At 66.5% G+C, this 41,471-nt stretch carries 40 protein-coding genes and 1 pseudogene; 22 read left to right on the top strand and 19 right to left on the bottom strand.

From position 1 onward, the window contains the following. Positions 1-95, bottom strand: a pseudogene (locus tag ABDV78_RS15445) (phosphoribosylaminoimidazolesuccinocarboxamide synthase); the annotation flags it as partial. A gap of 276 nt (positions 96-371) precedes the next feature. On the opposite strand from ABDV78_RS15445, the gene ABDV78_RS15440 reads away from it, so the two are divergent. The 4 genes from ABDV78_RS15440 (at position 372) to ABDV78_RS15425 (ending at position 7,017) form a co-directional block, all read left to right on the top strand. After that, on the top strand, positions 372-761 hold the full coding sequence (locus ABDV78_RS15440; protein WP_343528324.1) for a hypothetical protein: 390 nt from the start codon (positions 372-374) through the stop codon (positions 759-761). Positions 762-2,066: 1,305 nt separating this feature from the next. Continuing rightward, positions 2,067-2,687, top strand: a complete 621-nt coding sequence (locus ABDV78_RS15435) for a hypothetical protein (protein WP_343528323.1) — start codon at positions 2,067-2,069, stop codon at positions 2,685-2,687. A 285-nt stretch (positions 2,688-2,972) separates the two neighbouring features. After that, on the top strand, positions 2,973-5,225 hold the full coding sequence (gene parC / locus ABDV78_RS15430; protein WP_343528322.1) for a DNA topoisomerase IV subunit A: 2,253 nt from the start codon (positions 2,973-2,975) through the stop codon (positions 5,223-5,225). Positions 5,226-5,412: 187 nt separating this feature from the next. Then, complete coding sequence (locus tag ABDV78_RS15425) at positions 5,413-7,017, top strand: bifunctional diguanylate cyclase/phosphodiesterase (protein ID WP_343528327.1); 1,605 nt, start codon at positions 5,413-5,415, stop codon at positions 7,015-7,017. On the opposite strand, the gene ABDV78_RS15420 is transcribed toward ABDV78_RS15425, so the two are convergent. The 4 genes from ABDV78_RS15420 to ABDV78_RS15405 are packed head-to-tail and all read right to left on the bottom strand — an operon-like array spanning position 7,008 to position 9,918. Continuing rightward, positions 7,008-8,183 carry a CCA tRNA nucleotidyltransferase gene (locus ABDV78_RS15420; RefSeq protein WP_343528326.1) on the bottom strand — a complete coding sequence of 392 codons (1,176 nt, stop codon included), beginning with the start codon at positions 8,181-8,183 and terminating at the stop codon, positions 7,008-7,010. The two genes, ABDV78_RS15425 and ABDV78_RS15420, sit on opposite strands and share 10 nt — an antisense overlap. Next, a complete protein-coding gene (locus tag ABDV78_RS15415) occupies positions 8,171-8,764 on the bottom strand; it encodes a CoA pyrophosphatase (RefSeq protein ID WP_343528321.1) in 594 nt (197 codons plus the stop codon). The genes ABDV78_RS15420 and ABDV78_RS15415 overlap by 13 nt, the downstream gene beginning before the upstream one ends. Then, on the bottom strand, positions 8,761-9,336 hold the full coding sequence (locus tag ABDV78_RS15410) for a DUF1285 domain-containing protein (protein WP_343528320.1): 576 nt from the start codon (positions 9,334-9,336) through the stop codon (positions 8,761-8,763). The genes ABDV78_RS15415 and ABDV78_RS15410 overlap by 4 nt, the downstream gene beginning before the upstream one ends. 54 nt (positions 9,337-9,390) lie before the next feature. Beyond that, a complete protein-coding gene (locus ABDV78_RS15405; RefSeq protein WP_343528319.1) occupies positions 9,391-9,918 on the bottom strand; it encodes an N-acetyltransferase in 528 nt (175 codons plus the stop codon). A 123-nt stretch (positions 9,919-10,041) separates the two neighbouring features. Here ABDV78_RS15405 and ABDV78_RS15400 point away from each other — a divergent pair, with 123 nt between their 5' ends. Together ABDV78_RS15400 and ABDV78_RS15395 are read left to right on the top strand one after the other, a co-directional pair. Next, entirely contained in the window at positions 10,042-10,410 is a 369-nt protein-coding gene (locus ABDV78_RS15400; protein WP_343528318.1) for a dihydroneopterin aldolase, read from the top strand. A 5-nt stretch (positions 10,411-10,415) separates the two neighbouring features. Further along, entirely contained in the window at positions 10,416-10,721 is a 306-nt protein-coding gene (locus ABDV78_RS15395) for a Rossmann fold domain-containing protein (protein WP_343528317.1), read from the top strand. Here the strand turns inward: ABDV78_RS15395 and ABDV78_RS15390 are convergent. Further along, the gene (locus ABDV78_RS15390) at positions 10,697-11,560 is read right to left on the bottom strand and encodes a hypothetical protein (protein ID WP_343528316.1); all 864 of its coding nucleotides are present in this window, start codon (positions 11,558-11,560) and stop codon (positions 10,697-10,699) included. The two genes, ABDV78_RS15395 and ABDV78_RS15390, sit on opposite strands and share 25 nt — an antisense overlap. Before the next feature lie 251 nt (positions 11,561-11,811). Between ABDV78_RS15390 and ABDV78_RS15385 the strand changes: the two genes are divergently transcribed. The 4 genes from ABDV78_RS15385 to ABDV78_RS15370 all read left to right on the top strand — a co-directional run bounded on the left by ABDV78_RS15385 (position 11,812) and on the right by ABDV78_RS15370 (position 14,373). Continuing rightward, the gene (locus tag ABDV78_RS15385) at positions 11,812-12,492 is read left to right on the top strand and encodes an energy transducer TonB (protein WP_343528314.1); all 681 of its coding nucleotides are present in this window, start codon (positions 11,812-11,814) and stop codon (positions 12,490-12,492) included. Positions 12,493-12,545: 53 nt separating this feature from the next. Continuing rightward, positions 12,546-13,340 (top strand): MotA/TolQ/ExbB proton channel family protein, encoded by a 795-nt coding sequence (locus ABDV78_RS15380; protein WP_343528313.1) that lies wholly within the window; start codon positions 12,546-12,548, stop codon positions 13,338-13,340. A 99-nt stretch (positions 13,341-13,439) separates the two neighbouring features. Next, positions 13,440-13,913: a biopolymer transporter ExbD gene (locus ABDV78_RS15375; RefSeq protein WP_343528312.1), complete on the top strand. Its 474-nt coding sequence runs from the start codon at positions 13,440-13,442 to the stop codon at positions 13,911-13,913. Positions 13,914-13,947: 34 nt separating this feature from the next. Continuing rightward, on the top strand, positions 13,948-14,373 hold the full coding sequence (locus ABDV78_RS15370) for a biopolymer transporter ExbD (protein ID WP_343528311.1): 426 nt from the start codon (positions 13,948-13,950) through the stop codon (positions 14,371-14,373). Between the two features lie 899 nt (positions 14,374-15,272). Here ABDV78_RS15370 and dcd read toward each other — a convergent pair. Beyond that, a complete protein-coding gene (dcd, locus tag ABDV78_RS15365; protein ID WP_058717772.1) occupies positions 15,273-15,827 on the bottom strand; it encodes a dCTP deaminase in 555 nt (184 codons plus the stop codon). Positions 15,828-15,939: 112 nt separating this feature from the next. On the opposite strand from dcd, the gene ABDV78_RS15360 reads away from it, so the two are divergent. Continuing rightward, positions 15,940-16,719, top strand: a complete 780-nt coding sequence (locus ABDV78_RS15360; protein ID WP_343528310.1) for a MerR family transcriptional regulator — start codon at positions 15,940-15,942, stop codon at positions 16,717-16,719. Between the two features lie 135 nt (positions 16,720-16,854). Here ABDV78_RS15360 and ABDV78_RS15355 read toward each other — a convergent pair whose 3' ends face one another. Genes ABDV78_RS15355 through ABDV78_RS15345 form a run of 3 tightly spaced genes read right to left on the bottom strand, consistent with a single transcriptional unit; the run spans position 16,855 to position 18,466 of the window. After that, positions 16,855-17,313, bottom strand: coding sequence for a cytidine deaminase (locus ABDV78_RS15355; protein WP_343528309.1), 459 nt, complete (start codon positions 17,311-17,313; stop codon positions 16,855-16,857). After that, complete coding sequence (locus ABDV78_RS15350; protein WP_343528307.1) at positions 17,310-17,984, bottom strand: GH25 family lysozyme; 675 nt, start codon at positions 17,982-17,984, stop codon at positions 17,310-17,312. Before ABDV78_RS15350 ends, ABDV78_RS15355 begins: the two co-directional genes overlap by 4 nt. Next, positions 17,984-18,466, bottom strand: coding sequence for a UPF0262 family protein (locus ABDV78_RS15345; protein WP_343528306.1), 483 nt, complete (start codon positions 18,464-18,466; stop codon positions 17,984-17,986). The genes ABDV78_RS15350 and ABDV78_RS15345 overlap by 1 nt, the downstream gene beginning before the upstream one ends. 97 nt (positions 18,467-18,563) lie before the next feature. Here ABDV78_RS15345 and ABDV78_RS15340 point away from each other — a divergent pair, with 97 nt between their 5' ends. Continuing rightward, positions 18,564-20,057, top strand: a complete 1,494-nt coding sequence (locus ABDV78_RS15340) for a replicative DNA helicase (protein ID WP_343528305.1) — start codon at positions 18,564-18,566, stop codon at positions 20,055-20,057. A gap of 109 nt (positions 20,058-20,166) precedes the next feature. Here ABDV78_RS15340 and ABDV78_RS15335 read toward each other — a convergent pair whose 3' ends face one another. The 6 genes from ABDV78_RS15335 to ABDV78_RS15310 form a co-directional block, all read right to left on the bottom strand. Beyond that, positions 20,167-20,916 carry a phosphoadenylyl-sulfate reductase gene (locus tag ABDV78_RS15335; protein ID WP_343528304.1) on the bottom strand — a complete coding sequence of 250 codons (750 nt, stop codon included), beginning with the start codon at positions 20,914-20,916 and terminating at the stop codon, positions 20,167-20,169. Next, entirely contained in the window at positions 20,909-21,367 is a 459-nt protein-coding gene (locus tag ABDV78_RS15330) for a DUF934 domain-containing protein (protein WP_343528303.1), read from the bottom strand. The genes ABDV78_RS15335 and ABDV78_RS15330 overlap by 8 nt, the downstream gene beginning before the upstream one ends. Further along, a complete protein-coding gene (locus ABDV78_RS15325) occupies positions 21,360-22,985 on the bottom strand; it encodes a nitrite/sulfite reductase (protein ID WP_343528302.1) in 1,626 nt (541 codons plus the stop codon). Before ABDV78_RS15325 ends, ABDV78_RS15330 begins: the two co-directional genes overlap by 8 nt. Positions 22,986-22,996: 11 nt before the next feature. Continuing rightward, complete coding sequence (locus ABDV78_RS15320; RefSeq protein ID WP_343528301.1) at positions 22,997-23,293, bottom strand: DUF2849 domain-containing protein; 297 nt, start codon at positions 23,291-23,293, stop codon at positions 22,997-22,999. Continuing rightward, positions 23,290-24,081: a uroporphyrinogen-III C-methyltransferase gene (cobA, locus tag ABDV78_RS15315; protein WP_343528300.1), complete on the bottom strand. Its 792-nt coding sequence runs from the start codon at positions 24,079-24,081 to the stop codon at positions 23,290-23,292. Before cobA ends, ABDV78_RS15320 begins: the two co-directional genes overlap by 4 nt. Positions 24,082-24,517: 436 nt before the next feature. Beyond that, positions 24,518-25,894 carry a YdiU family protein gene (locus ABDV78_RS15310; RefSeq protein ID WP_343528299.1) on the bottom strand — a complete coding sequence of 459 codons (1,377 nt, stop codon included), beginning with the start codon at positions 25,892-25,894 and terminating at the stop codon, positions 24,518-24,520. A gap of 37 nt (positions 25,895-25,931) precedes the next feature. Here ABDV78_RS15310 and ABDV78_RS15305 point away from each other — a divergent pair, with 37 nt between their 5' ends. The 4 genes from ABDV78_RS15305 (at position 25,932) to ABDV78_RS15290 (ending at position 29,966) form a co-directional block, all read left to right on the top strand. Beyond that, complete coding sequence (locus tag ABDV78_RS15305; RefSeq protein ID WP_343528298.1) at positions 25,932-26,792, top strand: alpha/beta hydrolase; 861 nt, start codon at positions 25,932-25,934, stop codon at positions 26,790-26,792. Positions 26,793-26,831: 39 nt separating this feature from the next. Then, on the top strand, positions 26,832-27,968 hold the full coding sequence (locus tag ABDV78_RS15300) for a glycosyltransferase (protein ID WP_343528297.1): 1,137 nt from the start codon (positions 26,832-26,834) through the stop codon (positions 27,966-27,968). 100 nt (positions 27,969-28,068) lie between these two features. Then, the gene (locus tag ABDV78_RS15295; RefSeq protein ID WP_343528296.1) at positions 28,069-29,472 is read left to right on the top strand and encodes a nitronate monooxygenase; all 1,404 of its coding nucleotides are present in this window, start codon (positions 28,069-28,071) and stop codon (positions 29,470-29,472) included. An 8-nt stretch (positions 29,473-29,480) separates the two neighbouring features. Beyond that, on the top strand, positions 29,481-29,966 hold the full coding sequence (locus tag ABDV78_RS15290) for a hypothetical protein (RefSeq protein ID WP_343528295.1): 486 nt from the start codon (positions 29,481-29,483) through the stop codon (positions 29,964-29,966). Position 29,967: 1 nt separating this feature from the next. Here ABDV78_RS15290 and ABDV78_RS15285 read toward each other — a convergent pair whose 3' ends face one another. Beyond that, entirely contained in the window at positions 29,968-30,159 is a 192-nt protein-coding gene (locus tag ABDV78_RS15285; RefSeq protein WP_343528294.1) for a hypothetical protein, read from the bottom strand. A gap of 125 nt (positions 30,160-30,284) precedes the next feature. Here ABDV78_RS15285 and ABDV78_RS15280 point away from each other — a divergent pair, with 125 nt between their 5' ends. Continuing rightward, positions 30,285-30,647 carry a hypothetical protein gene (locus ABDV78_RS15280; RefSeq protein ID WP_343528292.1) on the top strand — a complete coding sequence of 121 codons (363 nt, stop codon included), beginning with the start codon at positions 30,285-30,287 and terminating at the stop codon, positions 30,645-30,647. Between the two features lie 21 nt (positions 30,648-30,668). Here ABDV78_RS15280 and ABDV78_RS15275 read toward each other — a convergent pair whose 3' ends face one another. Continuing rightward, positions 30,669-31,667: a D-glycerate dehydrogenase gene (locus ABDV78_RS15275; protein ID WP_343528291.1), complete on the bottom strand. Its 999-nt coding sequence runs from the start codon at positions 31,665-31,667 to the stop codon at positions 30,669-30,671. Positions 31,668-31,789: 122 nt separating this feature from the next. Between ABDV78_RS15275 and ABDV78_RS15270 the strand changes: the two genes are divergently transcribed. After that, entirely contained in the window at positions 31,790-32,290 is a 501-nt protein-coding gene (locus ABDV78_RS15270; protein ID WP_343528289.1) for an SH3 domain-containing protein, read from the top strand. Between the two features lie 17 nt (positions 32,291-32,307). Here the strand turns inward: ABDV78_RS15270 and ABDV78_RS15265 are convergent, their stop codons facing one another. After that, positions 32,308-33,489: an acetyl-CoA C-acyltransferase gene (locus ABDV78_RS15265; RefSeq protein WP_343528287.1), complete on the bottom strand. Its 1,182-nt coding sequence runs from the start codon at positions 33,487-33,489 to the stop codon at positions 32,308-32,310. 90 nt (positions 33,490-33,579) lie between these two features. Here ABDV78_RS15265 and ABDV78_RS15260 point away from each other — a divergent pair, with 90 nt between their 5' ends. From ABDV78_RS15260 to ABDV78_RS15245, 4 genes are all read left to right on the top strand, one after another. Further along, complete coding sequence (locus tag ABDV78_RS15260) at positions 33,580-34,341, top strand: prepilin peptidase (protein ID WP_343528286.1); 762 nt, start codon at positions 33,580-33,582, stop codon at positions 34,339-34,341. After that, positions 34,338-34,766, top strand: a complete 429-nt coding sequence (locus tag ABDV78_RS15255) for a hypothetical protein (RefSeq protein ID WP_343528285.1) — start codon at positions 34,338-34,340, stop codon at positions 34,764-34,766. The genes ABDV78_RS15260 and ABDV78_RS15255 overlap by 4 nt, the downstream gene beginning before the upstream one ends. A 193-nt stretch (positions 34,767-34,959) precedes the next feature. Continuing rightward, positions 34,960-37,113 carry a BamA/TamA family outer membrane protein gene (locus ABDV78_RS15250; RefSeq protein ID WP_343528284.1) on the top strand — a complete coding sequence of 718 codons (2,154 nt, stop codon included), beginning with the start codon at positions 34,960-34,962 and terminating at the stop codon, positions 37,111-37,113. Next, positions 37,113-41,348 carry a translocation/assembly module TamB domain-containing protein gene (locus ABDV78_RS15245; protein ID WP_343528283.1) on the top strand — a complete coding sequence of 1,412 codons (4,236 nt, stop codon included), beginning with the start codon at positions 37,113-37,115 and terminating at the stop codon, positions 41,346-41,348. The genes ABDV78_RS15250 and ABDV78_RS15245 overlap by 1 nt, the downstream gene beginning before the upstream one ends. Positions 41,349-41,471 lie beyond the last annotated feature (123 nt).

Here is a 41,471-nt window from a genome sequence, read left to right as displayed (position 1 = left end):
GCGTCGTCCTTGAAATACTGGATCAGCGTGCCGGGCTCGGGGCCCTCGTACAGGATCTTGGCCTTGCCTTCGTAGATTTGGCGGCGGCGAGCCATGCGGCGGTCCCCTGAAATGAGTACAGCCCCGGCGCCCCCATGCTGAGGCCCGAGGCGGGATGGCGGGCCTATAATGGAAGGGAGGGGCGGGCGCAATGGAAGCGTGCGCGCGCATCGCATGTCATCGGCCGCAAGAAATTCCGCATGACGATCATGTAATGCGTGCGACATCATGGAAGAAAAATCTATGAATCGTGAATAAATGGCAATGTCAAAAGAACAGGAAACCGATCATTGAAGTCATGGGTTTTGGCGATGCTTGCAAAGGAGGTAGTCATGAACAAGCTGATGATCGGTGTTGTTGGTGGAGCCCTGATGCTGACGACGGGTGTTGCCGTCGCACAGCCGATGCGGGCGGCGCATGCGCCACAGATCTGGGAACAGGCGCGTGTTCCGCTGGCGAACGGCATGGAAGCGATCGCCGTGGTGAAGAGCGGCAACAAGGAGCGCACCGTCGCGTGCCGGGATACCGCCGATGTCCTCGCCACCTTCCGCCCCGAGGTCGTCGCCTTCGCCCCCGCCCACAATGCCAAGGGCAAGGCCGTGACCGATGAGGAAGTCGCGGGCGTCGAGACCTTCACTCCCGTCGCCTTCCAGAACTGCACCGTCGCCGCGGGCGATCACTTCCAGCAGGATGTGGCGCAGGCGCAGGCGACCCAGGCGTAACCCGATCGGTATCGCCGGAAACGAAGCGGGCGCGGCTCCCACCGCGCCCGCTTTGTCGTTTTTGGGCTGTCGGAGGCCGAGGCTCGATCAGGGCTGCGCGGTGAATGCGGTGGCGATGCCCGGAAGAAGGTCGTCGGTCAGTGTGTCGTATCGCGGCGCGGCGCCAAGGGAATCCTCGGTGCGGCATAAGGCATTTTCTCGCACGTCCGGGATGATCGGGGCGGCTCTCGGCCTTGTGCAGGGAGCGGGGCGGCCGGTAGGCATCATATCCTTGGTCAACGAGTGGGTAACATAGGTGGCTGGCGCGCGCGAGACTGGCACGCACCGCTGCCCCATCGCGGATATGCGCGGCGTGTGATTGTCAGCGCATGGGGGCGATGGTGACGGGTTTCGATTCCGGTTGCCTCGCGAACGGTCGGTGGTTCGGGCCGGACGTCCTCCATTTTCGTCGAATGCTGCGCATGGCGCTTTGATGTGGGTTATGACAATCACGGTGCTCTGGGTGGCTATGAAGCCATCACCGGCGTGTCTGGCGGATCGAGCGAGAAGTTCGGCATTGCCAGCAGTTGGTTTGGGATATTTACCGTAGCCAACGGAATGTGGTTGGCCGGGCGGCCGCACTAGCGGCAGTCACCTTTCAGTACACGCGCGATGCGGCTCGACCTTCGTCTATAAAATGCGTGATAGTATGTTATGTTTTGGTCATGTATTTGTTTGTATCTTTCAGTAAAAACCATTCAGAATCTATAAAATGTAATCTATAACAGTAATTTCTATGTTAATACCAATTCATATCGTGGCCAATAGCCCCATTTACTATTAAGATATACGTCACTGTTGACTCAAGATTGCTTTTGAGTAAAATATTTGATCGAAAAAGAATAGAGGTGATCTGGGGTCGCTGGGTCATCGCTTTTGGTCGCGGCTTTGCTTGGTTCTAGGGCGTGGTTCGGCGCGTTGTCAAAATAACGCATCTATGAATGGCGCTGATTTTGACTCTCATATTATCTGCGACGTCGCGACCGGTGGAAGATTTGCTGCCGATTATCGAGCTTGGGATATCGAAATATCTTCATTTACCAATGTCACTTATAATAGGTCGGCAACCCGACAAGGTTCTGGTCGTCGTGTTTTGCAGATGAAAGTCCGATGTAGTTTCTGTTCCGGTGTAAGAGTTAAATCGGGTCATAGGGTTTCCAATCCGCGCAATTGCCCGGCAGGGACGCAAATGCAAACATGCAATGTTCCCTGCGCAACGACCCAGGCGAGCATCAATTGTGCTGTGGCGTGTTAGGGAGGATGGTAATGATAACTATTATTACTGCAATGCTTATGCAGGCATCAATTGCATCGGCTACTGGAAATTTCCAAAAGGGGCGGGATTTCATTGAAGATCATCCGCACGCGCCATCTAGTGCTGCACGCCCCATCCCACCCGAGCAATTGACGGATGTGGACGAGAATGCCGTGACGGCCGAACATTTCCGGCTTGCCAATCACGCTCGACGAGAGGGGTACTCCGAGGGGCCTGCGATCCTGCATGTCGAGCCGTTCCCGGGGTGTCTGACAGTCGTTAGTCATCCCATGGGATATGAAGTGTCGGGCACCAAGCGTCTCAATGGTGTCGTGTCGACTTATAAATGCCCAGGCTTTACGCTGGTCGCAACCTATATGGATTTATCGCTTCCGACAGGGGGGGAGATGAGTGTGGGCCATGCTTCGAGCGAAACCGTCGCTGTCGTAAATGGCGGCGCTGTTGCCCGGACGTTTGTATCATTGCCAGGTTCCGGTTCGCGCGTGACCGACATGTGGACAGGAAAGCAGAAGGTTTTGTCTGTTTCCCTGATTTCCAAGTCATTCGCATTGAATGACATGCAGGCAAAGGCGGACATCATATTGGAAAAAATGACCGATTCGCTCAGATAAGCCGGTGAGATGGCTGGGTCGAAATGGATCATGGCCTCGGTATCGCGATCATCTTTGCGGGTGTAGCGATGCGAGTAGAGTCAATTGATCTTGCAGTAGATGTAATCGATCGGGCGGCGTTGGCGCAGAGCGTGGTTCGCTAAGCTGGTTGGTCTTGGAGCCGCAAAGTCGGCGCCGGGCACGGTGGGAATGTGAAGCAGGACACCCTCCACACAAACCCGGACGTTCCCGATTTGATCTGGCGGATTGCTCCCCAGGCGCGGGCTTGCTAGAAGCTGGGCTCCCATGGCGATCGATCTCCGCGACAATCCTCCCGTCGGCATATTGGACGCACCCTTCGACAGTGCGCTGTCGGAGCGGTATCTCGTCTATGCGCTGTCCACGATCACCGCGCGCTCGCTGCCCGATGTGCGCGACGGCCTCAAGCCTGTTCACAGGCGTCTTCTCTGGGCGATGCGGCTGCTCAAGCTCGACCCGGCGGCGGGTTACAAGAAATGCGCGCGCGTCGTCGGCGACGTGATCGGTAAATATCACCCGCATGGCGACCAGTCGGTGTACGACGCGATGGTCCGCCTCGCGCAGGATTTCGCGTTGCGCTATCCGCTGGTCGACGGGCAGGGCAATTTCGGCAATATCGATGGCGATAACGCCGCCGCCTATCGTTACACCGAGGCACGGCTGACCCAGGTCGCGATCGACCTGATGGACGGCCTGGACGAAGACGCCGTCGCCTATCGCCCGACCTATAATGGCGAGGAGCAGGAGCCCGAGCTGTTCCCCGGCCTGTTCCCCAATCTGCTGGCGAACGGGGCGAGCGGCATCGCGGTCGGCATGGCGACCAGCATCCCGCCGCACAATGCCGCCGAACTGCTGGACGCCGCGATCCTGCTGGTCGATCGGCCGGATGCCGATGACGACGCGATCCTGTCGCTGGTCAAGGGGCCGGACTTCCCGACTGGCGGCATCGTCGTCGATGCGCCCGCAATCCTGCGCGAAAGCTACACCACCGGGCGGGGCGGCTTTCGCGTCCGTGCCCGTTGGGACATCGAGCGGGAGAAGGGCGGCGGCTGGCAGATCGTGATCAGCGAAATTCCTTACGGCGTCGCCAAGGGCAAGCTGATCGAACAGATCGCCACGCTGATCAACGACAAGAAGCTGCCGATCCTGGCGGACATTCGCGACGAATCGGACGCGCAGGTCCGCATCGTGCTGGAGCCGCGCAGCCGGACCGTCGATCCGCAGGTGCTGATGGACGGGCTGTTCCGCTTTTCCGATCTGGAGACGCGGATCAGCCTGAACCTCAACGTCCTCGACAAGGATCGGACCCCGCGCGTCATGAGCTTGCGCGAGGCGCTGTCCGCCTGGGTCGACCATCAGTTCGTGGTGCTGCGCCGCCGCTCCGAGCATCGTCTGGGCAAGATCGCCGACCGGATCGAACTGCTCGACGGCTATCTGGTCGCCTATCTCAACCTCGACCGGGTGATCGAGATCATCCGTACCGAGGATGAGCCCAAGGCGGTGATGATCGCCGAATTCCGCCTGACCGACCGGCAGGCCGAGGCGATCCTGAATATGCGGCTGCGCTCGCTCCGTCGACTTGAGGAGTTCGAGATTCGCGGCGAGCGCGACAAGCTCGACAAGGAACGCGAGCAACTGACCCTGTTGCTGGGCTCCGAGGCGCGGCAGCGGACGCGGATGAAGAAGGACCTGGGCAGGATCCGCGACCGTTATGGTCCCGAAACCGCTTTGGGCGCCCGCCGCACGCTGATCGAGGAGGCCGCACCCACACGCGACATTCCGCTGGAGGCGATGATCGAGCGGGAGCCGATCACCGTCATCCTGTCGCAACGCGGCTGGATTCGCGCGATGAAGGGGCATGTCGACCTCGCCTCGGCCGACACCGCCAAGTTCAAGGAAGGCGACGGCCCCGCCTTCGCCTTCCATGCGCAGACCACCGACAAGCTGTTGCTGGCCGCCGCCAATGGCCGGTTCTTCACGCTGGCCGCCGACAAGCTGCCCGGCGGACGCGGCTTTGGCGAGCCGGTGCGCGCGATGATCGACCTGGACGGCTCGATCGGCATTGCGGGGTTCCTGCCCGCCTCCCGAGCGGCCAAGTTACTGGTCGCGGCGTCCGACGGGCGCGGCTTCGTCGTCCCGGTCGCCGACACGATTGCCGAGACGCGCAAGGGCAAGACCGTGCTGACCCCGCGCGCGGGCGCGCTGTTGAAGGTCGTCCGGCCGGTCGGGCCGGAGCATGACTATATTGCGGCGATCGGCGACAACCGGAAGCTCCTGGTCTTCCCGCTGACCGAGTTCGTCGAACTGTCGCGGGGGACGGGCGTTCAGTTGCAACGCTATCGCGATGGAGGGCTGTCGGATGCGACGACCTTCACGTTCAAGGACGGGCTGAGCTGGGCGATGGGGGGCGAGACCGGGCGCGTGCGGACCGAAGCCGATCTGTCCGCCTGGCGCACCGCCCGGGGCGCGGCGGGGCGCATGCCGCCGACCGGCTTCCCGCGGGACAACCGTTTCGATTGATGGAGAAGGGGCCGAAACGGATTCGAAACCGTGCCGGTTTTGACCAGCGCCTGGAAAATTTCCGGGAATTTTAGGGGGTTTTAACGTTCGCGGGGTATATCGATGGCAAATGGCCTCGATTGCATATCCGACACCGCGAGCGACGACGCGTGATTCCGTGTCGCTGACCGCGTGCGCGATCGATATCATGGCGATCCCGGCGGCCGAGATCGTATTGGCCAGCGGGCAACCGGCCGTCCTTCATGCCAATGAGGCTTTCCGCCGGGCCGGCCTGGGGGATCGGAACGCGCAGGCGCTGCTGCTGGAGGAACTGGGCGATCGGATCGCGCTATTCCTCGACTCTGCGCACCGGTCGGTCGAGTTCTCGCTCACCCTGGGCGATGTCATCGACTGCCGCTACTTCCAGGTGACGTTGACCCGTCCGGCGGAGGTCGACGCGGTTTCCTGCATCCTGATGCTGGTCGACCATACCGCGCGCCATCATACTGAACGCAGCCTGCGGCGGGAAATGACCACGGACAGCCTGACCGGCCTGCCCAATCGGCAGGGGTTCGGGGACCTGATCGAGGCGATGATGGAAAGCGGGCATCGCCATGCCGTGCTGGTCATCGATCTCAACCGCTTCGGTCGGCTGAACGCCTGTATGGGGTCGCTGGTCGCCGACGAACTGCTGATCACGGTGGCGCGCCGGTTGAAGGGGGCGCTGCGAACGCGCGATTCGATCGGCCGGATCGGCGGCAATGAATTCGGTATCCTGATGAGAATCGACGAGGGCAAGGAGGAGGCGCACAATCTGGCCGAGCGGCTGGATCGCGCCCTCCGCGCGCCGTTCCGGCTGACCGATTTCGAGGTCAATGTGGAAGGATCGGTCGGCATCGCCTTCAATGCCGACCGCGATGGCGATGCCGAGGAACTGATCCGCCACGCCCAATTCGCGGTGAAACATGCCAAGGCGGCGGGGCGCACCCAGGTCTATCATCCCCATGCCTTCACCATCGCGCGCGAGCAGTTCGCCCTGGAGACGGCGCTGCGCCGTGCGATCGAGCAGGAAGAGCTGCATCTCGCCTATCAACCGATCTGCGACCTGTCCTCGGGCAAGGTGGTGGCGTTCGAGGCGCTGGCGCGCTGGCGCGATGCGGAGGGCCGCGAGCACTCCCCGGTCGACTTCATTCCGGTGGCCGAGGAGTCGGGCCTGATCGTGCCGCTGGGCCGTTGGGCGGTGAACCAGGCGGTGGCGCAACTGGCGGAATGGGATCGGGCGGCGCTGGGCATGAGTGGCAACGCCGGGGTGATGCGCATGTCGGTCAACGTCTCGGCGATCCAGCTTCAGCGCGACGATATCGCCAGCATGATCGACGCCGCGCTTGCCCGATCGGGTATCGCGGGGGATCGGCTGACCCTGGAACTGACCGAAAGCACGATCGTCGGCGACCCGGCCCGCGTGAGCAACATCATGGACGCGCTGAAGGCGCTGGGCACGACGATTGCGATGGACGATTTCGGGACCGGCTATTCCAACCTGGCCTATCTTCAGAAACTGCCCATCGATATCCTCAAGATCGACCGCAGCTTCGTCAACGGCATGCTGGCCGATCGCGACAAGCTCGCCATCGTCCGCGCGATCCTGGGCCTCGCGCAGGCGCTGGGGATGAAGACCACCGCCGAGGGTATCGAGACGGTCGAACTGGGCCAGACGATGGCCGCGCTCGGCTGCACCTTTGGCCAGGGCTTTCACTATGCCCGGCCGCTCGATCCCGATGCGGCCTGGGCGATGATCGCCAATCAGGCCTGAGCCGCGTCCGCCTGGGCCACGATCAGGTCCGCCAGTTCCGCGACGCGCGATTCCCCCGGAAAGCCTTCCGCGATCCACCGGGTCTCGATCTGGCGAAGCAGCCGGGCGACGTCCGGCCCCTTGCGCACGCCGCGCTCCACCAGCGCGCCGCCGGTGATCGGCAGGGCGGGCGGCGTCCAGTCGCGGATCGCCTCGACCGACTCGCCCGACAGCAGCAGCCGGTCGATCGCCCCGGCCACGCCCGCGCGATAGGCGAGCGCGCGCGACCCCTCGTCGCCCGCACCTGCGGTCGCGGCGATCAGGCGCTTGCGATCGGCGTTGGACAGCTTCAGCCGCGCGCCCACCGGCTCGGCCGCTTCGGGGGGGAGCAGTGCGGCCAGCCGCCGGACGGCATCGGGCATGACGCCCGCCATTGCCTCGCGCTCGGCCAGCCGCGCGAGGCGCTCGCTGCCGCTCGCATCGATTTCGGGGATGACCGCGCGGAAGATGCCATGTTCGACCATCAGGGCGATGACCGGCACCGCGCGCGGGGCGACGAGCAGCTTGAGCAGTTCCGCCGCGATCCGCTCGCGCGAGAGCGCCATCAGGTCGTTGGCGCGCGCGGTGCAGGCGGCCAGTCCGCTTTCGTCGATCGCATGACCGAAACGGGCATGAAACCGGAAGAAGCGCATGATGCGCAAATGATCCTCGGCAATCCGCTGAAGAGGGTCGCCGATGAAGCGGACGCGCCCCGCCTTCAGATCCTCCAGTCCGCCGAAATAGTCGAACAGCGCGCCCGTCGCCGGATCGGCATAAAGCGCGTTCATCGTGAAGTCGCGGCGCGCCGCATCCTCGCGCCAGTCGTCGGTGAAGGCGACCACGGCATGGCGGCCATCGGTCGATACGTCGCGGCGCAGCGTCGTCACCTCGACGGGGCCGTCGGGCAGGACGGCGGTGATCGTGCCATGCGCGATGCCGGTCGGCACCGGCTTGAACCCGCTCTCGCGGACCAGGCCGATGACGGTTTCCGGCGACAGCGGCGTGGCGAGGTCGATATCGGCGACGGGCATGCCCAGCAGCGAGTCGCGCACTGCGCCGCCCACGAAGCGGGCTTCCAGACGCTCGGCCAGCGCGACCAGTTCGGGGCGATCGGCCCAGGGCGCGGTCGGCGGGGTCATGCCGCCCATCGCAGCCGCCGCGACAGGTTGACGATCATCGCGGCGGTCGCGCCCCAGATGCGTCGGTCGTTCCATAAAATCTCGTAGAAATGGCGGGTCTGCCCGCGCCACGGCGCGCTGACCCGGCGGTGATGGGCGGGATCGAGGACATAGGCCAGCGGCACCTCGAACAGGCTGGCGACCTCCGCCTCGGACGGGTGAAGGTTCAGGTCAGGTGGGATCACGCCGACGACCGGCGTGACCTCGAATCCGGTGACGGTGCGGTAGCGATCGGCAAGCCCGACGACCGTGACGGCACGCGGCGACAGGCCGATCTCCTCTTCCGCCTCGCGCAGCGCGGTCGCGACCAGATCGACGTCGCCGGGATCGGCGCGGCCGCCAGGAAAGGCGATCTGGCCCGCATGGTTGCGCAACGTCTCGGTCCGCTGGGTCAGGACGATGCCCGGTTCCGCCCGGTCGGTGACGGGGACCAGCACGGCGGCGGCGGTCGGCTTCGCATCGATCTCGGCCAGCCGAACATCGTCGCCGGTCAACAGATCGGCGGCCGGACGCTGGGTCATCGCCTGCGCCAGCCTTTCGGCCAGCGTCATGCGGCGGCCGAGGGCGCGAGGGGAAAGAAGACGCCGTCGCTCCACAGGCCCGGCGTCGTTCCGCCCTCGTCCGCCAATGCGCGTTCGGCCAGTTCATAATAGACCGGCCGCGCGATCAGCGCCTCCAGGCGGTCGCGGACATGCAGATAGGGGCGGGGGCCTTCCTCGCCCTCGGTAAAGCGCAGAGCGTGTTCCGGCCCGGCCGCCACGAGGTCGCCGGTGTTGAGCTGGAACAGCAGGCGGCTCGCCTGTCCTTCGCCCTCGACCTTCAGCGCGACCGCGACGAAGGGGGCGTCATCCACCGCGATGTCGAGCTTCTCGACCGGGGTGACCAGCACATGGCGGCCATCCGCCTCGCGCCGCAGGATGGTGGAGAACAGGCGGACCATCGCGGGCCGGGTGATCGGGCTGCCCTGATGAAACCAGGTGCCGTCGCGGGCGATCCGCATCTCGCTGTCGCCGCAATGCGCGGGATTCCACTGCGATACGGGGGGGAGTTTCTGCGCCTCCATAGCCTGCACGATCTCGGTGAGGCTGAGCGAAGACAGGTCAGGGGGCGGCGCCATCGGCATGGAACGGAGTTAGGGATGCAGGCCCGACAGGTAAAGCCCGGCCGGCCGAAAGCCTCAGGCCATCAGGCCCGGGGCGGCGGCTGTGCCGGGGCCGAGCGTTCCGGCCAGAGCGGGGATCCCATCGCCCCGCGACAACAGGCGATGCCGCTCGACGGGGCCGGGCAGGCGCCAGCCGGCCGTCCGCTCGGCGGTGAAGCCGAAGAAGCGGCCATAATATTCTGGATCGCCGATCAGCATCATGGCCTGGTCCAGGCCCTGGGTTTCGGCCGCCGCCACCATGTGCAGGAACAGCTGCCGCCCGATCCCGTCGCGCTGGCGATCGGGCGCGACCGCGACCGGGCCGATCATGATCATCGGATGCGCATCCCCCGCCTCGTCGGTCAGCGCGACCGGCCAGCACTGGATCGATCCGAGCAGCGTGCCGTCCGCGTCGAGGGCGGCGAAGCAGAGCGAATCGATCGGCGCGGCGGCCCCGCGGACCTTGTACGCCGTGCGCGCCTGTCGCCCCGGCGGAAAGGCGCGGTCGAGCAGCGCCTCGACCTCGGCGGGCGCGACCGTTTCGAGTGGGACAAACTGGATCATGATGGGATGCGCGGGCCGATCGGCGGGGAGGGGGAATGGGAAAGGGCGCGCCTTAGCCTGTCGCGAGCGGGATGCAAGCCTCTCGCTCTTCCTTTGGGCGTACGCTCTGCTAGAGGCGCTGGCATGGAAGACCGTCTCCAGCTCGAAGTCCATGATCTCGAAGTGCAGGTGCTGACCGGCATCTATTCCGAGGAAACCCATCTGCCGCAGCCGCTGCGGATCTCGCTGACCGTCGATCTCGACTGTCCGGCGCGCTACACGCCGGACACGCCGCTGACCGAGTCGAAAAACTATCTCGACCTGAAACACGCCGCCACGATGCTGCCCGAGGGCGTGCATTTCACGCTGATCGAGGGGGTTGCGGACCATATCTGCGATACGCTGTTCCTTCAGGACAAGCGGGTGCGCCGCGTGCAGATCAAGATCGTGAAGCTGGCGATTTCCGAGGATGGCGAGGCGATCGGCATCACGCTGGTCCGCCATCGCCGCTGATCCCCGTGATCGCGCACGGGGCAGCGCGCGCGCGCCGGATCGACCTGTCGCCGCTCGATGATCCGTCGATCGTCGTGGCGGCGCATCCGGGCATCGATCTGGTCCTGGTGTTCCTGCCCGGTCGCGATCGGCTCGCCCAGGCGATCGCGGAGGCGGCGATCGGCCCGCTGGCCGTGATCGCCGCGCCCGCGGTTCGGATCAATGCCGTCTTTCCCTCAGCCGAATCGTCCCCAGCGGCGATCGAGGCGGCGGTCGCCTATCTGTCCGCCGCCCATGCCGTCACGGGTCAGTTGCTGGTGCTGGGAAGCTGACGTTCGCGTCCGCACGGACCCAAGCGTTGCAGGACGAATCGATAATCCTCCTGCGCCGCCTGTGCGTCCTGCGGCGCCAGCGAGGCGGTGCTGCGATCGGGAAGTGATTCGGGCAGCGCGCAGGCAAGCCTGTACCAGAGCAGCGTGTCGCGCGGCGGCGGGGCGGCCGATTCGTCGACGATCTCGCTCAGCGCGACGGCCCAGCGACGCTCCTCGCCCGGTCGTCGCAGGATCGACAGGGTGACGGGGCGATTGCTGGCGGTGGTGAGGAAGATCTGGGTCTCGCCTTCGCCGGGCAGGCTGCCGGGCACGTAGAAGGCGTTGCTGATTCCGTTGATGACCGGCGGCGCGTCAGGGGACAGCGCCTCGCGGACGATCGTGCGGCTGCGCTGTTCGAGATCGGCGCTCCACGGCAGTTGCGCGTCGGGGGCGACGAGCTGCAACTGGTCGGCCGCGTTCGGAACCCGCCGCGCATAGATCAGGACGCGCATCTTCTTCAGCTTGGGCGCGCGGCCGCGTGCATCCAGCGCGGGATCAAAGAGATAGCCGATTCGGGCGGGCAGGCCCCCTGCGCCGCGAATCAGCGCGCCGACATCCGCCTCGACATAGAATCGCTGATGCCCAGGGGCGACGCCTGCCGCTTCGGCGCCCTTGATCGCGGTAGCCGATCGGATGGTGACGTCGGCGATCACCGGGGCCGACAACACCAGGTCGGCCAGATCGGCATAGCCCGGACCCGTCACCGCGTCCGGCACTCCGGCCTGACCAATCCGGGGCGAGGGCAGGGTGGCCTGCTGGGCCGCAAGCGGCGCTGCGGCCAGGGGAATCGCCAGCGTCAAGACGCTCGCGCGAATGGCGTGGGACAGGGGATTCATACGTTCGGGCTACTCGGTCGCGCATTAACGGTACAGAAATAATTTCGTCATGGCGTGATTGTACGTTTGTTACGTCCGACAAACTGATTGCGCCGCGCCAGCCGGGACGATAGGGTCCAAGGCTCTGCCGCATGCCGAAAGAGCATGGCAGGAGTTTCCCACGTCCCCACGCTACGGCGAGGCGAAACTGGCAGACTGAGGAGTTTCGTTGCTGAATGGCCTATACTGACCAGAAGATGTCCGGGGGCAAGGTGGTCGCGATCGTTATCGTCGTGCTCATCCATGCTGCCCTGGGCTACGCCTTCGTCACGGGACTGGCATACCAGTACGTGAAGAAGGCGACCGAAAAGCTCGACACGTTCGACGTGCAAGAGCCCCCGCCCCCGCCACCACCGGATGAACCGCCGCCCCCGCCGCCGGAACAGCCGAACGTGCCGCCGCCGCCGACCACGGTGGTGACGCCGCCGCCTATCGTGAACGTGCCCGTGCCGGCCGTTGCGATCCAGACGACGTCCGTCATCCCGCTGAGTCAGCCGACCGCACCGCCGGCCCCGCCTGCGCCGCCCGCACCGCCCGCACCGCCGGCTCCGCTGCGCGTCTCGCAGGCGGCCGGTCTGAAGGGCAATCCCGGCCAGTTCTTCGGCCCCGACGCCTATCCTCCCTCGGCTCAGCGCGAAGGCGCGGAAGGCCGCGTGGTGGCCAAGCTGACGGTCGGAACGGATGGGCGAGTGACCGATTGCGTCGTCACGACGAGCAGCAACAACCGCGCGCTCGACGATACGACCTGCCGGATCGCCAAGGCGCGCGTGCGCTTCACGCCCGCCAAGGACGAAAACGGCAATGCGATCACATCGTCCTACACGCTTCCTGTACGCTGGCAGTTGCCACAAGAATAACGGCCCCGTGCCGAACCAGAATTCAACGCTTTAGTCAGAGGACCTAACCAATCATGCTCACCACCATCCTCGCCGCGGGCGGCGCAGCGGCCGGTGCCGAAAATCCGTACGGCCTGGGCCAGGCTCTGAAAGAGGGCGGCCTGATCTCGCAGTCGGTGTTCACCATCCTCTGCTTGATGTCGATCGTCTCGTTCTACATCCTGTTCTCGAAGCTGTTCGAGCAGCAGAAGATCATCAACCAGGCCAAGCGCGTCCGTCAGGGCTTCTGGTCGTCGAACTCGCTGCGCGAGGGCTCGGCCAAGCTCGAGAAGAACTCGGCCTACAAGCAGATCGTCGACGACGGTCTGGCCGCTCAGGATCAGCACTCGAAGCTGACCGATCCGGTCGAGGCGCATGACTGGCTGCACGGTTCGCTGGCGCGCTCGGAAGCCGCTATCAACTCGAAGCTGGGCGGCGGTCTCGCCTTCCTGGCGACCGTCGGTGCGACCGCGCCGTTCATCGGTCTGTTCGGTACGGTTATCGGCATCTACCGCGCGCTCATCAAGATCGGCTCGTCGGGCCAGGCCTCGATCGACGCGGTCGCAGGCCCCGTCGGTGAAGCGCTCATCATGACCGCCCTGGGTCTCGTCGTCGCGGTTCCGGCCGTGCTCGCCTACAACTGGCTGCAGCGTCGCAACAAGGGCATCGCCGAAGACCTGTCGGCGTTCTCGAACGACGTGCTGGGCTTCCTGGCCTCGAACGGTGCGGTTCGTCCGGCCACCGTCGGCGCCGCCAAGCCGGCCGCTGTCAAGGCTCCGGCCGCGACCACCACGGCCGGTCAGGCCGGTGGCGTTCAGACCCGCGCCTGAGCCTAAGGGGGCGGGGACCGGTCTTTCGGGACACGGCCCCGCCACCCCCCGCCGACCCTTTGCGGCGGCGATAGAATGCATGGATAGGATAGCTCTCTCATGGCGATGAGCGTTGGCGGTGACTCCGCCGAGAAACCGATGTCGGAGATCAACACGACGCCCCTCGTGGACGTCATGCTGGTGCTCCTCATCATCTTCCTGATCGCGGTTCCGGTCGTGATTCAGACCGTTCCGCTGAAACTGCCGAGCGTCCGCTTCGATCCGACGACGACGAAGCCGGAAAATGTCTCGCTGTCGGTGACCAGCGTCGACGGACAGTGCAAGGTGTATTGGGGTCTCAGCCCCGTCACCTCGACGGAACTGCGCGACAAGGCCGTTCAGAAGCTGAAGGCCGAAGTCGAGCGTCTTGGCAACAACATCACGCCCGACCAGTTGCCCGAAGCGCATATCCGCGGTGACGTGAATACGCCCTATCGGTGCATCGGTGGCACCATCTACACGATGCAGCAGGCCGGTTTCGCCCGGGTCGGCTTCATCTCCGAGCCGCCCCCCGGCGGCAACCCCCGCGCCTGATCGGCCGGGCGGACAGAATAGGAGTTAGCACGCCATGGCAATGAGCGCCGGATCCGATGATGGCGAGCCGATGATGGACATGAACACGACGCCGTTGATCGACGTCATGCTCGTGCTCCTCATCATGTTCATCATCACCATCCCGATCCAGACTCACGCGGTGAAGGTCGACCTGCCGGTCAACTCGAAGAACAACACGCCGGTCGTGAACACCGAGAAGAACAAGGTCGGTATCGACGCCGCCGGCACGGTGACCTGGAACGGTTCGCCGGTCGACGAGGTGACGCTGCGTCAGTATCTGGACCAGTCGGCTGCCATGAACCCCGAGCCGGAATTGCACTTCCAGCCCGCCCCCGACGCGAAATACGCCAAGGTCGACGAGACCCTGGCGGTGATCAAGCGCTCGGCGGTGTCCAAGCTCGGCTTCATCGGCAACGAGCAGTATCGCAACGACTTCTGATCCACGGATCGGAATGCGTGAAGCAGGAAGGCGGCCCTTTCGGGGGTCGCCTTTTTTCATGCCTGTCCCGGAGGTTGGCCGGGCGTACTCGGATAAGGGGCATGGGTTTCCCCGCTATTCAGCTCCTTCGGCGATCGCGCCACGAGAGGATCGCCATGGCCGAGGATCACGGGGCCGAGCGTAAAGGGTCATGCGAAATCCAGGCAGGCTGGCTGGTTGCGAACCAGCGCACCTTGGGCCGGATCGCCTTCGGACCCGGCCGACCCGCGTTCCTCCCCTGCATGGTGGAGGGGTATCGTCGGTAGAGATGTCTCCTTTGTCGTTGGGCCGGGACACCCCTTCGTCAGGCCTTCGGACCGCCACCTCCCCTCGGCCAGGGGAGGAATGGAGCCGAGAGCGTTGATCGGCCCTCGCTAAGCGATGTGGCCGGCGGCGATAACCCCGCCGCTGATGCTCAATCTCATCCCCGTACCTGTTCGGAGCGCGGCGCGCATTCGATGTCCGGTCTCTCCATCAGGCGATGCTCCGCCAGCAACGGTCGATCCAGATGGATAGGGCTGTGGGTGCCGTCATGCAGTCACCTGATTCGGCGACAACCGGCCGGCTCCATTCGTCCCATAAGATCGCGGCACGCTGGAGGTTGAAGGCGATCGAGTCGTGACAAGGCCGTGGGCATGCGCGCCTGGCGACTTTCACCGATTGACCCAGGCGGCGGTGCCCCGTTCAGCCCTCGACCTTGTCCCGGCTGAATGCTGGGGGAGGATAGGCGTCGGCCTTTCACGATCGGAAAGGCTCTGCCCGAACGGAGTCCGAAGGAAGGGCGAGTAACTTTGTTTACCCCAGACCTGCCGGACGGCGTCCGACACCAGCCGTCCGATCTTTGGCCCCGTCCCGAATACCTACAGGCGCGGCAGGGTGACGCCGCGCTGGCCCATATATTTGCCCGCCCGGTCGGCATAGCTCGTCTCGCACGGCTCATTGCCCTTCAGGAACAGGAACTGACAGGCGCCTTCATTGGCGTAGATCTTGGCGGGAAGCGGCGTGGTGTTGGAGAATTCCAGCGTCACATGCCCCTCCCAACCCGGTTCGAGCGGGGTGACGTTCACGATGATGCCGCAGCGCGCATAGGTCGACTTGCCGAGACAGATGACGAGCACGTCGCGCGGGACCCGGAAATATTCGACGGTGCGCGCCAGCGCGAAGCTGTTGGGCGGGATGATGCAGACATCGGTCTTGCGATCGACGAAGCTGTTCGAGGCGAAATCCTTGGGATCGACCACCGCGCTGTCGACATTGGTGAAGATCTTGAACTCGTCCGCGACCCGCGCGTCATAGCCATAGGAAGACAGGCCATAGCTGATGCAGCCGTCGCGGCGCTGATTCTCGACAAAGGGTTCGATCATCGCCTGGTTCTGCGCGGCTTCGCGAATCCAGCGGTCGGACAGGATCGACATCTTCATTCCCCTTATGCGTTGCCGCTCTTTGCCGGAACGGGGGAGCAGGGCAAGCCGCGAAACGCAAAATGGGACTTGCGGTTGACGTTGCGTCAAGCGGTAGGCTCTGCCCATGACGATGATGCTGGACATTGCCGAGATCGCCCAGGCCACCGGACTCAGCAGCCGGGCGCTCCGGTTCTACGAGGCGCGCGGGTTGATCCGACCGCTGCGCAGTAGCGGGGGGCGGCGCATTTTCGGGGCGGGCGAGCTGGAACGGCTGCACGCCATCGTCGCACTCAAACGCGCCGGGTTTACGCTGGCCGCGATCGGGCGAATGCTCGACCGGCCCGATGCGCGGCTCGGGCCCATGGTGGCCGCCCAGCTTTCGGTGGTCGAGGCGCAGCGGGTCGCACTGGCCGATACCGCCGCGTTGCTCCAATCCATCCAGTCCCGCATCGATGCCGGCGAGCGCATCGACGTCGCGACGCTTTGCTCGCTGATTCGAAAGGGAAACAGCATGACGACGACACAGTGGAAAGCGGTGGTCGACCGGCACTTCACCACGGAAGAACAGGCGCGTTGGGCGGAGCGGATGGGTGCGCTGGGCCCCGATTTCGATCAGGTGGCCTATCAGGCGCGATGGGCCGATCTGGGCCAGAGAATTGCGGCGGCCCTGCCGCTCGACCCGGATTCGGATGTGGCGCGGGGCTTCGTGCGGGAATGGTTCGCCTTGCTTGCGCCCTTCCGCGCGGTGGCGACGCCCGAGATGTGGGCGGGCGCGACGCGATTGCACCAGGACCGGGCAGAATGGGACGGACAGGCCGATCCGGGTTTCTCCGGCGAGGTGTGGCAGTTCATCCAAGCCGCAGGTGCGGCGATGCGGGCGCGGGGTGAGCAGCCGGAGGCCTGAAGCACGGCGGTCGTGCGGAGGCGCGGAGACTGCAAAGGGGGCGTATCCGGTCGTCATCGGCCGTCCATCCTGGTCGAGGACGGGCGAGAGCCTTGAGATTCCTTCTCTGCGCCTCCGCGTCTTCGCGCGAAGAATTCAGCTTATTCCGAGGTCTGCCGGGCCAAAGGCATCGGGCAGGAGTTCGGACAGGCGATAGCTTCGCACGGCGTCGCCTTCGGCCGCGCCGCAATGGACGGGCAGGTCGCGGCCACCCATTTGCGCGGCCTCGTTGATCACCTGTCGACAGCGGCCGCAGGGGCTGACCGGCGTGGTGCCCGTCGCCGCGCCGGTCGCGTCCATCGCGCCGCCGATCACGCCGATCGCGACGATCTCTCGCAGGCGTCCTGCGGCGGAGGCGGTGGCGATGGCGACCGTTTCGGCGCACAGCGACAGGCCATAGCTTGCATTCTCGAAATTGGCGCCGGTGATGATCGTGCCATCCTCCATCAACAGCGCGGCCCCGACCGCAAAGCGGCTATAGGGCGCATGCGCATGGCGTGCCGCTTCACGGGCGGCGGCGATCAGCCGCTCGGCGTTCGGATCGATCGGGTTCATGAGGTAACGACATCCCAGTTGACGGGGCCTTCCACCCCCTCGACCCGGCGAAAATCGCTCGCGCGCCACATGCGCCAGGGGCGGGCGGCGTAATCGGGCTTCAAGACATTGCCCATCGCCCAGACCGGGCGGGGGAGGGCGGCGGTGATGCTGTAGTCGGACTCGAAAGCCTTGGACACGCGCAGCATGACGGGCTTGCCGGTATGCGTCTCGACCATCGTCACGAAACGGGTCAGGTCGGCGATCAGTGTCGCGCGTTCGGGCCGCGCGGTGCAGTCGTCATGATAGGACAGGTCGATGGCGACGGGCAGCGCGTCGCCGGCACGCGGAACGAAGATGTTGAAGGCATCCGCCTGCGCCGCGGCGGGCTGGCACAGCGAATAGATGTGGATCGCCCCGCGCCGCAGCCCCGCGTCCGGCAGGGCCGCCCAATTCCCCTCGAATGCCGGATCGCGGCGATCCGCGCCCGACGTGGCGACGATATAGGCGAAGTCGGCGCCATTGGCGCGCAAGGTCCGCCATTCCACGGCGTGCGGATTTTCGGGCAGGTCGATGCCCTGCAACGGATAATGCTCGGGCGAGGGTTGCCAATGCGTCGCCCAATGCCGTCCGCCTGCCGTGACCGCCCCCAGCGCGAGCAGCCCGGCCCCGATTTTCCATAGAATCGCCATTAGTTGCGGATATGCAGGACGCAGAGCAGTGTGAAGAGGCGACGTGCGGTGTCGAAATCGACCTCGATCTTGCCGGACAGCCGCTCCTTCAACATCTCGGCCGCCTCGTTATGGATGCCGCGCCGGGCCATGTCGATCGTCTCGATCTGTTGCGGCGAGGCCGCGCGGATCGCCTGGTAATAGCTGTCGCAGATCGCGAAATAGTCCTTGATCGGCCGCCGGAACCGCCCGAGCGCCAGCACCAGCGTCTCGATATGCGTCCCGTCCTCGCGGTGCATATGGATGCCCAGGCGCCCTTCCTCGGACTCCAGCTTGATCCGATAGGGCCCGGCATAGCCGTCCGCCTGCGGCCGCTGTGGCGCGAAATAATTTTCCTCGATCAGATCGAAGATCGCGATCCGCCGCTCCTGCTCGACATCGGCCGACCGCCAGCCGAGGCTGCGTTCGTCGAGGTCGATAGAGATGATCCGGGGATCGGCCATGGTGACGGGATAGTCGTGAAGCGCGTGCGCCGCAAATCCCTCGCTAATCGACGCAATCCGTTTTCATCCGGGGCCGCTCCGCGCTAACGCCGAAGAAATGGCCACCCTCGCATTCCCGAACCCGGCTGCCGCCGCCGAGCCGCAGCAGCTTCCCCGCAATATCGAGGCGGAGGCCGCGCTGCTGGGCGCGATGATGATCGACAACCGGCTGGCCGACGATCTGGTCGATCGGATCGAAGCGGACCATTTCTTCGAGCCGGTCCATGGCCGTATCTTCAGCGCGATCAAGAATCTGCGCGCCACCGACATGCTGGCGACCCCGGTCACGTTGCGCCCGATGTTCGAGGCGGACGAGGGGATGAAGGCGCTTGGCGGCCCGTCCTATCTCGCGCAGCTCACCGGATCGGGCGCGGGCCTGATCGGCGCGCGGCAGTTCGCGCAGCAGATCTACGATCTCGCCATGCTGCGGGCGCTGGTGACGGTGGGGCGGACCCTGGTCGACCGGGCGATGGACACCTCCGAGGAGGTCAACCCGCGCGCGCAGATCGAACTGGCCGAGAATGAGCTGTTCAAGGTCGCGGCGGACGGCGGCTCCGAGAATGCGGTGAAGAGCTTCGCCCAGGCCACCACCATGGCGGTCAAGAATGCCGAGCGCGCGCTGAATTCCGGCGGCCATGTGTCGGGCATCACCACGGGCCTCGACTCGGTCAATGCCAAGATCGGCGGTATGCACCGCTCCGACTTGATGATCCTCGCGGGGCGTCCGGGCATGGGCAAGACCTCGCTCGCGACCAACATCGCGTTCAACGCCGCGCGCCGCTGGATGCGCGACATGCAGGACGGCATCCCGCCGTCCGAGTCGGTGGGCGCCAAGGTCGCGTTCTTCAGCCTCGAAATGTCGGCCGACCAGCTCGCGACGCGTATCCTAGCCGAGCAGTCGGGGATCAGCTCCGAAGCGCTGCGCATGGGCAAGATCAGCCGTAACGAATTCGCCCAGCTCGCCGCCGCCGCCGCCGAACTGGAGCAGTTGCCGCTGTTCATCGACGATACCGGCGGCCTGTCCATCTCCGCGCTGCACACCCGCGTCCGGCGGTTGCAGCGGCGGCACAACAACGAGATCGGGCTGGTCGTGGTCGACTATCTCCAGCTGCTGACCGGCTCGGGCAAGTCGTCGGAGGGCAATCGCGTGCAGGAAATCTCGGAGATTTCGCGCGGCCTGAAGACGCTGGCGAAGGACATGAACGTGCCGGTGCTGGCGCTGTCGCAGCTCAGCCGTGCGGTCGAACAGCGCGAGGACAAAAGGCCGATGCTGTCCGACCTTCGCGAATCGGGCTCGATCGAGCAGGACGCGGACATGGTCTGGTTCGTGTTCCGCGAAGACTATTACATGATGCAGCGCGAGCCCAAGCGTCCGATGGAAGGCGATGACGGCAAGGTCTTCGAGGACCATGCGAAATGGGCGACCGAGGTGGAGCGGGTCTATGGCCTGGCCGAGCTGATCGTGGCGAAGCAGCGTCACGGTGCGACCGGCAAGGTGGTGATGAAGTTCGACCCGACGATCACGCGATTCACCGACTTCGCGGGCTATTGACGTTCAACGGCGCCTCATGGGCGCATGATCCCACCCTCGACTCTGTCCGAGCGAAGGGTGGGGGCTTCCGAGATCGTAAAGCGATGCCGGCGAAGGCCGGGGCGATCGGTCAGATCGGCTGGACGGAGTCCGCCACCGGCCGGTGGATCCCGCACTCCACCTTGTCGAACCCGCGCCATCTTCCCGAACGCGGGTCTTCGCCCGGCTTCACCCTGCTGGTGCAGGGCGCGCAGCCGATCGACAGATAGCCTTGCGCCTCCAGCGGGTGGCGTGGCAGGTCATGTTCGGCGAAATAGGCGTCCAGCGCGGCCTTGTCCCAATCCGCCAGCGGGTTGAGCTTCAGACGCCCTTCCTCGACCTCGAAGCGCGGAAGCGCGTGGCGGGTGCCGGCCTGGAATCCCTTGCGACCCGAAATCCAGGCCTCGAACGGGGCCAGGCCATGGGCGAGGGGTTCGACCTTGCGCAGTTCGCAGCAGCCATCGGGATCATAGCCGTGGCGGATGCCTTCGGGATCCTTGGCGGCCAGGCGCGTGGGATCCGGCTGGATCACGCGCACGTCGCGCAGGCCCAGTCGCGCGACCAGCGTATCGCGATAGGCCAGCGTCTCGGGAAACATCTTGAGCGTGTCGGTGAACACGACCGGCGTCGTCGGATCGGCAATCGCCACCATATGAAGCAGCACGGCGGATTCGGTCCCGAAGGACGATACCGCCGCGATCTGCCCGTGCAGCTCTCCGGTCAGCAGGGTGTGCAAAAGCGCCGGCGCGGAGATGCCCGCGAACCGCGCTTCATAGGCCGCCGCATCCTCCACCGTATAAGCGGGCCGAACGTCGATCCGGTCGAGCGCCCGCTCAGCCATGGCGCAGCTTCCACACCGGCACACGGGCGTCGGCGGCCTTTTGATAGGGCTGGGGGTAGAGCTTCAGCAGCTTGGTCAGCGTCGCCGAGTCGATCGGTGCCTGTGGCGCGAAGCTGTCGAAGCCGCAGCGGCGCATATGCGGAATCTGGTCGACCAGCACGTCGCCCGCGGCGCGAAGCTCGCCCTCGAAACCCGCCTCGCGCAGGATGCGCGCCGCCGAATAGCCGCGCCCGTCGCGAAAGGTCGGGAAGCTGATCTCGACCAGCGCGATCTGGCCCAGATGCGGCAGCAGCGCGCGCGCATCGTCGCCCGCCTCCAGGCGGACGGCGGTGGCGTTGGTCTGGCCCAGGAACGCATCCAGCGTCACCGCCGGTTCGTCATGCACCACGTCGTCGCGGAAGCGCAGCAGCGTCTCCCCCGCATTGCCGTTGGCCGTGATCGGATCAACCATAGATCGCCTCCTTGAACGGCTGCATCCCGACACGGCGATAGGTGTCGAGGAAGCGCTCATCGCCCTCGCGCAGCGCCACGTAACGATCGGTCACGCGCTCGATCGCATCGACCACGCCGTCCTCGTCGAAGCCGGGGCCGGTGATCTTGCCGAGCGACACATCCTCCGCGCCCGATCCACCGAGCAGAAGCTGATAATTCTCGGTGCCTTTCTTATCGACGCCCAGAATACCGATATGCCCGGCATGGTGGTGGCCGCAGGCGTTGATGCAGCCGGAAATCTTGAGTTTCAGCTCACCCAGTTCGCGCTGCCGCCCGGCGAAACGCTCGCCGATCTTCTGCGCCAGCGGGATCGAGCGCGCGTTCGCCAGGCTGCAATAATCCAGGCCCGGGCAGGCGATGATATCCGAGATCAGGTCGAGATTGGCCTCGGCCAGCCCCGCTTCGCGCAAGGCGGTCCAGATGGCGTGGAGATCGGCCTTGCGGACATGCGGCAGGACGATGTTCTGCGCATGGGTCACGCGCAGCTCGTCATGGCCGTAACGCTCGGCGAGGTCGGCCATCAGGTCGATCTGGTCGGCCGAGGCATCGCCGGGGATGCCGCCGATCGGCTTCAGGCTGATCGTGACGATGGCATGGCCGGGTTGCTTGTGCGCGGCGACATTCTGGTCCAGCCAGACCGCGAAGTCGGGGTCGGAGCGGTCGACGCCATCGGGCGAGTCGCTGGCGAAGTCGGGGCCTTCGAACATCGCGGTGATCCGCGCCAGCTCGGCGACCGGCGGGTCGATGCCCAGCTCACGGATCGCCGCGAACTCCGCCTCCACCTGCTCGCGATAGGACTCGACGCCGATCTCGTGCAGCAGGATCTTGATGCGCGCCTTGTAGATATTGTCGCGGCGGCCATAGCGGTTGTAGACGCGCAGGCACGCTTCCAGATAGCTCATCAGATGGTCGGCGGTGATGAAGTCCTTCACCTCATGCGCGATCATCGGGGTGCGGCCCATGCCACCGCCGACGAAGATCTTCGCGCCGAGCACGCCGTCCCGCTCCAGCAACTGGATGCCGATATCGTGCAGCCGCATCGCCGCACGATCCTCGTCCGCGGCGATGACCGCGATCTTGAACTTGCGGGGAAGGTAGGTGAACTCGGGATGGAAGGTCGACCATTGCCGGATCAGCTCGGCCCAGGGGCGCGGATCGGCGACCTCATCGGCTGCCGCGCCCGCAAACTGGTCGGACGAGATGTTGCGGATGCAGTTGCCCGAGGTCTGGATGGCATGCATCTGCACCGTCGCCAGCTCGGCGAGGATGTCGGGGGCGTCGGCCAGCTTGATCCAGTTATACTGGATGTTCTGCCGCGTGGTGAAATGGCCATAGCCGCGATCATATTTGCGCGCGATATGGCCGAGCATCCGCATCTGGCGGCTGTCCAGCGTGCCATAGGGCACCGCGATGCGCAGCATATAGGCGTGAAGCTGAAGATAGAGGCCGTTCATCAGCCGCAGCGGCTTGAACTGATCCTCGGTCAGCGCGCCCGACAGGCGACGGCTCACCTGGTCGCGAAATTCCTCGACACGGGCATCGACGATGCTCTGGTCATATTCGTCATAGCGATACATGTGTCAGTCTCTCAAATGACCCAGGCGCCGGCATCGGCGTCCGCAGGCTTGAGGGTCAGGTCGGGGCGCACCGTGGGGCCAAGCGCACGGATGCGGTCCTTGATATGGGCGGGCCGGGGGCCTTGCTCGGTGGCCTCGGCGTCGATCAGATAGGGCACGTTGACCCGCCGCGCCCCCTCCTCGGCGCGCAGGATCGCCTCGCCATTCGCGCCGACATCCACCGCATCCTCGACATGGCGCGACCAGTCCTGGCCCGTCCACCAGACGACATCGCCGGTCGCCAGATCATTGCCGGTCAACAGCTTCATGCGCTCATCCCTTCCGCCACGCGGGCCCAACGCGCCAGCTTGTCCTCGGCGTCGGACAATTCCACGACCTCGCCCACGACGATGATCGCGGGGCTGCGAACCTTTTCACGCGCGACCATCGGGCCGAGATCGGCGAGCAGGGTGCGGATCGCGCGATGGCCCTCCAGCGTGCCGCGCTCCAGCACCGCCACCGGCATGTCGGGGGCGACGCCGTCCGCCATCAGCTTGTCGGCGATATCACCCGCGGTCGCGACGCCCATATAGATGACGAGCGTGCGGCCCTGGCCCGCCAGACCCGACCAGTCCTGATCGGTCAGCCCCTTGCACTGGCCCGCGACGAAGGACACCGCCGAGGCATGATCGCGATGGGTGAGCGGCAACATCGCCTCCGCCGCGCAACCGAGCGCGGCCGAAACGCCGGGGATCACCTCGACCGGCAGGCCGACCGCGCGCACCGCCTCCACTTCCTCGCCCCCGCGCCCGAAGATGAACGGGTCGCCGCCCTTCAGGCGCACGACGATCGCGCCGGTCTTCACATGCGCGACAATCAGTGCGTTGATCGCATCCTGCGACAGCGTGTGCCGCGCCCGCCGCTTGGCGACCGAGATGCGCTGTGCATGCGGCGGCGCGAGGTCGAGCACGCGCGGGTCGATCAGCCCGTCATGCACGACGATATCGGCTTGTTTCAGCGCCTCGACCGCACGAACGGTCAACAGGCCCGGATCGCCGGGCCCGGCACCGACAAGGATCACGCGGCCACGCGCGGCGGGGTCGAGAAGGGTAGCCATGCTGCGACAGATGATCCCCCGACACGCGCTCCACAACCGAGCGATGCTTGGGCAGCGGGTAGATCAGCTTTGGGGCTTCATTCCGATCGCTATGCCGACGGCCGCCAGTTCCGCCTCCGCGCTCGCCACCGGATAGGCGCTCGGGCGGTTCCAGTTGACGATGCCCGCGCCGATGCGGGTCCAGAGCTGCTCGTAACGGTCGCGTGAGGGGTAGATCAGCGCGGTGGCGGCGTCCGCTCGCTCCCGGACCAGTTCGGCGAAAGTGGCCGAGCGTGGCGATTCGTGCCGCCAGCGGCGGCGTCGCTCATGCGTTTCAGCTGGCGCGGGCGGTGGCGATTTCGCGAGCGGCGTTGCGGACCGGCAAAGCGGCGATCAGGGCGATCATAGTGCCGATGGCGGGTTCGAAGGTCGAGAGATGCTGGGTCAGGGACCGGGGCTAGGCCGCCGCATCAGGGTCAGCAAGCGCCGCGCCCATCGCGCGAATCCGCTCGACCTTGTCATGCAGCATCGTCCAGTCGTCGCGCTCGGCGATCGGTGCCCAGATCGCCTCCACCTCGTCGATCAGCATCGATTCGGGCTCGCCCTGCCAATAGGCGTGGTCGCGCGGGCGACGAGGGGCATAGGGTTCGATCAGGTCGCGGACGGCATTCCAATGCTCGTCATAATGATCGGGCACCTGCCCCCCGAACAGATCGAAATAGACGCGGTCGAGCCCCGCCCGGGACTCGCGTAGCGCCCGCTCGAACGTCTGAACCAGCGCCCGGTCCTCGGTGCCGCCGAGCGGGGTCACGCCCAGCCGCCACAGGATCGCGGTCACGATCTCCGTCTGATAGGTCGGCGCGAAGCCCTCCAGCGCGGCGATCAGCGGCGCGCTCTCGGCGATCAGGCGCAGGCTGGAGGCAAGCTGCATCACATCCCACTGGATCGCCTCGGGCTGACGGCCGAGCGCGTAGAGGCCCGTCTGGTCGAAATAGGCGGCGGTGAACTCGGGGTCCCAGGTCGGCGCGAACCGCCACGGGCCATAGTCGAAGCTCTCGCCAGTCACGTTGATATTGTCCGAATTGAGCACCCCATGGACGAACCCGGCGGCCATGTAGCGGGCGGCGAGCGTCGCGGTCCGCTGCGCCACCAGGATCAGCAAACGGACCGGATCGTCCGACGCCTCGCCGTAGAAATGGCGAAGGGCATAGGTGACCAGCCGCCGCATCCCCGCTTCGTCGCGCTCGAAGGCGAGCCGTTGGAAACTGCCGATGCGGATATGACCATGGCTCATCCGCACCATCACCGCCGAGCGGGTGGGGGAGGGCTCGTCGCCCCGGTGCAGCGCCTCGCCCGTCTCGATCAGCGAGAGCGTGCGCGAGGTGGGGACGTTCAGCGCCTCCAGCATCTCGGTCGCCAGGATTTCGCGCACCCCGCCTTTCAGCGTCAGGCGGCCGTCGCCGAACCGGCTATAGGGCGTCTGCCCCGACCCCTTGGTGCCGAGTTCGAGCAGCCGTCCGTCCGTCGCGGCCATCTGCGCGAAGGTGAAGCCGCGCCCGTCGCCCAGGTCGGAATTATACTGGCGGAACTGGTGGCCGTGATAGCGCAGCGCGAGCGGCCCCGGCAGCGTGTCGGGCAGCGGTTGGAAGCGGCCGAGATGGGCGATCCATTCGTCGTCGGTCAGCGTCTCCAGCCCGATCTCGGCGGCCGCGCGATCATTGCGGAAGCGGATGATCGTCTGCGGAAAATCTGCTGGCGCGACGGGATCGGCGAGGAAATCCGCGACATCGGCGAGGGCGCGGGCGGGGCGATAGGCTTGCGGGGACACGGGCATACCGCGATATGGAGGGCACACCGGAGGACGTTCAAGCATGTCGGCCTATGAGAATCGGTTTTGGTGGTCGAAAGACGGCTTGCGGTTGCATGCGCGCGATTATGCGGGGCCGGACACGCTGCCCCCGATCATCTGCCTGCCGGGCCTGACCCGCAACGCCCGCGATTTCGAGGGGCTGGCAGAGGCGCTGTCGGACCGGGCGCGGGTGATCGCGGTCAGCTTCCGGGGGCGGGGCGAGAGCGCCTATGCCAAGGATCCGATGACCTATGTGCCCCTGATCTATGTGCAGGATGTCGAGGCGATGCTGGACGAATTGGGCATCACCCGGTTCGTCGCGGTCGGCACTTCGCTGGGCGGGATCGTGACGATGCTGCTGGCGGCGACGGCGCGCGGGCGGCTGGCGGGGGCGGTGCTCAACGATGTCGGGCCGGAGATCGAACCGGCGGGCCTCGCGCGCATCCGGGGCTATGTGGGCAAGGGGCACAGCTTTCCGACCTGGCTTCATGCGGCGCGCTACCTTCACGAGAATAACGAGGACGTCTATCCCGACTGGGGGATCGAGGACTGGATCTCCATGGCCAAGCGGACCCATCGGCTGACCAGTGCGGGGCGGATCGTGCTGGATTACGACCTCAAGATCGCCGAGCCGTTCCGCGTGCCGGGAACCGAGGCGGGGCCGGACATGTGGGCGGCGTTCGACGCCCTGAACGGCGTGCCGACGCTGGTCGTGCGCGGCGAGCGTTCGGATATCCTGGGCACCGCCGTCGCCGAGCGGATGGTGCAGGCGATCGCGCCGTCCGAGCTGGTGACGGTGCCGCAGGTGGGCCACACCCCGCTGCTGACCGAGCCTGAGGCACTGGCGGGGATCGGCCGTTTGCTCGACCGGCTGGCGGGATAGCGGTTTTCAACTGGGGCGCCGCCCGCTAATTCCGCTGGCATGGCCCGTCCGCTCCACATCCTCCACCTCCACTCCTCCTTCTCGCTGGGCGGCAAGGAGGCGCGCGCGGTCGCGCTGATGAACGCCTTCGGCGACGCCGCGCGGCACACCATCGTCTCCGCCATGCCCGACGAACTGGGCGCGCGGGATTCGATCGCCAAGGGCATCCGCTACGAGATCGCACAGGATGCGCCGCCGTTGACCGGCAAGCCCTCGGTCAAGCGCTATGAGGCGATCGCGGCCTATATGCGCCGCTTCGACCTGGTGCTGACCTATAATTGGGGGGCGATCGACGGGGTGATGGCGCGCCGCGTCTATGCCAAGGGCGCGCCGCCGCTCGTCCATCACGAGGACGGATTCAACGCCGACGAGGCGCGCGGACTGAAGCTGGAGCGCAACATCTATCGCCGCATCGCGCTGTCGGCGGCGGACGCGCTGGTCGTGCCAAGCCATGTGCTGGAGGGGATCGCCCAGCGTATCTGGAAACAACCCGCCGAGCGAATCCACCGTATCCCCAACGGCATCGCCACCGCGCTCTACGCCCGCGATCCCGATCCCAAGGCGATCCCGGGCTTCGTCCGCCAGCCCAAGGAGATCGTCGTCGGCGCGCTGGCGGGGCTGCGGGTCGTCAAGAACCTGCCGATGCTGGTCCGCGCGATGGGCGGCATCGCGGGCCGGTTCCGGCTGGTGATCGTGGGCGAGGGGCCGGAGCGCGCGACGATCCAGCAGGCTGCCGCCGCGATGGGAATCGCCGACCGGCTGGTGATGCCGGGCTTTCTCGACCGGCCCTATCGCTTCATCCGGCATTTCGACATCGTCGCCTTGTCCTCGCTATCCGAACAGGCGCCGATCTCGGTACTGGAGGGGATGGCGGCGGGCCTGCCGATCGCCTCGCTGCCGGTCGGCGACGTGGCGTCGATGGTGTCGGAGCCCAATCGCCAGTTCATCGCCGACCATCCCAACGAGGTTCGCCTGCGCGATGTCATCCAGGCGCTGATTCTCAACCCCGAACACCGGGCGGCGGCGGGCGCGGCCAACCAGGCGCGCGCGCGGGCGGAGTTCGACGAAAGCCTGATGGTCGCGCGCTACAAGTCCCTGTACGAAAAGGTGCTGGGACGGCCGGGCGCGCTCGGCTGATTTCCGGTGTCCCGCCGCACGGCGGCGTGCCGTTAATTCCCACTCGCTAAGCGGCCCCGACACGCTATATGAGGCCCTTTCGGACAGACAAGGTAACGACGTGTTCAAAGGCTTGAGCCCCATCCTCTACAACGGCCGCGAGGTTTGGCCGCTGATCGAAGGCGGGAAGGGCGTCGCCGCCACCAACCACGCCTCCGCGGGGGCCTGGGCCGCGGCCGGGGGTGTCGGTACGGTGTCGGCGGTCAATGCCGACAGCTATGACGCCGAGGGCAAGATCATTCCCCAGATCTACCGCGCGCTGACCCGGCGCGACCGTCACGAGGAACTGATCGAATATGCCATCGAGGGCGCGGTCCAGCAGGTGAAGCGCGCCTGGGACATTGCCGGTGGCAAGGGCGCGATCAACATCAACGTGCTGTGGGAAATGGGCGGCGCGCAGCGGGTGCTGGAAGGCGTGCTGGCGCGTACCAAGGGGCTGGTCGCGGGCGTCACCTGTGGCGCGGGCATGCCCTATAAGCTGTCCGAGATCGCGGCGCATCACCAGGTCAGCTATCTGCCGATCGTCTCCTCGGGCCGTGCCTTTCGCGCGCTATGGAAGCGGGCCTATTCCAAGGCGTCGGAATGGCTGGCGGCGGTGGTCTACGAAGACCCCTGGCTCGCCGGTGGGCATAACGGCCTGTCCAATGCCGAAGACCCCTTGCAGCCCCAGGACCCGTATCCGCGCGTGAAGGCACTGCGCGACACGATGCGCGAGGGCGGCATTTCGGACGATGTGCCGATCGTGATGGCGGGCGGCGTCTGGTACCTGCGCGACTGGAACGACTGGATCGACAATCCCGAACTGGGCAAGATCGCCTTCCAGTTCGGCACGCGCCCCTTGCTGACCCAGGAAAGCCCGATCCCCGAGGAGTGGAAGCAGCGGCTGATGACGATCGAGCAGGGCGATGTCCTTCTCCATCGTTTCTCGCCGACCGGATTCTACTCCAGCGCGGTCCGCAACCCGTTCCTGCGCAACCTGGAGGCGCGGTCGGACCGCCAGATCGCTTTCTCGACCCAGGAAGCGGGCGATCATGTCTTTCAGCTCGACGTGGGCGTGAAGGGCAAGAATTTCTGGGTGACGAAGGGCGATCTGCTGCGCGCGCGCGAGTGGTTCGGCGGCGGCTTCACCATGGCGCTCAAGACGCCGGACAATACGCTCGTCTTCGTGACTCCCGAGGAAGCCAAGGAAATCCGCAAGGATCAGGCCGACTGCATGGGCTGCCTGTCGCAATGCCTGTTCTCAAGCTGGGCGGATAGCGAGACCAACTCCACCGGCCGCCTCGCCGATCCGCGCAGCTTCTGCATCCAGAAGACGCTGCAGGAGATCGCGCATGGCGGCGATGTCGAGCAGAATCTGATGTTCGCGGGCCATGCGGCGTATAATTTCAAGCGCGATCCCTTCTATTCCAACGGCTTCGTGCCGACGGTGAAGCAGTTGGTTGATCGCATCCTGACCGGCGACTGATCGTCGCCATGCCGCCGGAGCTTCGCGCGACATTGCACCATGTCGCGCGGGCGATGGCGGTCTTTCCCGAAGGCTGGTGGATCATCGGCAGCGCGGCAATGGCGCTGCACGGGGTCGAGGCCGGGCGGGTGAACGACATCGACCTGCTGGTCGACCAGCGGCTCGCAACGGCGGTGCTGGACCGGCTGGGTATCGCGCCGCTGGTCCTGCCGCCCGATCCGCTGTTCCGCTCGGCGGTCTTCGCGCGCTGGGAGGGGGCGGCCGTCCCAGTCGAGATAATGGCGGGATTTCAGCTTTGCGTCGGCGGCGCTTGGTACCCCGTCGAACCGCATTCGCGCGAGCGGATCATGATAGACGACGACGGGCTCTTCGTACCCGATCGCCCCGAATTGCTGTCGCTGTTCCGTCTGTTCGGGCGGCCCAAGGATGCGCCGCGCATCGCAGCGCTGGAGCGGGCGGGGGCCGGCCCTGGTCCGGCCTCTCCCGCCCGATAGGTCAGTCGGCGACGGTGCCGATCACCGCGCCCGCCGTACCGCCGACGGCCGCACCCTTTTCGACGCTGCCGCCCGTTGCCGCCGCGACCCCGGCGCCGCCCGCACCACCGATCGCCGCGCCCTTCAGCGTCGAGCAGGCCGAGATCGACAGGGTGGTCGCGGCGAGGGTGAAGGCGATTGCCAGCTTTTTCATGATGGTAGCTCCCGTTTGATGATGGAACGGGAATGCGGCGGCGCGCTTCGGGTTCCGAGGCGCAACATTTTGACATGGATCAGGGGCGAGGTTGATCCATAGCATCCGCTGTGTCAGGCAGGGGCATGCAACCAGCTATCCGTGCGATCATCGCCGCCTCATCCCACGCGCTCGTGAAGGGCAAAAAGGTCGCCGGCGTTTATGACCAGACGGCGGACCGGCATCTGCGGATCGCGGCGGAGGCGCGCGGCGAGCATCTCCAGGGTTTCGACGGCGATCGTGGCGTGAAGTTCGGCGGGACGCTGCCCGAGTTGACGGAAACCGGGGCAGGGGCATCGATCCATATGGACGTCGCGGGTGATGAAACGCGCGGTTATGACCGCAGCACGTCCAGCCACTTCACCTGCCGGATCGCCGAGGACCTCGTCCAGCTTTACGACCATGCAGACGGCGCGTGGTTCACCTTCGGCGTTCAGACCGTCGCATAACGCGGCGAGAGCGGGGGCAGCCTAAAGCCACCCCTCCAGCACCTGATCCGGCGGGCGGTGGCCATCGGCCCAGCTTCGGATATTGGCGATGACCTTTTCGCCAGAGGCCATGCGACCCTCCAGCGTCGCCGAGCCCATATGCGGGGTCATCACCACATTGGGGAGCGCGAGCAGTCGCGGGTCGATCTCCGGCTCATGCCGCCACACGTCGAGGCCCGCGCCGGCCAGCCGCCCGGCCTCCAGCGCGTCGACCATCGCCTCTTCGTCGACGATGCCGCCCCGGCTGGCGTTGATCAGGTATACATGCGACCGCATCAGACCGATTCGGCGGCGGTCGATCAGGTCGTGGCTGTCGGCGTTCAGCGGCGTGTGGATCGACACGATGTCGACCGCGCCCAGCATCGCGTCGAGATCGGGATACCAAAGCGCGCCCAGTTCCGCCTCGATGCTGGCGGGGAGGCGGCGGCGGTTGTGATAATGGACCGTCAGGCCGAAGGCGCGCGCGCGCCGGGCCACCGCCTGCCCGATCCGGCCCATGCCGACGATGCCCAGCGCCTTGCCGCCGATGCGGTGACCCAGCATCCCGCCGGGGCTCCACCCCCTCCACGCGCCGGAGCGGACCAGCTTCTCGCCCTCGGCCAGGCGGCGCGGCACCGACAGGATCAGCGCCATCGTCATGTCGGCGGTATCCTCGGTCAGGACGCCCGGCGTGTTGGTGACGATGATGCCGCGCGCGCGCGCTGCCTTCAGGTCGATATGGTTCACGCCCGCACCGAAATTGGCGATCAGCTTCAGCCGGGGTCCGGCCTGCGCGATCAGGTCGGCATCGATCGCATCGGTGACGGTCGGGACCAGCACGTCGCACTCCGCCACCGCCTCGACCAGTTGCGCATGGTCCAGCTTCTCGTCGGTGCGGTTGAAGCGCGTGTCGAACAGCGCGGCCATCCGGTCCATGATCGGATCGGGCAGTTCGCGGGTGACGACCACCCTGGGGTTCAGGCAGCGGCGCGGATCGACCATGACCAAGGGATTGGGCCAAGCCCGTCGGTCCGTCAACCGGCATGCGCCGTCCGAAGATGGTTGAAGCCTGGTCCCCCATCGGCGTACAGCCGGAGACGGGTGGGCCAAGAGAGGGAATGAAGATGCGCAGGTCCATGTTCGGACTGGCTTTGGCGGCGCTGCTGCTGTCGGCGGGGCCGATCGCCCCGGCGGCGATTGCCGCCCCGGAAAAGCGGGCCATGCCCTATTACGGATCGATCGGCGCGTCGGTGGCGCGGATGCGGACCGGCCCCGCGCGCACCTATCCGGCGAGCTGGACCTATCGCCGCGCCGACCTGCCGGTGAAGATCGTCGCCGCGTTCAAGGAATGGCGCAAGGTGCAGGATCCCGACGGTACCGAAGGGTGGATGCTGGCGGTCCTGCTGCGCAACACCCGCACCGCGATCGTGCGCGGGATCGAGCCGGTGCCGATGCGGTCGGCCCCCAATGAGGATGCCAAGACGCTCTGGCGCGCGGCCCCCGGCGTGGTCGGGCGGATCAGCGAGTGCAATGGCGGATGGTGCCGTCTGGATGTGAAGGGACAGGCCGGTTTCGTTCCGGTGGGCGCGATCTGGGGCGTCGATCCCGGCGAGACGGTGCCGTAGCGCCTGCGGCCGCCGCCTTACATCCGTTCCACCGCCATCGCGGTCGCCTCGCCGCCGCCGATGCACAGCGACGCGACACCGCGCCTCGCGCCCTTCGTCTCCAGCGCCGACAACAGCGTCGCCAGCACCCGCGCGCCGCTGGCCCCGATCGGATGGCCCAGCGCGCAGGCACCGCCATGGACGTTCAGCCGGTCGTGCGACAGGTCCATGTCGCGCATCGCGATCATCGCGACCGCGGCAAAGGCCTCGTTGACCTCGTAGAGATCGACGTCGCCGGTCGACCAGCCCGCCCGCTCCAGCGCCTTGCGCATCGCGAAGACCGGCGCGGTGGTGAAGCGGGCCGGCGCATGGGCATGGGCCGCCTGCGCCACGACGCGCGCGATCGGCGCGATCCCCAGCCGTTCGGCGACGCTCGCCCGCGTCATGACCAGCGCCGCCGCGCCGTCCGAGATGGACGAGGCATTGGCCGCCGTGATCGTACCGTCCTTGGCGAAGGCGGGTTTCAGCGTCGGGATCTTGGCCGCGTCGCCCTTGGCGGGCTGTTCGTCCAGCGTGATGCGGTCTTCGCCCTTGCGGGTCTTGACCGTCACGGGCACGATTTCCCGGTCGAATGCTCCCGATGCCTGTGCCGCCTTGGCGCGCGCGAGCGAGGCGATCGCGAAATCGTCCTGTGCTTCCCTCGTGAACTGATAGTCCTGTGCGGCCTCTTCGGCGAAATGCCCCATCAGCCGCCCGCGCTCATAGGCATCCTCCAACCCGTCCAGGAACATATGGTCGTAGAGCGTGTCGTGGCCGATCCGTGCGCCGCCGCGATGCTTGTGGCTGAGATAGGGGGCGTTCGTCATGCTCTCCATGCCGCCCGCGACGATCAGATCGGCCGAGCCCGCCGCCAGCGCCTCGGCCGCCATGATCGCGGCCTGCATGCCCGATCCGCACATCTTGTTGACGGTGGTCGCCTCGACATGCTCGCCGAGCCCCGCGAAGATCGCCGCCTGTCGCGCCGGGGCCTGGCCGAGCCCGGCGGGCAGGACGCAGCCCATATGGATGCGCTCGATCGCGGCCGGATCGACGCCCGCCCGCTCGACCGCGCCCTTGACCGCCGCCGCGCCCAGTTCAGTCGCGGACAGGCCCGAAAGACTGCCCTGGAACGACCCCATGGGGGTGCGGGCATAGGACAGGATGACGATGGGATCCGTCATGGGGCATGCTCTCCAAGGGGCTTGTTCTATGATCGGGCCTTACGCCTTTTGGCCGTGGCGCGCAAAGGGGCGTGCGGATAGAGCCGGGGCATGACGTTCATCGCGGCATCGGGGCTGTGGGCCGGAATTTATGGCGTGGCAGGTGCGATCGTCGGATCGTTCGTCGCCGCGCTGGTGCTGCGCTGGCTGGACGGGCGGTCGGTGATGGCCGGACGATCGGCCTGCGACGGCTGCGGAGGTATCTTGCGCGCCTGGGAACTGGTGCCGATCGTCAGCGCGCTCGCCCTGCGCGGCCGATGCGCCCGGTGCGGGCAGGGGATCGATCCGATCCATTTTCGGATCGAGCTGTTGGCCCTCGCGATCGGCGGGGCGGCCGGCTGGGTCGCCGGGCCGGACGGCTGGGTGGGGGCGGTGTTCGGCTGGTCGCTCCTGGCGCTCGGTGCGCTCGACGCCTTGGCGCTGTGGCTGCCCGATCGGCTGACGGCGTGGCTCGCCGGGACGGGGCTGCTCACCGGCGCGCTGGGCTTTGCGCCGCTATGGGGCGATCGGATCATCGGGGGCGTTGCGGGATTCGGCGCGCTCTGGGTGATCGCTGCGGCCTATCGGCATTGGCGTGGGCGGGACGGCATGGGCGGCGGCGACCCCAAGCTGATGGGGGCGATCGGGCTGTGGCTCGGCTGGCGGATGCTGCCCGCCGTGCTGCTGGCGGCGTGCGTGATCGGGCTGGGATATGTCGCGGCGCGGCGGATGCTCGGTGCGCGCGTCGCGGGGGACGACATGGTGCCGCTGGGGCTGCTCCTCGCGATCGCCGCTTACCCGAGCTGGGTGTTGATGATAGCATCGGGGTCATGATGCTTTCGCCCCTCTTCGCGCTGGCACTCGCGCAGGCGCAGCCCGCCCTGCCCATGCTCGGCACCCTGCCGCGCCAGCAACTGCCCGGGCGGGGCTGTGTCGCCTATCTGTGGACGGTGCAGGACCAGCGCTTCGTCGCGGCGGCGGATCCGGCCCGGCTGCGCATCATGCTCGACGGCGCGGTCACCGATCTGGCGGCGGCAGAGGCGGAGACGGGTGGGGCGGGCACGCTCGGCTTCGCGGGCAGCACGCGTTATGCCGCGAACGGGCTGACCGCCACGCTCGCCATGACCATCGCCCAGCGCGAGACGTTGCAGGACGGGGCGATCGTCTCCGACGCGACCTTGCGGATCACGCGCGACGGACAGGACGAAATCGTCGTTCCGGTGGGCGGTCTGGTCGGTTGCGCCCCCGCCTCGCGCTAGGCTGCGCGTTGCGTATGCGGAACCCCAACTGACCCTTTCGCGTTAGGGTGGCGTTGGGGGATCGATCCGAATTACGGAAGACCCTTTGCGGAAAGGGGCTTTGGACGGCGTGGCGAAACGGATCGGTAGACATACTTGGCTTGCGGTCGCGTTGATTGCCCCACCCGTCCTATCACCCAGTGCTCAGGCGCAATTGTCGAAGCCCGGTACGGCGCCCGCCCAGGGCCCAAGCCTGCCCGATGCCCAGTGCCAGGGGACGGAACGGGGGCAGGACGTTGCCGCCACGGACCCGCAGGGCAACACGCCGATCGTCCCCGATTCGCAGTTCAATGCCGCCCTGCCGCCGCTGAGCGGGGACATCAATGCGCCGTTGGAGCCCATGTCCTCCATGGCGACCACCCAGCCGCAGGCCCCGGCGATCCCCGCTCCGCAGGCCGCGCCACCCTTGCCCGCCGCGCAGGGCACGCAGCCGCTGGCGACCGGCGACGCGATCGGCCCGGTCACCCCGGAAGATCCGCAATTGGCCCAGCCGCTGACCCCGCTGGCCAGCTTCGATTCCACCCCGCTCCAGACCGAGACCGCCCCCAATGGCGAGCGTGCCCCCGACATCCGCTATGACATGGAGGTCCGCGGGCTGGCCGAACTGAACCTCGACGACGAGTTCAAGGGGCTGTCGGCGCTGCGCGAAGGCAAGGGCAAGGCGGCGAACGCGACGCAGGTGTCGGCACGTGCGCGCGAGGACGAACAGCTCGCGATCCGGCTGATGAAGTCGCTCGGCTATTATGACGCCACCGCCGTATCGACCCTGCAACGCGAACAGCAGGGCGAGGGGGAGGCCGGACGCCTGAAGGTGGTGCTGACCGCGACGCCGGGGCGGCTCTATCGCCTGTCCTCGATCACGGTGAACGCCGATCCCACGATCCCGCCCGATCTGGTCCGTTCCAATCTGCCGCTCAAGGTTGGCGATCCGATCGAGGCGGCGCGGATCCAGGGGGCCGAGGCCAATGTCAGCCTGGTCCTGCCTCAGCGCGGCTATCCCTTCGTCAAGATGGGGCAACGCGACATATTGCTGGAGGACCAGGGCCCCGAGCCGGTCGGGGCCTATATCCTGCCGGTCGATACCGGGCCGCGTTCGTCGTTCGGCAAGCTGACCACGGTCGGCGACCGGGTGTTCGATCTCGACCATCTGAACGTCTTTCCGCGCTTCGACGAGGGCCAGCTTTACGATTCGCGGCTGACCGACGATTTGCGCAACGCGCTGGTCGCGACCGGCCTGTTCAACGGCATCGCGGTCGAACCCAAGCGGACCGGCCGGATCGCACCCGACGGCACCGAGGAGATCGACCTGCAGGTCACCCAGACCAAGGGCCCCGCGCGCACCTTGTCGGGCGAGGGCGGCTATTCGACGGGCCAGGGCGTGCGGTTGCAGGGCAGCTTCACCAACCGCAACGCCTTCAAGCCCGAAGGCGCGATCATCGCCTCGGTCATCGCGGGTACGCAGGAACAGGGGCTCAGCGGCACCTTCCGTCGCTCCAATGCCGGGCGGCGCGACCGGACGTTCCAGGTCATCGCCTCGGCCAGCCACCAGAATTACGACGCGTTCGATGCCTTTATCGGCACGGTCGCCTTCCGCTGGAGCTATGACTCGACCCCGATCTGGCAGAAGAAGTTCACCTATGCCTTTGGCGGCGAGCTGACCGGCACCAACGAGAGCGTCTATGATTTCGCGCGCGGCGAGCGGGTGCGCGGCACCTATGGCATCGCGGCGATCCCCGGGCAGGTGGTGTTCGACCAGTCCAACGACTTGCTCAACCCCACGCGCGGCTATCGCCTGAAACTGAACCTCAGCCCGGAAACCTCGGTACGCGGTGCAGTGCGGCCCTATGCGCGGACGATGATCGAGGGGACCTTCTATTATCCCTTTAACGACAGCCTGGTGATCGCGGGGCGGGCGCGGGCGGGGGCGATCTTCGGGATCGAGCGCGACGATCTGGCCCCGTCGCGGCGCTATTATGGCGGCGGCGGCGGGTCGGTGCGCGGCTATGGTTTCCAGCGGCTGGGGCCGTTCGATCCGCAGGGCAATCCGGTCGGCGGACGCAGCCTGAACGAGTTCGCGCTGGAGGCGCGCTATCGCTTCGGCAATTTTGGCATCGTGCCGTTCATCGATGCGGGCAACAGCTATGAGAGCACGCTTCCGACGGGCAAGGACCTGCGGTTCGGCGCGGGCATCGGCGGGCGCTTCTACACCAATTTCGGGCCGCTGCGCGTCGACGTGGCGACCCCGCTGAACCGCCGTCCGGGTGACGGCAAGATCGCATTGTATATTTCGATCGGGCAGGCTTTCTGATGGCGGACGAACAGACCATGGCCGCCGCCGAGCCCGCGACCGAGACCATCCTGGTCCGCCGTCCTTTGTGGCAACGGGTGCTCAAATGGATCGGTTTTACCATCCTGGGCCTGATCCTGCTGGTGGGTGCGGTCCTGCTGGGCATCAACACCGATCCGGGCCGCCGCTTCGTCGCGGACCAGCTGGGCGGCTATACGACTGCCTCGGGGCTGAACATCAAGGTCGGGCGGATCGAAGGTTCGCTCTATGGCCGGATGAGCCTGGTCAATCTGCGGGTCAGCGATCCCAAGGGCGTGTTCCTGTCGAGCCCACGTCTGGACGTGGACTGGCGGCCCTTTGCCTATACCAACAACCATGTCGATGTGCGATCGCTGAGCGCCGATCTGGTCACGCTGGCGCGCCGGCCCGAGCTGAAGCCGACGCCGAGCGATCCCAATGCGCCGCTGCTCCCCGATCTCGATATCGATGTGAACCGGCTGACGCTCAAGCGCTTCGTGATCGGCGCGCCGGTGACGGGACAGCGCCATGTCCTGGCGATCGACGGCAAGGTGCATATCGCCGACCGTCGTGCCCAGGTGACGGCCAGCGCCGATGCGTTGCGTGGACCGGGTATCGCGGGCGGCGACCGGCTGCGGCTGGTGCTGGACGCGGTTCCCGATGCCGATCGACTGGCCGTGGACGTGAAGCTGACCGCCCCGACCGGCGGCGTCGTCGCGTCGATGGCCGGGCTGAAGGCGCCGCTGACCCTGTCGGTCGACGGGCGTGGCGGGTGGAAGGCGTGGTCCGGTCGCGCCATCGCCACCCTGGGCGGCGGCGAACTGGCCAATCTGAACGCGACGGCGCGGGACGGGCATATCGAGGTGCGCGGGCTGACCCGGCCCGGCCTGTATCTGGAGGGGCCGGTCGAACGGCTGACCGCACCTGCGTTGCAGGTCGCGATCGACACCACGCTGAACGAGCGACGCGCGGATACGCGGATGACGCTGCGTTCCTCGGCACTGATGGTCGATGCGGGGGGCCTGATCGACCTGGCGAACAGCCGGTTCGGCAATTTCGCGGTCGACGCCAGGCTGCTGACGCCGGGGGCCATCTCGCCCAATCTGACCGGGCGTGACGTGCTGGCGCGCGTTGTGCTGAACGGTGCGTTCGCGACGCCGACGGTGGATTACAAGGTCCGCGCGGCGGCGCTGGGCTTTGGCGAAACCTCGGTCCAGAATCTCTATGCCGAGGGTCTGGCCAAGGTGAATGCCGACCGCATCCTGGTGCCGGTCAAGGCGCGGGCGAAGCGGATCGCGGGGCTGAACGCGGCGGTGGGTGGCCTCACCAACAATGTCGCGATTGAGGGCGATTTCGCGATCGCCATGCCCAACATCCTGTCGGACAATCTGCGCATCCGTTCGGACAATATCGACGCGACGGCGGTCGTCGTCGCGAACCTGTCGACCGGCCGCTACACCGGCGCGCTCAAGGGCCGGGTCAACAATTACCGGGTCGAGAGCATCGGCATCATCAACCTGACCACCGACGCCAACCTGGTCGCGACGCCGACCGGGTTCGGGATGAAGGGCCGGGTGGTCGCGCGGACGCAGCAGATCTTCAATGATGGCGCGCGCAACTTCCTGGGCGGCAATGCGATCGTCCGCGCCGATGTCGAATATAGTCCCGAGGGCATCGTGACCTTCAGCGGCCTGCGTCTGGCCGCGCCGCAATTCCGTGTGACGCGAGGAAGCGGACGCTATAACCCGGCGAACGGCGCGCTGGCTGTGGAAGCGGATGCCTATTCCAACCAATATGGCCCGCTGACCGCGCGGGTGACGGGATCGCAGACCAATCCGGTCATCGTGCTGCGCGCGGCCCGGCCGGGAGTCGGCGTGGGCCTTGCCAATCTGCAGGCACGGGTCGTCGGCCGGAACGGCGCCTATGCCGTCAATGCGAGCGGCGACACCAATTATGGTCCGTTCACCGCCAATATGCTGGTCAGCACCGGGCGGCAGTTGGCCATCGACATTCGCAGTCTGGTCTTTGCCGGGATCAACACGACCGGCCGCGTCGTACAGACCGCCGCCGGGCCGTTCGCGGGCGCGCTGCAATTCGCCGGGCAGGGGATCAACGGCCGCGTCCAGCTCGCCGATCAGGGCGGCCACCAGCGCGCCGATATCGCCGCGCGCGCCTATAATGCGCGGGTCCCTGGCATGGTCGATTTCACCATCGGCCGTGCCATCGTGAACGCCAGCGTCGTCATGCTGCCGAACGCGCCGCAGATTATCGCCGACGCACAGCTTGCCGACACCCGCTATGGCGAGGTCGTCATTCAGTCGGCGCGCGCCAAGGTGAATTATACCGGCGGTCGCGGCACCGCGCAGGCGGTGTTGACCGGATCGTCGAGCATCCCGTTCAACGTCGCGCTCAACGCGCGCCTGTCCCCCAACGACTATCTGATCGCGGCCAAGGGGCAGGCCAACGGCATCAATTTCCGCACCACCAATCCGGCGCGGGTGCAGAATGTGGCCGGCGAGTGGCGACTGGCTCCGACCCGGATCGATCTGGGCCAGGGATCGGTGCGTGTCGCGGGCTCCTATGGCAACGGCATGAAGGTCCAGACGCGGCTCGACCGGCTGGACATGTCGATCCTCGACGCCTTCGTCCCCAATCTGGGCATTTCGGGACAGGCGAGCGGCGCGCTCGACTTCACCCAGGCCCGCGACGCCAGCTTTCCGGCCGCCGAGGCACGGCTGACCATCGCCAATTTCCGGCGTACCGGCCTGGCGGCGGTGTCGGACGCGGTGGATATCGTCTTTGCCGGGCGGCTCGTCGCCGATGGCGGGGAAGCACGCGCGCTGATCCGGCGCGGGCAGCTGGTCGTGGGCCGCATGGTCGCCAATCTGCGTCCGCTGCCGCCGGGCAATGGTGGCTGGGTCAACCGGCTGATGCAGGCCCCGCTGTCGGGTGGCATCCGTTATAACGGTCCGTCCTCGGTGCTCTTCTCCTTCGCCGCGCTGCCCAACCAGCAGTTGAGCGGGCCGATCGCGGTCGCCGCCGACTTCTCCGGCCGGGTCTCCGCGCCGCAGCTCAACGGCCTGATCCGCGCCGACAACCTGACCTATGACAACGAGGCCTATGGCACCCGGCTGAGCAATATGCAGTTGGCGGGACGCTTCTCCAACGACCGGCTGGAGATCACGCGGCTTCAGGCCAAGGCGGGCGAGGGCAGCGTCCAGGCGCAGGGTACGATCGGCCTGGCGGCGGACAGCGGCTATCCGATCGATATCCGTGCGCAGCTCAACAATGCGCGTCTCGCCGACAGCGACGCGCTGGCCGCGACGACCAGCGGCACGATCCGCCTGACGCATAATCGCGATGGCGGCCTGATCCAGGGCGACCTGACCGTGCCCAATGCGCGCTATCAGATCATCCGGCAGGGTCAGGCGGAGGTGCCCGAACTGACCGGAGTGCGCCGTCGCAGCGAGATTCGCACCCCGCGTCCGACCGACCGGCCCGCGCCCACGCCGCCGCCGGGGCTGTTCCGCCTCGACCTGCGTGTGCGGGCGGACAACCAGCTGTTCGTGTCCGGCATGGGGCTGGAGTCCGAATGGGAGATGGACCTGCGCATCGGCGGCACCAGCGCGGCGCCGACGATCAATGGCGGGCTCGACCTGGTACGCGGCACCTACAGCTTTGCGGGCAAGCGATTCGAGGTGAACAGGGGCACGATCCGCTTCCGTGGCGGCGCGCTGACCGACCCGGATATCAATATCCAGGCGACGACGACCACCGACGGCATCACTGCGGTCATCAACGTGACCGGCACCGGCCAGCGTCCGCAGATCAGCTTCACCTCGACGCCGACCCTGCCGCAGGACGAGGTGCTCAGCCGCCTGCTGTTCGGCACCAACCCGGAGAATCTGTCGGCGACCGAGGCGATCCAGCTCGCCGCCGCGCTCAACTCGCTGCGCGGATCGGGCGGCGGCGGGCTCAATCCGCTGGGCAAGCTGCGCTCGGCGGTGGGCTTCGACCGGCTGCGCGTGCTGGGGGCCGATGAGGCAACCGGCCGCGGCACCAGCCTGGCGGCGGGCAAATATCTGACCGACAACATCTATGTGGAGATCGTCACCGACGCGCGCGGCTTCACCGCCACGCAGTTGCAGATCGCGCTGACCCGTACGCTCAGCCTGCTGACCCAGACCGGATCGTTCGGCGGATCGGCGGCGTCGTTGCGCTATTCGCGCGATTTCTAGATGTTTGATCCCAGGCTTTGATGGTGCATTATTCACGAGCGAGTGGAAGGATGCACTATGGGCCAGATACTCCATGGGAGCGCCACGACGACTGAGGCAGTCCGTCGAGCGATACAGCATAGT

It is taken from the genome of Sphingomonas sp. (assembly GCF_039594485.1).
Taxonomy (GTDB): domain Bacteria; phylum Pseudomonadota; class Alphaproteobacteria; order Sphingomonadales; family Sphingomonadaceae; genus Sphingomonas.
Note: the sequence above shows the minus strand (reverse complement) of the source record. Positions and strands in the feature narration are given on the sequence as shown.

What these genes read in the sequence shown, in the direction of transcription:
- ABDV78_RS15440 (WP_343528324.1), top strand. Translation starts at nt 372, where the DNA reads ATGAACAAGCTGATGATCGGTGTTGTTGGTGGAGCCCTGATGCTGACG.
- ABDV78_RS15435 (WP_343528323.1), top strand. Translation starts at nt 2,067, where the DNA reads ATGATAACTATTATTACTGCAATGCTTATGCAGGCATCAATTGCATCG.
- parC (WP_343528322.1), top strand. Translation starts at nt 2,973, where the DNA reads ATGGCGATCGATCTCCGCGACAATCCTCCCGTCGGCATATTGGACGCA.
- ABDV78_RS15425 (WP_343528327.1), top strand. Translation starts at nt 5,413, where the DNA reads ATGGCGATCCCGGCGGCCGAGATCGTATTGGCCAGCGGGCAACCGGCC.
- ABDV78_RS15420 (WP_343528326.1), bottom strand. Translation starts at nt 8,183, where the DNA reads ATGGGCGGCATGACCCCGCCGACCGCGCCCTGGGCCGATCGCCCCGAA.
- ABDV78_RS15415 (WP_343528321.1), bottom strand. Translation starts at nt 8,764, where the DNA reads ATGACGCTGGCCGAAAGGCTGGCGCAGGCGATGACCCAGCGTCCGGCC.
- ABDV78_RS15410 (WP_343528320.1), bottom strand. Translation starts at nt 9,336, where the DNA reads ATGCCGATGGCGCCGCCCCCTGACCTGTCTTCGCTCAGCCTCACCGAG.
- ABDV78_RS15405 (WP_343528319.1), bottom strand. Translation starts at nt 9,918, where the DNA reads ATGATCCAGTTTGTCCCACTCGAAACGGTCGCGCCCGCCGAGGTCGAG.
- ABDV78_RS15400 (WP_343528318.1), top strand. Translation starts at nt 10,042, where the DNA reads ATGGAAGACCGTCTCCAGCTCGAAGTCCATGATCTCGAAGTGCAGGTG.
- ABDV78_RS15385 (WP_343528314.1), top strand. Translation starts at nt 11,812, where the DNA reads ATGGCCTATACTGACCAGAAGATGTCCGGGGGCAAGGTGGTCGCGATC.
- ABDV78_RS15380 (WP_343528313.1), top strand. Translation starts at nt 12,546, where the DNA reads ATGCTCACCACCATCCTCGCCGCGGGCGGCGCAGCGGCCGGTGCCGAA.
- ABDV78_RS15375 (WP_343528312.1), top strand. Translation starts at nt 13,440, where the DNA reads ATGGCGATGAGCGTTGGCGGTGACTCCGCCGAGAAACCGATGTCGGAG.
- ABDV78_RS15370 (WP_343528311.1), top strand. Translation starts at nt 13,948, where the DNA reads ATGGCAATGAGCGCCGGATCCGATGATGGCGAGCCGATGATGGACATG.
- dcd (WP_058717772.1), bottom strand. Translation starts at nt 15,827, where the DNA reads ATGTCGATCCTGTCCGACCGCTGGATTCGCGAAGCCGCGCAGAACCAG.
- ABDV78_RS15360 (WP_343528310.1), top strand. Translation starts at nt 15,940, where the DNA reads ATGACGATGATGCTGGACATTGCCGAGATCGCCCAGGCCACCGGACTC.
- ABDV78_RS15355 (WP_343528309.1), bottom strand. Translation starts at nt 17,313, where the DNA reads ATGAACCCGATCGATCCGAACGCCGAGCGGCTGATCGCCGCCGCCCGT.
- ABDV78_RS15350 (WP_343528307.1), bottom strand. Translation starts at nt 17,984, where the DNA reads ATGGCGATTCTATGGAAAATCGGGGCCGGGCTGCTCGCGCTGGGGGCG.
- ABDV78_RS15345 (WP_343528306.1), bottom strand. Translation starts at nt 18,466, where the DNA reads ATGGCCGATCCCCGGATCATCTCTATCGACCTCGACGAACGCAGCCTC.
- ABDV78_RS15340 (WP_343528305.1), top strand. Translation starts at nt 18,564, where the DNA reads ATGGCCACCCTCGCATTCCCGAACCCGGCTGCCGCCGCCGAGCCGCAG.
- ABDV78_RS15335 (WP_343528304.1), bottom strand. Translation starts at nt 20,916, where the DNA reads ATGGCTGAGCGGGCGCTCGACCGGATCGACGTTCGGCCCGCTTATACG.
- ABDV78_RS15330 (WP_343528303.1), bottom strand. Translation starts at nt 21,367, where the DNA reads ATGGTTGATCCGATCACGGCCAACGGCAATGCGGGGGAGACGCTGCTG.
- ABDV78_RS15325 (WP_343528302.1), bottom strand. Translation starts at nt 22,985, where the DNA reads ATGTATCGCTATGACGAATATGACCAGAGCATCGTCGATGCCCGTGTC.
- ABDV78_RS15320 (WP_343528301.1), bottom strand. Translation starts at nt 23,293, where the DNA reads ATGAAGCTGTTGACCGGCAATGATCTGGCGACCGGCGATGTCGTCTGG.
- cobA (WP_343528300.1), bottom strand. Translation starts at nt 24,081, where the DNA reads ATGGCTACCCTTCTCGACCCCGCCGCGCGTGGCCGCGTGATCCTTGTC.
- ABDV78_RS15310 (WP_343528299.1), bottom strand. Translation starts at nt 25,894, where the DNA reads ATGCCCGTGTCCCCGCAAGCCTATCGCCCCGCCCGCGCCCTCGCCGAT.
- ABDV78_RS15305 (WP_343528298.1), top strand. Translation starts at nt 25,932, where the DNA reads ATGTCGGCCTATGAGAATCGGTTTTGGTGGTCGAAAGACGGCTTGCGG.
- ABDV78_RS15300 (WP_343528297.1), top strand. Translation starts at nt 26,832, where the DNA reads ATGGCCCGTCCGCTCCACATCCTCCACCTCCACTCCTCCTTCTCGCTG.
- ABDV78_RS15290 (WP_343528295.1), top strand. Translation starts at nt 29,481, where the DNA reads ATGCCGCCGGAGCTTCGCGCGACATTGCACCATGTCGCGCGGGCGATG.
- ABDV78_RS15285 (WP_343528294.1), bottom strand. Translation starts at nt 30,159, where the DNA reads ATGAAAAAGCTGGCAATCGCCTTCACCCTCGCCGCGACCACCCTGTCG.
- ABDV78_RS15280 (WP_343528292.1), top strand. Translation starts at nt 30,285, where the DNA reads ATGCAACCAGCTATCCGTGCGATCATCGCCGCCTCATCCCACGCGCTC.
- ABDV78_RS15275 (WP_343528291.1), bottom strand. Translation starts at nt 31,667, where the DNA reads ATGGTCGATCCGCGCCGCTGCCTGAACCCCAGGGTGGTCGTCACCCGC.
- ABDV78_RS15270 (WP_343528289.1), top strand. Translation starts at nt 31,790, where the DNA reads ATGCGCAGGTCCATGTTCGGACTGGCTTTGGCGGCGCTGCTGCTGTCG.
- ABDV78_RS15265 (WP_343528287.1), bottom strand. Translation starts at nt 33,489, where the DNA reads ATGACGGATCCCATCGTCATCCTGTCCTATGCCCGCACCCCCATGGGG.
- ABDV78_RS15260 (WP_343528286.1), top strand. Translation starts at nt 33,580, where the DNA reads ATGACGTTCATCGCGGCATCGGGGCTGTGGGCCGGAATTTATGGCGTG.
- ABDV78_RS15255 (WP_343528285.1), top strand. Translation starts at nt 34,338, where the DNA reads ATGATGCTTTCGCCCCTCTTCGCGCTGGCACTCGCGCAGGCGCAGCCC.
- ABDV78_RS15245 (WP_343528283.1), top strand. Translation starts at nt 37,113, where the DNA reads ATGGCGGACGAACAGACCATGGCCGCCGCCGAGCCCGCGACCGAGACC.